At 72.3% G+C, this 57,671-nt stretch carries 48 protein-coding genes and 1 pseudogene (1 of these 49 running past the window's edge); 32 read left to right on the top strand and 17 right to left on the bottom strand.

Annotation, left to right across the window (positions count from 1 at the left end; all coding sequences use genetic code 11):
• From rplS to EAD98_RS18135, 6 genes are all read left to right on the top strand, one after another.
• On the top strand, positions 1–153 hold the end of the coding sequence (gene rplS / locus EAD98_RS18160; protein WP_074317771.1) for a 50S ribosomal protein L19. Its footprint begins 204 nt before the window's first position; only the last 153 of its 357 coding nucleotides appear in the window; its start codon lies off the left edge, out of view; it ends in the stop codon at positions 151–153.
• A 181-nt stretch (positions 154–334) separates the two neighbouring features.
• Entirely contained in the window at positions 335–1,204 is an 870-nt protein-coding gene (gene lepB, locus EAD98_RS18155; protein WP_121655247.1) for a signal peptidase I, read from the top strand.
• Between the two features lie 10 nt (positions 1,205–1,214).
• Complete coding sequence (gene lepB, locus EAD98_RS18150; protein ID WP_121655246.1) at positions 1,215–1,850, top strand: signal peptidase I; 636 nt, start codon at positions 1,215–1,217, stop codon at positions 1,848–1,850.
• 48 nt (positions 1,851–1,898) lie between these two features.
• Positions 1,899–2,387, top strand: coding sequence for an NUDIX hydrolase (locus EAD98_RS18145; RefSeq protein WP_121655260.1), 489 nt, complete (start codon positions 1,899–1,901; stop codon positions 2,385–2,387).
• Positions 2,381–3,193: a ribonuclease HII gene (locus EAD98_RS18140; RefSeq protein ID WP_121655245.1), complete on the top strand. Its 813-nt coding sequence runs from the start codon at positions 2,381–2,383 to the stop codon at positions 3,191–3,193. Before EAD98_RS18145 ends, EAD98_RS18140 begins: the two co-directional genes overlap by 7 nt.
• Positions 3,190–3,513 (top strand): DUF2469 domain-containing protein, encoded by a 324-nt coding sequence (locus EAD98_RS18135; RefSeq protein WP_007075222.1) that lies wholly within the window; start codon positions 3,190–3,192, stop codon positions 3,511–3,513. The genes EAD98_RS18140 and EAD98_RS18135 overlap by 4 nt, the downstream gene beginning before the upstream one ends.
• 64 nt (positions 3,514–3,577) lie before the next feature.
• Here the strand turns inward: EAD98_RS18135 and EAD98_RS18130 are convergent, their stop codons facing one another.
• Complete coding sequence (locus EAD98_RS18130) at positions 3,578–4,753, bottom strand: sulfite oxidase (RefSeq protein ID WP_233583872.1); 1,176 nt, start codon at positions 4,751–4,753, stop codon at positions 3,578–3,580.
• Between the two features lie 251 nt (positions 4,754–5,004).
• On the opposite strand from EAD98_RS18130, the gene EAD98_RS18125 reads away from it, so the two are divergent.
• The gene (locus EAD98_RS18125; RefSeq protein WP_121655244.1) at positions 5,005–5,685 is read left to right on the top strand and encodes a murein hydrolase activator EnvC; all 681 of its coding nucleotides are present in this window, start codon (positions 5,005–5,007) and stop codon (positions 5,683–5,685) included.
• On the opposite strand, the gene EAD98_RS18120 is transcribed toward EAD98_RS18125, so the two are convergent.
• From EAD98_RS18120 to EAD98_RS18100, 5 genes are all read right to left on the bottom strand, one after another.
• Positions 5,606–6,787: an aminotransferase class V-fold PLP-dependent enzyme gene (locus tag EAD98_RS18120; protein WP_121655243.1), complete on the bottom strand. Its 1,182-nt coding sequence runs from the start codon at positions 6,785–6,787 to the stop codon at positions 5,606–5,608. The two genes, EAD98_RS18125 and EAD98_RS18120, sit on opposite strands and share 80 nt — an antisense overlap.
• A 66-nt stretch (positions 6,788–6,853) precedes the next feature.
• The gene (locus EAD98_RS18115; RefSeq protein WP_121655258.1) at positions 6,854–7,828 is read right to left on the bottom strand and encodes a tyrosine recombinase XerC; all 975 of its coding nucleotides are present in this window, start codon (positions 7,826–7,828) and stop codon (positions 6,854–6,856) included.
• An 83-nt stretch (positions 7,829–7,911) separates the two neighbouring features.
• Positions 7,912–9,177 carry a DNA-processing protein DprA gene (locus tag EAD98_RS18110; protein ID WP_121655242.1) on the bottom strand — a complete coding sequence of 422 codons (1,266 nt, stop codon included), beginning with the start codon at positions 9,175–9,177 and terminating at the stop codon, positions 7,912–7,914.
• Positions 9,174–10,694, bottom strand: coding sequence for a YifB family Mg chelatase-like AAA ATPase (locus tag EAD98_RS18105; protein WP_121655241.1), 1,521 nt, complete (start codon positions 10,692–10,694; stop codon positions 9,174–9,176). Before EAD98_RS18105 ends, EAD98_RS18110 begins: the two co-directional genes overlap by 4 nt.
• Before the next feature lie 30 nt (positions 10,695–10,724).
• The gene (locus EAD98_RS18100; RefSeq protein ID WP_121655240.1) at positions 10,725–11,084 is read right to left on the bottom strand and encodes a YraN family protein; all 360 of its coding nucleotides are present in this window, start codon (positions 11,082–11,084) and stop codon (positions 10,725–10,727) included.
• 259 nt (positions 11,085–11,343) lie between these two features.
• Here EAD98_RS18100 and EAD98_RS18095 point away from each other — a divergent pair.
• From EAD98_RS18095 to frr, 5 genes and pseudogenes are all read left to right on the top strand, one after another.
• A pseudogene (locus tag EAD98_RS18095) lies at positions 11,344–12,385 on the top strand (hypothetical protein).
• Positions 12,386–12,689: 304 nt separating this feature from the next.
• Positions 12,690–13,592 (top strand): 30S ribosomal protein S2, encoded by a 903-nt coding sequence (gene rpsB / locus EAD98_RS18090; RefSeq protein WP_121655238.1) that lies wholly within the window; start codon positions 12,690–12,692, stop codon positions 13,590–13,592.
• Between the two features lie 134 nt (positions 13,593–13,726).
• Positions 13,727–14,554, top strand: a complete 828-nt coding sequence (gene tsf, locus EAD98_RS18085) for a translation elongation factor Ts (RefSeq protein WP_121655237.1) — start codon at positions 13,727–13,729, stop codon at positions 14,552–14,554.
• Positions 14,555–14,715: 161 nt separating this feature from the next.
• The gene (gene pyrH / locus EAD98_RS18080; RefSeq protein WP_121655236.1) at positions 14,716–15,483 is read left to right on the top strand and encodes a UMP kinase; all 768 of its coding nucleotides are present in this window, start codon (positions 14,716–14,718) and stop codon (positions 15,481–15,483) included.
• Between the two features lie 88 nt (positions 15,484–15,571).
• A complete protein-coding gene (frr, locus tag EAD98_RS18075; RefSeq protein WP_121655235.1) occupies positions 15,572–16,129 on the top strand; it encodes a ribosome recycling factor in 558 nt (185 codons plus the stop codon).
• A 73-nt stretch (positions 16,130–16,202) separates the two neighbouring features.
• Here the strand turns inward: frr and EAD98_RS18070 are convergent, their stop codons facing one another.
• On the bottom strand, positions 16,203–16,646 hold the full coding sequence (locus tag EAD98_RS18070; protein WP_121655234.1) for a hypothetical protein: 444 nt from the start codon (positions 16,644–16,646) through the stop codon (positions 16,203–16,205).
• A gap of 388 nt (positions 16,647–17,034) precedes the next feature.
• On the opposite strand from EAD98_RS18070, the gene EAD98_RS18065 reads away from it, so the two are divergent.
• From EAD98_RS18065 to EAD98_RS18055, 3 genes are all read left to right on the top strand, one after another.
• Complete coding sequence (locus tag EAD98_RS18065) at positions 17,035–18,435, top strand: phosphatidate cytidylyltransferase (protein ID WP_121655233.1); 1,401 nt, start codon at positions 17,035–17,037, stop codon at positions 18,433–18,435.
• A 104-nt stretch (positions 18,436–18,539) separates the two neighbouring features.
• Complete coding sequence (gene rlmN, locus EAD98_RS18060; protein ID WP_121655232.1) at positions 18,540–19,697, top strand: 23S rRNA (adenine(2503)-C(2))-methyltransferase RlmN; 1,158 nt, start codon at positions 18,540–18,542, stop codon at positions 19,695–19,697.
• Between the two features lie 31 nt (positions 19,698–19,728).
• Positions 19,729–20,895, top strand: coding sequence for a DivIVA domain-containing protein (locus EAD98_RS18055; protein ID WP_121655231.1), 1,167 nt, complete (start codon positions 19,729–19,731; stop codon positions 20,893–20,895).
• Positions 20,896–20,980: 85 nt separating this feature from the next.
• Here EAD98_RS18055 and EAD98_RS18050 read toward each other — a convergent pair whose 3' ends face one another.
• Positions 20,981–21,202, bottom strand: coding sequence for a DUF2631 domain-containing protein (locus EAD98_RS18050; protein WP_121655230.1), 222 nt, complete (start codon positions 21,200–21,202; stop codon positions 20,981–20,983).
• 197 nt (positions 21,203–21,399) lie between these two features.
• Between EAD98_RS18050 and EAD98_RS18045 the strand changes: the two genes are divergently transcribed.
• Together EAD98_RS18045 and EAD98_RS18040 are read left to right on the top strand one after the other, a co-directional pair.
• A complete protein-coding gene (locus EAD98_RS18045) occupies positions 21,400–22,980 on the top strand; it encodes a Rieske 2Fe-2S domain-containing protein (protein ID WP_121655229.1) in 1,581 nt (526 codons plus the stop codon).
• Positions 22,981–23,077: 97 nt separating this feature from the next.
• Positions 23,078–23,722 (top strand): TMEM175 family protein, encoded by a 645-nt coding sequence (locus EAD98_RS18040; RefSeq protein ID WP_121655257.1) that lies wholly within the window; start codon positions 23,078–23,080, stop codon positions 23,720–23,722.
• Here EAD98_RS18040 and EAD98_RS18035 read toward each other — a convergent pair.
• On the bottom strand, positions 23,711–25,306 hold the full coding sequence (locus tag EAD98_RS18035; RefSeq protein ID WP_121655228.1) for an NAD(P)/FAD-dependent oxidoreductase: 1,596 nt from the start codon (positions 25,304–25,306) through the stop codon (positions 23,711–23,713). The two genes, EAD98_RS18040 and EAD98_RS18035, sit on opposite strands and share 12 nt — an antisense overlap.
• A gap of 67 nt (positions 25,307–25,373) precedes the next feature.
• On the bottom strand, positions 25,374–26,204 hold the full coding sequence (locus EAD98_RS18030; RefSeq protein WP_121655227.1) for a YhjD/YihY/BrkB family envelope integrity protein: 831 nt from the start codon (positions 26,202–26,204) through the stop codon (positions 25,374–25,376).
• A 51-nt stretch (positions 26,205–26,255) separates the two neighbouring features.
• Between EAD98_RS18030 and EAD98_RS18025 the strand changes: the two genes are divergently transcribed.
• The 6 genes from EAD98_RS18025 (at position 26,256) to ispG (ending at position 35,499) form a co-directional block, all read left to right on the top strand.
• The gene (locus tag EAD98_RS18025) at positions 26,256–26,807 is read left to right on the top strand and encodes a GNAT family N-acetyltransferase (protein WP_121655226.1); all 552 of its coding nucleotides are present in this window, start codon (positions 26,256–26,258) and stop codon (positions 26,805–26,807) included.
• 389 nt (positions 26,808–27,196) lie between these two features.
• Positions 27,197–30,889: a CARDB domain-containing protein gene (locus tag EAD98_RS18020; RefSeq protein WP_121655225.1), complete on the top strand. Its 3,693-nt coding sequence runs from the start codon at positions 27,197–27,199 to the stop codon at positions 30,887–30,889.
• Between the two features lie 439 nt (positions 30,890–31,328).
• Entirely contained in the window at positions 31,329–31,775 is a 447-nt protein-coding gene (locus EAD98_RS18015; protein WP_121655224.1) for a hypothetical protein, read from the top strand.
• A gap of 81 nt (positions 31,776–31,856) precedes the next feature.
• Complete coding sequence (gene dxr, locus EAD98_RS18010) at positions 31,857–33,068, top strand: 1-deoxy-D-xylulose-5-phosphate reductoisomerase (RefSeq protein ID WP_121655223.1); 1,212 nt, start codon at positions 31,857–31,859, stop codon at positions 33,066–33,068.
• Positions 33,068–34,318: an RIP metalloprotease gene (locus tag EAD98_RS18005; protein WP_121655222.1), complete on the top strand. Its 1,251-nt coding sequence runs from the start codon at positions 33,068–33,070 to the stop codon at positions 34,316–34,318. The genes dxr and EAD98_RS18005 overlap by 1 nt, the downstream gene beginning before the upstream one ends.
• Before the next feature lie 8 nt (positions 34,319–34,326).
• Complete coding sequence (gene ispG, locus EAD98_RS18000) at positions 34,327–35,499, top strand: flavodoxin-dependent (E)-4-hydroxy-3-methylbut-2-enyl-diphosphate synthase (protein WP_121655221.1); 1,173 nt, start codon at positions 34,327–34,329, stop codon at positions 35,497–35,499.
• A 115-nt stretch (positions 35,500–35,614) separates the two neighbouring features.
• Here the strand turns inward: ispG and EAD98_RS17995 are convergent, their stop codons facing one another.
• Entirely contained in the window at positions 35,615–36,187 is a 573-nt protein-coding gene (locus EAD98_RS17995; RefSeq protein ID WP_074317838.1) for a PadR family transcriptional regulator, read from the bottom strand.
• A gap of 113 nt (positions 36,188–36,300) precedes the next feature.
• Between EAD98_RS17995 and EAD98_RS17990 the strand changes: the two genes are divergently transcribed.
• Both EAD98_RS17990 and EAD98_RS17985 read left to right on the top strand, forming a co-directional pair.
• Positions 36,301–37,524 (top strand): MFS transporter, encoded by a 1,224-nt coding sequence (locus EAD98_RS17990; protein WP_121655256.1) that lies wholly within the window; start codon positions 36,301–36,303, stop codon positions 37,522–37,524.
• A gap of 57 nt (positions 37,525–37,581) precedes the next feature.
• On the top strand, positions 37,582–38,421 hold the full coding sequence (locus EAD98_RS17985) for a DUF4081 domain-containing GNAT family N-acetyltransferase (protein WP_121655220.1): 840 nt from the start codon (positions 37,582–37,584) through the stop codon (positions 38,419–38,421).
• A gap of 120 nt (positions 38,422–38,541) precedes the next feature.
• On the opposite strand, the gene EAD98_RS17980 is transcribed toward EAD98_RS17985, so the two are convergent.
• Positions 38,542–39,096 carry a hypothetical protein gene (locus EAD98_RS17980; RefSeq protein ID WP_121655219.1) on the bottom strand — a complete coding sequence of 185 codons (555 nt, stop codon included), beginning with the start codon at positions 39,094–39,096 and terminating at the stop codon, positions 38,542–38,544.
• A 1,069-nt stretch (positions 39,097–40,165) separates the two neighbouring features.
• Between EAD98_RS17980 and EAD98_RS17975 the strand changes: the two genes are divergently transcribed.
• Positions 40,166–43,708, top strand: a complete 3,543-nt coding sequence (locus EAD98_RS17975; protein WP_121655218.1) for an ABC transporter ATP-binding protein — start codon at positions 40,166–40,168, stop codon at positions 43,706–43,708.
• 45 nt (positions 43,709–43,753) lie between these two features.
• Here EAD98_RS17975 and EAD98_RS17970 read toward each other — a convergent pair whose 3' ends face one another.
• From EAD98_RS17970 to EAD98_RS17955, 4 genes are all read right to left on the bottom strand, one after another.
• The gene (locus tag EAD98_RS17970; protein ID WP_121655217.1) at positions 43,754–44,821 is read right to left on the bottom strand and encodes an NADH:flavin oxidoreductase/NADH oxidase; all 1,068 of its coding nucleotides are present in this window, start codon (positions 44,819–44,821) and stop codon (positions 43,754–43,756) included.
• A 68-nt stretch (positions 44,822–44,889) separates the two neighbouring features.
• A complete protein-coding gene (locus EAD98_RS17965) occupies positions 44,890–46,194 on the bottom strand; it encodes a dicarboxylate/amino acid:cation symporter (protein WP_199723456.1) in 1,305 nt (434 codons plus the stop codon).
• Positions 46,195–46,431: 237 nt separating this feature from the next.
• A complete protein-coding gene (locus EAD98_RS17960) occupies positions 46,432–47,088 on the bottom strand; it encodes a DUF998 domain-containing protein (RefSeq protein ID WP_121655215.1) in 657 nt (218 codons plus the stop codon).
• Positions 47,081–48,046, bottom strand: a complete 966-nt coding sequence (locus tag EAD98_RS17955) for a glutathione S-transferase family protein (RefSeq protein ID WP_121655214.1) — start codon at positions 48,044–48,046, stop codon at positions 47,081–47,083. Before EAD98_RS17955 ends, EAD98_RS17960 begins: the two co-directional genes overlap by 8 nt.
• A gap of 106 nt (positions 48,047–48,152) precedes the next feature.
• On the opposite strand from EAD98_RS17955, the gene pcaF reads away from it, so the two are divergent.
• From pcaF to EAD98_RS17930, 5 genes are all read left to right on the top strand, one after another.
• Positions 48,153–49,358, top strand: a complete 1,206-nt coding sequence (pcaF, locus tag EAD98_RS17950; RefSeq protein WP_121655213.1) for a 3-oxoadipyl-CoA thiolase — start codon at positions 48,153–48,155, stop codon at positions 49,356–49,358.
• 152 nt (positions 49,359–49,510) lie between these two features.
• A complete protein-coding gene (locus tag EAD98_RS17945; RefSeq protein ID WP_121655255.1) occupies positions 49,511–50,323 on the top strand; it encodes an SAM-dependent methyltransferase in 813 nt (270 codons plus the stop codon).
• A 3-nt stretch (positions 50,324–50,326) separates the two neighbouring features.
• A complete protein-coding gene (locus EAD98_RS17940; protein ID WP_121655212.1) occupies positions 50,327–52,492 on the top strand; it encodes a bifunctional diguanylate cyclase/phosphodiesterase in 2,166 nt (721 codons plus the stop codon).
• 55 nt (positions 52,493–52,547) lie between these two features.
• Positions 52,548–53,048 (top strand): DUF456 domain-containing protein, encoded by a 501-nt coding sequence (locus EAD98_RS17935; protein WP_121655211.1) that lies wholly within the window; start codon positions 52,548–52,550, stop codon positions 53,046–53,048.
• Positions 53,049–53,419: 371 nt separating this feature from the next.
• Positions 53,420–55,006 carry an amino acid permease gene (locus EAD98_RS17930; RefSeq protein WP_121655210.1) on the top strand — a complete coding sequence of 529 codons (1,587 nt, stop codon included), beginning with the start codon at positions 53,420–53,422 and terminating at the stop codon, positions 55,004–55,006.
• Between the two features lie 39 nt (positions 55,007–55,045).
• Here the strand turns inward: EAD98_RS17930 and EAD98_RS17925 are convergent, their stop codons facing one another.
• A complete protein-coding gene (locus tag EAD98_RS17925; protein WP_121655209.1) occupies positions 55,046–56,188 on the bottom strand; it encodes a sorbosone dehydrogenase family protein in 1,143 nt (380 codons plus the stop codon).
• A 90-nt stretch (positions 56,189–56,278) separates the two neighbouring features.
• Here EAD98_RS17925 and EAD98_RS17920 point away from each other — a divergent pair, with 90 nt between their 5' ends.
• Positions 56,279–57,643 carry a glutamine synthetase family protein gene (locus EAD98_RS17920; RefSeq protein WP_121655208.1) on the top strand — a complete coding sequence of 455 codons (1,365 nt, stop codon included), beginning with the start codon at positions 56,279–56,281 and terminating at the stop codon, positions 57,641–57,643.
• The last annotated feature ends 28 nt before the right edge of the window (positions 57,644–57,671 follow it).

The following is a 57,671-nucleotide window of genomic DNA, read 5'->3' as shown; positions in this document are numbered from 1 at the left end:
GTCGAGCGGACCTACCCGCTCAACGGCCCCGGCATCGACCGGATCGAGATCGTGACCCGCGGTGCCGTGCGCCGCGCCAAGCTGTACTACCTGCGCGAGCTGCGCGGCAAGAAGGCCAAGATCAAGGAGAAGCGGGAGAAGCAGCCCAGCTGACTTCCCGCTCGCCACGCCGCCTGAGCTGCGCGTATGCCGTACCGACCGGACCGCACTACCCTGGTCGTACGGGCGCAGCCAAGCGGCGGCCCCGCCCACGTGGCGGGCAGCCGTCCACAACCGCCCGTGGGGCCTCGACGAGGCCCCCGGGCGGTGGTGTTTCTGCGGACCGGGGAGTGGCGTGGTGCAGACGCTTGACGAGGACGGCACCGTCGATCCGTGGCGCCGGCGGTCCCGCCGCACCCGCCGGCAGATGCCCCTCTGGCAGGAGCTCCCGCTGCTCCTGGTCGTCGCGTTCTGCCTCGCGGTGCTGATCCGCACCTTCCTGCTCCAGGCGTTCTTCATTCCGTCCGGCTCGATGGAGGACACGCTCCTGATCGGCGACCGGGTGCTGGTCAACAAGGTCGTCTACGACGTCCGCGACCCGGTACGCGGCGAGGTGGTGGTCTTCCGGGGCACCGACCGCTGGGCGCCACAGGTCGACGAGCAGCCGGCGCCGGGCTTCACCGGCAAGCTCACCCGGACCGTCGGCGACCTGGTCGGGGTGAGCCGCCCCGGCGAGAAGGACTTCATCAAACGGGTGATCGGCCTCCCGGGCGACCGGGTCAAGTGCTGCGACAGCCAGGGCCGGGTCACCGTCAACGGCACCCCGCTCGACGAGCCCTACGTGGTGCGCGACTCCCCGCTGGATCTGCCGCCCAACCCGGGGGAGTGCCGCTCCCGGCGCTTCGACGAGGTCGTCGTGCCGCCCGGCCAGATCTTCGTGATGGGCGACCACCGGCTGGTCTCCCAGGACGCGCGCTGCCAGGGCCCGGTGCCGATCGACAACGTGGTCGGCCGCGCCTTCATGGTGGTCTGGCCGTCCTCCCGGTGGGATCCGCTGTCGGTGCCGTCGACGTTCGACGACGTGTCCGGGCCGGCCGCGGCCTCCTCGGGCGCGCCTCCGGTCCGACCGACCCCACAGGGCGGTGTGCTGCTGCTTCTTCCCCTGGTAGCCGCGCTGCGGGGTTCCCGCGCGTTCCGGACGGTGACGTCCAGCCCGGCAACGTAGGCTCCTTGGCGTGATTGACGAGCAGACCGACAAGCCCCGCAGTTCCTTCTGGAAGGAGCTGCCGATCCTGCTGGGTGTGGCGATCCTGGTTGCGGTGCTGGTCCGCGCCTTCGTGCTGCAGACCTTCTTCATCCCCTCCCCGTCCATGGAGAACACTCTCAAGATCGATGACCGGGTGCTGGTCAACAAGCTGGTCTACGACTTCCGCTCGCCGCACCGCGGCGAGGTGATCGTGTTCAAGGCGCCGATCGAGTGGAGCGGCAACCCCGACGGTGAGGACTTCATCAAGCGGGTGATCGGTGTCGGTGGCGACCACGTGGTCTGCTGCGACCCGGAGGAGCGGCTGGTGATCAACGGCAAGTCGCTCGACGAGCCGTACATCTTCTCGATGGACGGGATCCGCGACAAGCCGGCCGACCAGGAATTCGACATCACCGTGCCGAAGGGGCGGCTGTGGGTGATGGGCGACCACCGGTCCGCCTCGGGCGACTCGCTGGAGCACTGGCAGCAGTCCGGGCAGAACATCACCGAGGCCACCATTCCCGAGGGCGAGGTGGTCGGGCGGGCGTTCACCGTGTTCTGGCCGGTCAACCGCGCCACCTGGCTGACGGTGCCCGACCAGTTCGACGGCATCCCGAAGCCGTAGGTCGACGGGGGCGTGGGCGATCCGCCGCCGGTCTGGCAGGCTGGGGCCGTGACCGTCTACACCCCTCGACGCGCCGCCCGCGTGCTGCTCGTCGACGCGGCCGGCCGGGTCCTGCTCTTTCACGGCTTCGACCCGGCGCGCCCCGGGCACCGCTACTGGTTCACCCCGGGCGGCGGACTCGATCCGGCGGAGTCACCGGCGGCCGGCGCGATCCGGGAGCTGGCCGAGGAGACCGGGTTGCGGCTCGACCCCGCCGAGCTGGGTGAGCCGGTCTGGTCCGAGACGACCGAGTTCCCGTTCGACGGTGTGTGGTACAGCCAGCAGCAGGTGTTCTTCCTGGTCCGGGTGTCGTCGTGGGAGGTGGACACCGCCGGCTTCGACGACGTCGAGCAGCGCAGCATCGCCGGTCACCGCTGGTGGCCGCCGGACGAGCTGGCGGCCAGCGATGAGCGGTACTACCCGGCCGAGCTGCCCGCCCTGTTGAGCAGGCTCCTGCGACCGACCGCCAGCGCCGGCCGGGACGAGGGCTCGTGCTGACCCCGCCGCGCACCGTCGTGCGCCGGGAGGCCGGGCTGTACGCGCTGGAGCGGGCGTTGCAGCGGCGCGGCTTCCGGCTGGTCGCCGGCGCCGACGAGGCCGGTCGGGGCGCGTGCGCGGGCCCGCTGGTCGCCGCCGCGGCGGTGCTGCCCGAGGGGCGGCGCGGCGAGATCGAGGAGCTGGCCGACTCCAAGCTGCTCACCCCGGCCGCCCGGGAGCGGGTGTACGCGGAGGTCGTGGACCGTGCGCTGGCGTACGCCGTGGTGGTCATCCCGGCCGAGGAGGTCGACGCCCGGGGGCTCCACGTGTGCAACCTGGCCGCGATGCGCCGGGCGCTCGCCTCGCTCACCACCCGGCCGGAGTACGTGCTGACCGACGGCTTCGGCGTGGACGGCCTGGGTGTGCCGGGGCTGGCCGTGTGGAAGGGCGACCGGGTGGCGGCCTGCGTGGCGGCGGCCAGCGTGCTCGCCAAGGTGACCCGGGACCGGATCATGGTGGAGTTGGACGGGGTGTTCCCGGCGTACGGTTTCGCCGAGCACAAGGGCTACATCACGCCGGAGCATTCCGCGGCGCTGCGGGAGCACGGGCCGTGCCGGGAGCACCGTTTCTCGTACGTCAACGTCGCCGCGGTCTCCGGCCGCGACGGGCGGCCGCCGCGCTCCCGCCGGCCCGTGCATCCGGGCCCGGACGAGCCGATGGAGCGCTCCTGGGCGTCAGGGAGTACCGTCGGCGTGGCGTTGGGCGAGCAGCTTCGGCCTCCGGCGCCGGTGGGGGAAGATGTGGTCATGGAAGGCGGAGTGCGATGAGCGCGGAAGATCTCGAGAAGTACGAGACCGAGATGGAGCTGCAGCTCTACCGGGAGTACCGCGACATTGTCCGCCAGTTCTCCTACGTGGTGGAGACGGAACGCCGGTTCTACCTGGCCAACCAGGTCGACCTGCACGTGCGCAACTCCGACGGCGAGGTCTACTTCGAGGTCGAGATGCACGATGCCTGGGTGTGGGACATGTACCGTCCTGCCCGCTTCGTGAAGAACGTCCGGGTGATGACCTTCAAGGACGTCAACGTCGAGGAGCTGGAAAAGCCCGACATCTCGCTGCCCGCCGACTCCGGCTTCGGCGGCTGACCGCACCCGTTTCCGCCGGGCCGCACCACGGGCCCCCCACCCGTGGCGCAGCCCACGCCGCCGGTCACTCGGCCGGCACCACGACCTCGACCCGCTGCACCAGGTTGTTGGCGAAGCCGCCCCGGTTCCACGGCTGCTCGACCGGCTGGGTCCGCCCGGAGGCGTCCGTCGCCCGCGCGCTGAGCACGTACCGGCCCGGCGTCGCGGTCCACTCGTGCCGCCACCGTCGCCAGGCGAAGTCGCCCTCCGCGGCGTCCAGCTCGGCCGGCGTCCAGCTCGTCCCGCCGTCGGTGGTCACCTCCACGGCGACCACCGGCGCGTGCCCCGACCAGGCTCGACCGTCCACGGTGCACGGTCCCGGCCGGAGCACCCGGCGGCGGGACATGAAGTCCGGGAAGCCGGGCGGGCGGACCAGCGCGCGCGGCTCGATCCGGGTGACCGGAACGCCCGGGTCGTCGGCGTCGTGGCGCACCCGGTAGGCGACCGCGTTCTGGTACCCCTCGAACGGCTCGGTCCGCACCTCCACCGAGCGCAGCCACTTCACGTGCGCCATGCCGTACCAGCCCGGCACGATCAGCCGCAGCGGCGCACCGTGCTGCGGCAGCAGGGGAGCACCGTTCATCTCGTACGCCAGCAGCACCTCGTCGCGCAGCGCGTCGGCGACCGGCAGCCCGCGCTGGTAGTCCTGCTCCACCCCGCGCTCGACGCCGTGATCGGCGCCGGTGAAGACCACGTCGACCGCGTCCGGCCCGAGACCCGCCTCGCGCAGCAGCGGCGCCAGCGGGGTGCCCGTCCACTCGGCGTTTCCGACCGCCTCGACCAACCAGGGCTGGCTGACCGGCCGGGGGTGCAGCAGGGCCCGACCGTTGCCGGCGCACTCCAGGGTGACCCGGTGGGTGACCCGGGGCCGCTCACGTAGCTCCGCCAGGCTGACGGTCAACGGCCGGTCCACCGCGCCGCCGACGGTCAGCGCGTGCGTGGCCGGGTCCAGCTCCGGAATGTCGTAGTGCGTGAGCAGGTAGTGCAGCCCCGCCGGGGTGACGTCGTAGCGCAGCGCCTCCAGCGGTATGCCGTGGTTGCGGGCGGCGAGCTGCAACTCCTCGGCGCTGAACGCCTCGTCCGGCTCGGCGATCCGCGACGGGCCGCTCACCTCGGCCACCGTCGGCGCGCCGACGGCCCCGTGGTGCGGAGTCGGGTCGTCCTGCGGAGACCTCGGCGTCCGGTCATCGACAGTGGTCATGGGTGCCTCCCCGGTTCGGACGGCGGCGCTGCGCTCGCACGCGGACCAGCCTAGGCCCTCCGCGACGGCCCAGGTCCGGCCCGGTGCGCGCGAACCCTCCGACCCACGCGGGATGACAGGGACAGCGTTCAGCCGGCCACGACATAACAGATCACCGGGCGCTCCGGGTGGCCATCCACAGCACCCCCACCTGTCCACAGCTCGGCCGCTCGGGGTGCCCGGCGGTCCAGGCCCGGTCGCAGGCTGCCGTCATGCGACCGCCACCCGCCCCGCCTACCGTTCCGGTCCGCCGCACCGTGCTGCTCTGCGCCGCGTTGCCCCTCGCGCTGGCCGTCCAGCTCTGCGGCCTGGCGGTGCTGGTCGCGGCGCCGCCCGTCCGCGCGCCGACGCCGGTCGTGCCGGTCGCGGTCGTGGCGCCCGCCCCAACGGACGTCGGTGCCGGGCGGTTCCGCTGGCCGGTCGACGGGCCGCCCCGCCCGGTGCGCCGATTCGATCCGCCACCCCGGCCGTGGCTGGCCGGGCACCGGGGAGTGGACCTGGCCGCGCCGGCCGGGGCGGTGGTCCGCAGCGCCGGGCCGGGCACGGTGCTCTTCGCGGGCCTGGTCGCCGGTCGGCCGGTGGTCACCGTCGGGCACTCCGGCGGGCTGCGGACCACCCACGAGCCGGTGCGACCGGCGGTACGCCCCGGCCAGCAGGTCGCCGCCGGTACGCCGCTGGGCGAGCTGCTGGCCGGTCATCCGGGTTGCCCGGCCCTGACCTGCCTGCACTGGGGCCTGCGCCGGGACGTCGAGTACCTCGACCCGCTGGCCCTGCTCGGCCTCGGCCCGGTACGCCTGCTCCCGGTCGGTCGGGTCAGCGCTGGGCGAGCAGCGCCGGCAGTCGTACGGCCAGCCGTTCGTACTCGTCGGCGGCGTTGTAGACCTGACCGGTGAGCCGTAGCCACCCCCGACCGTTCCAGGTCATCACCGCCACCTCGGCGGCGAGCCGCTCGCCGATGCGCGTCTGCAGCGCCCGCGCCGCGTCGATGGTGGTGGCCATGCCGGCCGGCAGCGGGACGATGCGCAGAGCCACCGCGGGCCCGCCGGGGTCGGGCAGCTGGGCGGGCGGTACACCCAGCGCGTCCCCCACCACCCGCTGGCCGTACGCGGCGAGCGTGGCGTTGTGCTCCCGAACCCGGTCGACGCCCAGGCTGCGAAGCGTGAACAGGCCTGCGGGGGCGGCCAACCACGAGGTGTAGTCCAGGGTGGCCTGCCATTCGACCCGGGCCGGGAAGCCGGCCTCCTGCTCCCACGAGACCACCAGCGGCTCGATCCGATCCCGCCACGCCGCGGTCACCGCGAGCAGGGCGGTGCCCCGCGGGGCGTACCCCCACTTGTGCAGGTTGCCCACCCAGAAGTCGGCGCCGATGCTGATGACCGGGGTCGGCAGCATCCCCGGGGCGTGCGCGGCATCCACCAGGACCGGGACGCCGTGTTCGTGGGCCACCCCGACGATGGCGGCGGCCGGGAAGAGCCGGGCGGTGGCCGAGGTGAGTTGATCGACGACGAGGAGCCGGGTCCGCCCCGGGCGCAGCCCGGCGCGCACGGTCTGCACGATCTGCTCGTCGGTGGCGCCCCGCGGGATCGGCAGCACTCGGCTGACCGCCCCGGTCCGGCGGCACTCGCGCTGGATGGCCAGGCCTACCGCCCCGTACCCGTGGTCGGTGCTGAGCACCTCGTCGCCGGGCTGCAACCCCAGCGACTGGAGCACCACGGCGACGCCGGTGGTGGTGTTGCCGACCAGGGCGCTGCCGTCCGGGTCGGCGCCCAGAAAGGTGGCCAGGTGCCGGCGGGTGTGCGCGATCCGGTCAACCAGGCCCTGGGTGAAGAAGCGCAGGGGGTTGGCCTCCATCTCGTCGCGCAGCCGCTGTTGGGCACGCTGCACGCCGATCGGCACCGCGCCGAACGAGCCGTGGTTGAGGTGGCTGACCGCCGGGTCGAGGGAGAAGAGCAGGCGGGCGCCCGGGATCGGCACAGGGGGCTGCGGGGCGCTCACCCGGTGATCGTAACCGCCGGTCGATCATCCCCGAGTGGCGTCCGATGCGGGGTCGGCCTGCGGGGGTCAGGCGCGTGGGTGGGCCTGGCGGTAGGCGGCGCGCAGCCGCTCCACCGAGACGTGCGTGTAGATCTGCGTGCTGGCCAGCGACGAGTGGCCGAGCAGTTCCTGCACGGCGCGCAGGTCCGCGCCGCCCTCCAGCAGGTGGGTGGCGGCGGAGTGACGTAGCCCGTGCGGGCTGGTCCGGGGCAGGCCGGTGGCCTCGGCGTACCCGCCGATGATCTGACGTGCGGTGGTCGGGTTGAGTCGGCCGCCCCGGGCGCCGAGCAGCAGCGCGTCGCCTGAGCGGGCGCCGACCAGCGCCGGGCGGCCACGGCGCAGCCAGTCGTCCAACGCTCGCTGCGCGGGCACCCCGTACGGCACCGAACGTTCCCGACCGCCCTTGCCGAACACCCGGATCACCCGGCGGCCGTGGTCGACGTCTCCGACGTCCAACCCGCAGGCCTCGCTGATCCGCACGCCGGTGGCGTACAGCAGTTCCAGCAGCACCCGGTCGCGCAGTGGCACCGCCTCGGCCGTTGTCGACTCGGTCGGTGTGGAGGTGGGTGGCAGCCGGGTCGGCGCGTCCACCAGGGCGGCGGCCTGGTCGGCGCGCAGGACGGTGGGCAGTTCCCGGTGCGCGCGAGGGCTGGCCAGCGCGGCGCCTACGTCGGCGGCGAGCAGCCCGGCGCGGTGCGCCCAGGCGCTGAACGCGCGCGCCGACGCGGCCCGCCGGGCCAGCGACGTGCGGGCCGCGCCGGTCGTCCGCTGCCGGGCCAGCCAGCTGCGCAGCACCGACAGGTCAAGCTCGGCCAGGTCGACACAGCCCATCCGGACGGCATGGTCGAGCAGCGAGACCAGATCGGTGACGTACGCGCGGACGGTGTGCGCCGACCGGTTGCGGACCCGGGACAGGTGCTCGGCGAAGTCGTCCACCGCGTCGCGCAGCGCCGGCGGCAGCTCCTGGTGGGTGGCCCGGGTGCCCCGGGCAGGCCGGCTCATCGCCGCCCGGCCGGCGGCGCCGTGGTGGCGGCCGGGCGGCGATGGGCCCACGCACCCCCGCTGACAGCTGGCACGCCACCAGCCTACGGCCGCGCGTCGCGCACCGCCGGCCGCGACGGGGTCGGTGTGGTCGGCGCTGGTGTGGTGGGTGTCGGGCTGGCGGACGTCGTCCGCTTCCGCCGGACGGGCGGGGCGAGGGCGTAACCGTCGTCGCGGCGGACCACCAGGGACAGCTCCTCCAGAAGGGACAGTTTGCGCAGTGCGGTGCGCACGTCGACGCGCGCCCGGGCGGCCAGCCCGTCCACGCCCAGCGCGCCCCGGCGAGGTAGTGCCTCCAACAGCGACCGCGCGTCGTCGTCGAGCGTGTCGGCCGGTCGCTGCGGGCCCCGGGCCAGCGGCGCCAGGTCGGCGCCGATCCGGCCCACCTCCTCGAGCACGTGCGCCACCCCGGTGACGAGGCGAGCCTTCGGGAACTCGCGGAGCAGCTCATGCGCGCCGACGGACATCGCCGAGGTCACCGGCCCGGGAACCACCATGGCCGCCCGGTCGGTGTGGATGGCCCGCCGGGCGGTCTGCGTCGCGCCGCTCCGTGCGGACGCCTCCACCACGACGGTGCCGAGGGTGCCTCCGGCGATGACCCGGTTGCGAATCAGGAACCGGGGTCGTAGCGGCTCGGCCCCGGGCGGCCACTCGCTGACCAGCAGGCCGGTGTCGGCGATCCGATCGAAGAGCGCCGCGTTACCCATCGGATACGGCCGATCCAGCCCGCAGGCCAGCACCGCGACGGTCAGGCCGCCGGCGTTGAGGGCGCCCCGGTGGGCGGCCGCGTCGATCCCGAACGCGCCACCGGACACGACCGTCCAGTCCCGTTCGGCCAGCCCGTACCCCAGTTCGGTGGCCACGTGCAGGCCGTAGCCGGTCGCCGCCCGTGCCCCGACCACGGCCACCGATCGTTCCAGCGCCTCGCCCAGCGGCCAGCTTCCCCGGACCCAGAAGCAGAGCGGCGGCGCGGTCTCGACGTCCACCCGCCGGCTGACGTCCGGCAGTTGGAGCTTGGCCAGGCCGGCCACCCGGCCCGGCCACTCGTCGTCGTCGGGCGTGACCAGCCGGGCACCGAGACGGTCTGCCCGATCCAGTGCCTCGGCCGCCACCGCGCGGGCGTCGGCGGCGGCCGACCGGGCGGCAACCGTGGTGTGCAGCCAGCCGTCCGGGCTACCGCCGTCGAGCAGCAGATCCAGCGCCGCCACCGGGCCCAGCCGCTGCACCAGCCGGTGCACCGCGCGGGTGCCCGGCTCGGCCAGCCAGGTCAGCGCCACCCGGGCCAGCCGCCGTTCGTCTTCAGCGCTCACGTCGCCTCTCCCGTGCGTAGTTGGATCGCCTCCCGGACGTCCTCCCGGTCGGGCCGGTCCCGTCCGTCCAGGTCCGCGATCGTCCATGCCATCCGGATCACCCGGTCGAAGCCGCGTGCCGACAGCGAGCCGGAGTCGAGCCGTCCGCGCAGCTCGGCGGTGTCCCGGGCGGGCAGCCGCCACGGCGGTCGGCGCAGGTGCGGGCCGCCCACCTCCGCGTTGAGCCGCCGGCCGAGGGCGGCCCAGCGGCTGGCCGCCGCCTGCCGGGCAGCCACCACCCGTTTGGCGACCGTGGCCGAGGACTCCGCATCGCTTCCCGCAGCCATCAGCTCCGCCGCCCGCACCGGCATCAGCCGCACCTGCACGTCGATCCGGTCGAGCAGCGGCCCGGACAGCCGGCCCAGGTAACGGCGGCGGACGAGCGGGGTGCACTCGCAGTACGCGTCCCCGCCCGGCTTCGCGCACGGACAAGGGTTGGCGGCCAGCACCAGTTGGGTCCGGGCCGGATATTCGGCGCCGCCCCCGCTGCGGGCCAGCTTGACGCGGCCGTGCTCCAGCGGCTGGCGCAGCGCCTCCAGGGCGCCCTTGCTGAACTCCGGCGCCTCGTCGAGGAAGAGCACGCCGCGGTGGGCCAGCGACACCGCGCCGGGTCGGGCCAGCCCTGAACCGCCACCGACCAGCGACGGCACGGTGGCCGTGTGGTGTGGCGCCTGGAGCGGCGGGCGGCGCAGCAACCGACCGCCCGGTGGCAGCAGCCCGGCGATCGAGTGCAGCGCGGTGACCTCCAGCGCCGCGTCGTCGTCCAGCTCGGGCAGGATCGACGGCAGCCGCTCAGCCAGCATCGTCTTGCCGGCGCCCGGCGGGCCGAGCAGCGCCACGTGGTGCCCGCCGGCGGCGGCGACCTCCAACGCGCGTCGCCCCATCTGCTGCCCGGCGACCTCGGCCAGGTCCGGGCCACCGGTGACGGGTTCCGGGGTCTCGGCCGATGGTTCGATCAGCGGGCTGCCCTCCCGGACGAAGGTGACCAGCCGGTGCAGCGTGTCGACCGCCCGCACCCGTATCCCGGGGATGACGGCGGCCTCGGCGGCGTTGCCGGCCGGGACGATCACGCGCCCGACGCCGGCCTGGGCGGCGGCGGCGACCATCGGCAGCACCCCGCGCACCGGCCGGACGGTCCCGTCCAGCCCCAGCTCGCCGAGGACCACCACCCCCTCCAGGGGCAGCAGTGGCAGCTCACCCGAGCCGCCCAGCAGTGCGGCGGCGATGGCCAGATCGAACGCGGAGCCGAATTTCGGCAACGTCGCCGGCAGCAGGTTCAGGGTGATGCGCCGGTTGGGCCAGCGCTGGCCGGAGTTGACCACGGCCGCCCGGACCCGGTCGCGGGCCTCGTGCAGGGCGGTGTCCGGCAGCCCGGAGATCACCACCGCCGGCAGGCCGGCGGCGAGATCGGCCTCCACCTCGACCAGGTGGCCGGTGACGCCGACCAGCCCCACGGAGAGCACCTTCGCGTAACTCATGGCGCTTCCCGACCTTCCGGAGCGCGCATCTCAGAACGCGCCCTTGAGGTGATCGACCTGGGCCGGGCCCGCGTCGGGCAACCGCACCGAGAGCACGTCGAACCGCACCTCCTCGGCGGTCGTCCCGGTCTCGGCCAGCCAACGTGCGGCTAGCCCGCGCAGTCGCCGTGCCTTGGCGGGCACGACCGCCTCGGCCGGGGTGCCGAAGCTGTCGCCCCGGCGCGTCTTCACCTCGCAGAAGGTGAGCACGGGCCCGTCCCAGGCGATGATGTCGATCTCCCCGTCCGGGCAGCGCCAGTTTCGGGCGACCGGTCGCAGCCCCGCCCCGATCAGGTGTCGGGTCGCGCAGCGCTCGCCGTACGCGCCGACCGCCTGGTTCCGCTTCGTCATGGCTGGCACGGTGCCCGCCGGGGCCCGACCGCTGCGACCCCGACATCGGCCACCTGTGGACAACCGCTGTCCTGTGGACGACCAACCGATCAACCCCGCCCTGTGCTACGGCTCCGTTGCCGGCCTCGCGGAGGGAATGTGCGGTGAAAACCGCGATACCTCAGAGGCATATTTATGACTCTGAGGTATCGCGCTCACTGTGGTGGGTGCCGTCGATCCTGCAGCGTGTGTCCCCGATGAGGCGAGGCGCCGGGCTGAAATGGCGCGGCGGCGGTCCGTCGCATACGGTGCCGGACGTGGACGGACGACGGAGCTTTCCGGAAGATCAGGAGTCGCGCTGGTACCCCGACGAGCGGGGTCGCGGCTACGGCGAGTCGGAGTGGCGTGGCGCGGGCGAACCGCGGTACCGGGACGACGAGGTCCGGGTTCCCGATCAGCGCGACGCGGACGAGGGCCGCTACGGCGAGGGCACCGGTCGCTTCGGCACTCCGGAATCCGACTCCGGCCGTTTCGGTGCGGTGAGCGCCCAGCCTGGTGGCTTCGGTACGGCCGAGGCTGATTCCGGACGCTTCGGGGCGGTCGACCCGTTGGGTGACGCCCGGCCGGAGGCCGACGGTTACCGGGCTACCCGCTCGCGGCGGGCGGAGGACCGCGACCCCTCGGAGGTCTCCGGTGAGCTGCCCGGTCGCCGGGCCGCGCGGGAGACGGCGCCGACGGGTTCTCCGCTGACGGCCGCCCGGGAGTCGATGCCGCTGACCGCTGCCCGGGAGTCGATGCCGCTCACCGGCGCCCGGGAGGCCGCGCTCGCCGGTGACGCCGGTGTGCTCGCCGACCCGGCCCGTCCCGCCCCGCTCGGCGGATACCCGATCGTTGAACCCGGCCGCGGCGGCGACCAGCCGCACCCGCTGGAGATGCCGACCGGGCCGATGCCGCCGGTCGGCCCCCGGGGTGGTGAGCTGCCCGCGGGGGAGCCGCCGGCGTACCCGCCAGCGGCCGATGGCGTCTACCGCACCCGCCGCCCGGCGCTGGCGGTGCTCTTCGCCCTGCTGGTGCTGATCTTCGAGATCCCGGCGCTGCGGGTGCTGCTCGACGGCGTGACCAGCGATCCGCTGTCCGCCGGGAACGTGGTGGTGGGCATCTTCCTGGTCGCCGGGCTGCCGATCTTCGCAACGGGGCTGTACGGGCTACGAACCGGCGGGCTGGCGCTCTCCGACGGCGGTCGGGGTTGGCTGCGGCCCCCGACGGCCTATCTGACCGTCGGCCTGGTGCTCTTCGTCGCCGCCGCGCTCGCCGCCGGTTGATCGGGAGTTCGGAGCGGCCGCCCGCCACTGGCTGAGCCGCCGGGCGGAGGCGGCGCGCACCCGGCAGCCCGCCGGGGCGGGGCGGCGCGCACCCGGCAGCCCGTCGGGCGGACAGGGGCGTACACTGGCCAACTGGCGACCGCCTCGTGCGGTCGACCTCGCGCGCCCTCTCCACGAATCGTCGTGGGGCGACGGCCTCCCTGGTCCCGATCTTGGTCGGGAACACCATGGCCGGCGACCAGGCGCCAGGACGCCCGGCCACCGGCCGGGCGTGACAACCAGGGATCTTGAGGAGTACCCCACCATGGCCGTCGTGACCATGCGCCAGCTGCTGGAGAGCGGTGTCCACTTCGGGCACCAGACCCGGCGCTGGAACCCGAAGATGAAGCGCTTCATCATGACCGAGCGCAACGGCATCTACATCATTGACCTGCGCCAGACCCTCGACTACATCGAGAAGGCGTACGAGTTCGTGCGTGGGACCGTCGCCGAGGGTGGCAGCATCCTCTTCGTCGGCACCAAGAAGCAGGCTCAGGAGGCGATCTCCGAGCAGGCGACCCGCGTGGGCCAGCCGTACGTCAACCACCGCTGGCTCGGTGGCATGCTGACGAACTTCCAGACGGTGTACAAGCGCCTTCAGCGGATGAAGGAGCTGGAGGCCCTCGGTGACCTGAGCGGCACCGCCGCCGGGTACACCAAGAAGGAGACCCTGCAGCTCTCCCGCGAGAAGATCAAGCTGACCCGCACGCTGGGCGGTCTGCGGGACATGCAGAAGCTGCCGGCCGCGGTCTGGATCGTCGACACCAAGAAGGAGCACATCGCCGTCGACGAGGCCCGCAAGCTGGGCATCCCGGTGATCGCGGTGCTGGACACCAACTGCGACCCGGACGAGGTCGACTTCCCGATCCCGGGCAACGACGACGCGATCCGCTCGGCCGAGCTGCTGACCAAGGTCGTCGCCGCCGCCGTCGCGGACGGTCTCATCGCGCGTTCCGGCCGTCGCCGGGGCGGGGACGAGAAGCCCGAGGGTGTCGCGAGCGACGAGCCGCTGGCCGAGTGGGAGCGCGAGCTGCTGGAGCCGAAGAAGGCCGACGAGTCGGCCGCCCCGGCCGAGCAGCCGGCCGCTGCCGCTGCCGAGCAGCCCGCCGCCGCCGAGCAGCCGGCGCAGGCCGCCACCGAGCAGCCGGCGGCCGCCACCGCGGAGTGACCGCACCGTCGCTGCCTCGCCGTCCGTTTTCGCGGACGGCGGGCAGCGGCGGTACGCCGGGCACGATCCGCCCGGATCCGGGTAACCGGCACCTCTGACCATCCACACGCCGTCTCAACACCGAAGAGAGAGCCATGTCCCAAATCACCGCCGCGGACGTCAAGAAGCTCCGCGACCTCACCGGCGCCGGCATGATGGACAGCAAGAAGGCGCTGACCGAGGCCGAGGGCGACTTCGACAAGGCCGTCGAGATTCTGCGCGTCAAGGGCGCCAAGGACGTCGGCAAGCGGGCCGGTCGTACGGCCGCCAACGGCCTGGTCGCCCACTCCGGCAAGGCGCTGCTCGAGCTCAACTGCGAGACCGACTTCGTCGCCAAGACCGAGTCGTTCATCGCGCTGGCCCAGCAGCTCGTCGAGCACGGTGAGCGCTCCGGCGTGAACACCGCCGAGGAGCTGCTCGCGACCGAGCTGAACGGCAAGACCGTCGCCGACCTGATCCAGGAGCAGTCCGCCAAGATCGGCGAGAAGCTGGTCCTCAACCGGTTCGCCAAGGTCGAGGGCACCACCGCGGTCTACCTGCACCGCAAGGCCCAGGACCTGCCGCCGGCCGTCGGTGTGCTGGTGTCGTACACCGGCAAGAGCGACGAGGCGGGCGACGCCGACGCTCGTGGTGTCGCCATGCAGATCGCCGCGATGCGGCCGAAGTACCTCACCCGGGACGAGGTTCCGGCCGAGGTCGTCGAGTCCGAGCGGCGCATCGCCGAGCAGACCGCCCGCGAGGAGAACAAGCCCGAGGCGGCCCTGCCGAAGATCGTCGAGGGTCGGGTGAACGCCTTCTTCAAGGACTACGTCCTGGTCGAGCAGGCGTCGGTGGCCGACAACAAGAAGTCGGTGAAGCAGATGCTGGCCGAGGCCGGCATCGAGGTCACCCGCTTCGTGCGGTTCGAGGTCGGCCAGGCCTGAGCCGCCGCCGGGCGCCGCGGGCGCCCGTGGGCAGGAGACGTCGACGAGGAGGCCGCCGGTGTACGTGACAGGCACCGCGGCCTCCTCGTCACATAGGGTCGGCAGCGGCAGGTTCGCGGTACGCGCCGCACGGGGCGTGCGCGTGGGGAAGGGCGGGGCGGATGACGCAGGTTGTGAGTGACCGGACGCTGGCGGTGGAGGATCCGACGGCGCCGCCGCCCGGACGCGCCCGTCGGGTGGTGCTGAAGCTCTCCGGTGAGGTGTTCGGTGGCGGCGCGATCGGCGTCGACCCGGACGTCGTCCAGGCCATCGCCCGGCAGATCGCCACCGTGGTCCGCCGCGGCGTGCAGGTCTCCGTGGTGGTCGGCGGCGGCAACTTCTTCCGCGGCGCGGAGCTGCAGAAGCGCGGGATGGACCGGGCCCGCGCCGACTACATGGGCATGCTGGGCACCGTGATGAACTGCCTCGCCCTGCAGGACTTCCTGGAGAAGGAAGGCATCGAGACCCGGGTGCAGAGCGCCATCACCATGGCGCAGGTGGCCGAGCCGTACATTCCGCTGCGGGCGATCCGGCACCTGGAGAAGGGCCGCGTGGTCATCTTCGGCGCCGGGGCGGGGATGCCGTATTTCTCCACCGACACGGTGGCCGCCCAGCGGGCGCTGGAGATCCGGGCCGACGTGGTGCTGATGAGCAAGAACGGCGTGGACGGCGTCTACACCGCCGACCCCCGGATCGACCCCACCGCCAGCAAGCTCGACTCGATCACCTTCTCCGAGGTGCTGCGCCGCAACCTGCGGGTGGCCGACGCGGCGGCGTTCAGCCTCTGCATGGAGAACGGCCTGCCGATGCTGGTCTTCGGCGCGCAGGGTGACGACACCATCATCCGCGCGGTGGGTGGCGACAAGATCGGCACCCTGATCACCGCTTGAGCCCCGCTCCGCCCGCGGCGACGGCAGCGGCGGTCCCGGTGACTTTCAGCAGAGCCCACGACGAGCACAGAAGGAGGCGAGGAGACCGGTGATCGACGACACCCTCCTCGAGGCCGAGGAAAAGATGGAGCGTGCGGTCGAGCACGCCAAGGAGGAGTTCGGGGCCATCCGCACCGGTCGCGCGAACCCCGCCATGTTCTCCAAGATCATCATCGACTACTACGGAACCCCCACGCCGCTGACCCAGATGGCGTCCGTCGCGATCCCCGAGCCGCGGATGGCGATCATCAAGCCGTACGACAACTCGCAGATCAATGCGATGGAGAAGGCGATCCGCGACTCGGACCTCGGGGTGAACCCGAACAACGAGGGCAACCAGCTGCGCATCCTGCTCCCGCAGATGACCGAGGAGCGCCGCCGCGACATGATCAAGGTGGCCCGGCACAAGGGCGAGGAGGCCAAGGTGGCGATCCGCAACGTCCGCCGCCGTGGCAAGGAGGAGCTGGACCGGATCGTCAAGGACGGCGAGGCCGGCGAGGACGACGGTCGCCGCGCCGAGAAGGAGCTGGACGACCTGACCCAGCGCTACGTGGCCAGCATCGACGACCTGGTCAAGCACAAGGAGACCGAGCTGCTCGAGGTGTGATCCTCTGGCCGCTCGTCGGCTGATCTGCCGCGAGGCCCGTCCCGGACGCCGGGGACGGGCCTCGCGTCGTACGTCAGCAGGGGATCCAGACGGTCCTGGTGCTCTCGGCCAGCTGCTCCCCGGTGTACCAGTCGCGCAGCGCGAACCGAACGGTGGCCTTGCCCGGGTGCAGTACCGGATTTCTCCGGGCGAAGGCCATCCCGAGTTCGACCCTGCCACCGTCGCACTGGATTTCGCCGGCGCCCCGTCCCGAGGTGGCCCAGAGGGTCGGCAGGCCGTCCTGCACCAGCGAGGCCGACATGAGGTGCGGGCCGGCCGGGCAGTTGCGGGCGGTGGCCTCGACCCCGGTCGCCGGGTACGCCTCGCCGGGCTCGGCGCCCGGCGGCTCGAACAGGTACAGCTCGCTGGCGTGGCGATCGATGGTGATTTTGGTGCCGGTCGTGGTGGCGGCGGCCGGTGACCCCGCTACCAGAACCATGGCGGCCGCCGTCAGCGCCGCCAGACTGACCTTGTACATGTGTGTGTCCTTCCCCCGTCGGACGCGCAGGCTTCGCGCCGGCGCGCCGCACCAGCGGACCACACGGGGTGTGCTCGACTCAGTACCTGATCGTGCAGGCCGCCAGTCGGATCGATGGCTGCGGATCCCACCTGAGGTGTCGTACCGGATGGCTGTGTGCCAACGACACGGGGGGCTGGCGACCAGGGCGATCCCCGTCGCCGTGCCTCGTCCGCCGTGCCGATCCGGCGGGTGCAGTAGGCTCGGCAGGATTCCCGGCCACCGGGTGGTGAACCCCGGGAATCGACCGACCGTCGGGGCGGTCGACCAGAGGAACGAAGTCGCGCCTGTAGGGGATGCTTGTGGTCTTGCGTCATGTGGTGGTTCTCGTGCCGCGTCGCGGTGCGTGATGACCCACCCCGACCCCTACAGTGGCGAGCCCCGCGGCTGGGACCGGCCGGAGCGGCCGGTGGCCCTGCCCTGGCCCGATCAGGAGCTCGAAGCGGGCCAGTGGAACAGTCGCCCGGCCGCCGGCCCTGAGCTGTACGCCGAGCCCCGCACCCGCCCGTACGCCGACCCGTACCCGCCGGAACCGTACGACGAGCCCGGCCGGCCGGTCCGCCCGGACGACCGGGACCGTTTCGACGACCGGGACCGGCGCGACCGCTTCGACGACCGGGACCGGTACGAGGACGACCGGAACCAGCCCGACCGGTACGACGACCGGGGCCGTGCCGGCCGGTACGCGGACCGCCCGCCCGCCGGCGGCGACGCCCCGGGTCGGTACGACGGCCCGGAGCGCTTCGACGACCGCGGTGGTCCGGTCAACTACGACGACGATTCCGGGTATCCGACCGCGCAGCTCGCGCCCGTTCGGGCCGACCTCGCGCCGGACCAGGACGCGGTGACCGCGTCGGAGCCACCGTCCGGCCGGCGGCCGAAGGGCCGACGCCGGGCCAGTGCGGACCGACCGGCCACCCAGCAGGTGGGCACCGGGCGGGCCGGCCGCAACCTGCCGGCGGCCATCGGGGTCGGGCTCGGTCTCGGCGCGCTGATCGTGGTGCCGCTGGTCTTCTACCCGTTGGCGTTCCTGCCGGTGATCGCCGCCGCCATCGCCGTCGGCATCTGGGAGATGGCCCGGGCGGTCCGGCGCAGCGGCGCCCACCCGCCGCTGGTGCCGTTGGTCGCCGGTGGCGTGCTGACCGTGGGCCTGGCCTGGTTCGCCGGCCCGGACGCGCTCAGCCTGGGCCTGCTGGTCACCGTCCTGGGCACCATGATCTGGCGGCTGGGCGACGGTCCGGCCGGCTTCCAGCGGGACCTGACCGCGGCCACCCTGATCGCCGTCTACGTGCCGTTCCTCGGCGGGTTCGCGGCGCTGCTGGCGGCGGCTCCCGACGACGGTCCGCTGCGCATCCTGGCCACGTTGATCGCGGTGGTCCTGTCCGACACCGGTGGGTACGCGGCCGGCGTGTCCTTCGGTCGGCACCCGATGGCGCCGTCGGTGAGCCCGAAGAAGTCCTGGGAGGGCTTCGCGGGTTCGGTCACCGCGGCGGCGCTGGGCAGCGCCCTGTTGCTCTGGCTGATGTTCGACCTGGCCCCCTGGTGGGGTGCGCTGTTCGGGTTGGCGGTCTCCTGCGCGGCGGTCCTCGGTGACCTGGCCGAGTCGATGATCAAGCGCGATCTCGGCGTCAAGGACATGAGCAACCTGCTGCCGGGCCACGGCGGCCTGATGGACCGGTTGGACTCGATCCTGTTCGCGGTGCCGACGGCGTACCTGCTGTTGGCGGTCTTCGTGCCGGTGGTGAACTGAGGCATGGATCACGGCGTCCCGGTCATCCCGACCCGGCGGTCGGGGCCGGTTCGACACCTCCGGACGGGTACCTGCCGCCGACGGCGTGACACACTGGACCAGCCATGACGAGCCTGCCGTTGATCCCCGCCACCCCGGACGCCCCCGCCGCACGCCGGGCCTCCATGCCACCGCAGCACCTCGCTGACCTCGACCTGGCCGGCCGCCAGGCCCTGGTCGCCGGGTTGGGCGAGCCGGCGTTCCGTGCCAAGCAGATCTCCACCCACTACTTCGGGCGGCTGGTCCGCGACCCGCAGGCGATGACCGACCTGCCGGCGGCGACCCGGGACCGGCTGGCCGACCAGCTGCTGCCCACGCTGCTCACCCCGGTGCGCGAGCTGGCCTGCGACGACGGCGCGACGCGCAAGGCGCTCTGGCGGCTGCACGACGGCGCGCTGGTGGAGAGCGTGCTGATGGGCTACCCGGACCGGGTCACCGTCTGCATCTCCAGCCAGGCGGGTTGCGGCATGGCCTGCCCGTTCTGTGCGACCGGCCAGGCCGGGCTGACCCGCAACCTGTCCACCGCCGAGATCGTCGACCAGGCGGTGTACCTGGCCGGGGTGGCGGCCTCGGGTGCCGTCGCCGGCTCTCCGCCGCGGCTGTCGCACGTCGTCTTCATGGGCATGGGCGAGCCACTGGCCAACTACTCTCGGGTGATCGCGGCGATCCGCCGCCTGGTCAGCCCGGCTCCGGAGGGGCTCGGCCTGTCGCAGCGGCACATCACCGTTTCCACGGTCGGCCTGGTTCCGGCCATCCGCCGACTGGCCAGCGAAGACCTCTCAGTGACCCTTGCGTTGTCGTTGCACGCGCCCGATGATGATCTGCGCGACGAACTCGTGCCGGTAAACCAGCGCTGGAAGGTAGCCGAGGTGCTGGACGCAGCGTGGGACTACGCCGCCCGGACGGGCCGTCGCGTGTCGATCGAGTACGCGATGATCAAGGACGTGAACGACCAGCCGTGGCGAGCTGACCTGCTCGGGCGGCTGCTGGCCGGCAAGTTGGCCCACGTGAACCTCATCCCGCTCAATCCGACGCCGGGCAGCCGCTGGGACGCGAGCCCGAAGCCGGTTGAGCGGGAGTTCGTCCGGCGGTTGCGCGACGCCGGGGTGTCCACCACCGTTCGGGACACCCGAGGTCGCGAAATCGACGGCGCGTGTGGCCAGCTCGCCGCCGCCGAGGACAACGACACCAACACCGACCGCGCCGGAGAGGCACCGGCGTGACCGGGCGTGGCGAACGAGACCAGGAGACATAGTGGCGAGTCAGGGTCAGCGTTTCCGGCGCAAGGCGCTCCGCCGGGGATACAAGGTCGACGAGGTGGATGCCTTCCTCGACCGGGTCGAGGCGACGCTCGACGGCCGGCAGGTCGGCGCGCCGGTGGCCTCCCAGGAGGTCCACGACGTCGTCTTCCGGGTCCGGTTCAACGGCTACGACGAGTGGCAGGTCGACCTGCACCTGGACCGGGTCGAGCGGCAGCTGGCCGAGCTTGAGGAGCGCGGCGCAGCCGGGCGCGGCGGCGACCCCCGGATGGGTCCGCCGGACCGGATGGGCCCGCCGATGCGCGACGACCGCGGCATGGTTCCGCAGCCGATGCCGCCCCGGCCGATGCCGGCGCAGGCCGGCCCGCCCGACCGCTACGGCCGGTACGACGAGCCGACCGGCGCGTTCGCCGGTGGGTACGACGCCCCTCGGGGCGGTTACGACGCGCCGCGTGGCCCGGGCGGCCCGCCCGGTCCGGGCCCGATGGGTCCCGGCGGGCCGATGGGCGGGCACGGCGTCCCGCCGCGTGGCCTGCCGGCCGGTCCCGGTGGCTACGGCCAGGACGACCAGCGGATGCCCGGTGGCTACGGCCCCGACGACCAGCGTGCGCCCGGCGGGTACGGGCAGGACGACCAGCGTGCGCCCGGTGGCTACGGCCCCGACGACCAGCGCGCGCCCGGTGGCTACCCGCCGGAGGAGCCGCGTTTCGACGGTTTCGAGGCCGGTCGGCACGGTCGTGCCGACATGACCGCTGAGATCCGGATGCCCGAGCGGGACCTGCGCGACATGCGCCGTGGCCCGGCCGGTCCGCCCCCGATGCCGCAGCAGGGCATGGGTGGTCCGCCGATGGCCGGTCCGCCCGCCGTGGCCGGCCCGCCGATGGGTGGTCCGCCGATGGCCGGCCCTCCCGGCAGCGACCTGTACCGCGTCGACCAGATCCGGCGTCGCTTCCAGGTGCGCCGGTTCGGCAGCGGGTACGACCCGGACCAGGTCGACCGCTTCTTCGACACCCTGCTGGGCGGCATGCAGGGCCGCAACCCGATGCCGGTCAACCCGAAGGACCTGGACACGCTCCGGTTCGGTCTGGTGCCCGGGGGCTACTTCGAGGCCGAGGTCGACGCCGCGCTCAAGGACGTGCAGGACATTCTCTTCGGGCGCTGACCCGACGCGTACGGACGAGGGCCCGTCCCCGGGTGGGGGCGGGCCCTCGGCGTCGTCGGCCGGTCGTCCGGCGGCGGGCGCTCGATCAGGAGCGCAGACCGTTGCGGCGCAGCACGGCGTCGCCGATCACGATGACCAGCAGCAGCACGGCCAGGCCGACCAGCCAGATGTCCTCGACCCTGCCCTCGTGGTTGCCGCAGATCATCGCCAGCAGCGCCAGCGCGGTGAGGACCGCGCCGATCCGTCCGGACTTACGGTGCCCGGGCTTGCGCTGATCTGGCGACGTTACCGGCTCGCTTCCTGCCACTGTCGGTCCTTCCCTCGCGATCGGATCTCCGGTTAGTCTGGCACGCCTCCTGCCCGGTGCAGCGCGGTGGGGGTTTCCCGGGCAACGGGCCCGCCCATCCGGGCCGGACGGCACTACGGGCGTCGCGAGGCGGCGGTCAGACTCCCTCCGGTAGCGTTTGGCGTACACCTGATTGTCTGTTTGAGGGGGACTGTGCGGTGCGAGTGACCGGAACCGGGCACGCCAGCATGCGGATCGACACGGCCGCGGGCAGCATCCTGTGCGACCCGTGGGTCAACCCGGCCTACTTCGCGTCCTGGTTTCCATTTCCGGACAATTCCCTGCTCGACTGGGAGACTTTGGGTCAGGTCGACTACCTGTACGTCTCCCACCTGCACCGGGACCACTTCGACGCGAAGCACCTGCGGGACTTCGTCTCCAAGGACGCCACGGTCCTGCTCCCGGAGTTCCCCACCTCCGAGATGGAGGACGAGCTGCGGGCGTTGGGCTTCACGAAGTTCCTGAAGGCGCCCAACGAGCAGGTCGTGGAGCTGCCCGGCGGCTTGAAGATCATGATCCAGGCGTTGACCAGCCCCACCGACGGCCCGATCGGCGACTCCTCGCTCTGGGTGGAGTACGACGGGGTGCGGCTGCTGAACCAGAACGACGCCCGCCCGACCGATCTCAGCGTCTTCGCCGAGCTGGGGCACGTGCACGCGCACCTGCTCCAGTTCTCCGGCGCGATCTGGTATCCGATGGTCTACGAGCTGCCGCAGGCGGCGAAGACCGCGTTCGGCAAGCAGAAGCGCGACCGGCAGTTCGACCGGACGTGGCGCTACATCGACGACCTGAAGGCGTCGCACGTCTTCCCGATCGCCGGCCCGCCGTGCTTCCTGGACGACGCGCTGTGGCAGTTCAACGACATCCACGGCGACGAGGGCAACATCTTCCCCGACCAGTCCGTCTTCATGGCGGAGTACGCCAAGGTCGGCGGGACCAACGGGATCGTGCTGCTGCCGGGCAGCGTCGCCGAGGTCACCACCGAGGGCGCGACCACCACCCACCCGGTGCCGGTCGACGAGTTCTTCGCGAACAAGGTCGCTCACCTGGAGGAGATGCGGGAGCGCAAGCGGCCCGTCATCGAGGCGGAGAAGGCGTCCTGGCGGCACCCCGAGGTGGATGTGCTCGCCCAGATGAAGAGCCGGATCGAGCCGCTGCTCGACGAGTCGATCTACCTGGCCAAGGGCGTCGGCGGGCCGGTCCGCTTCGACCTGGTGGGCTACGACGGTGAGAGCGTCGAGTCGATCGTGGTGGACTTCCCGGGCAAGGAGGTCCGGCCGTACGCCGACGAGAAGGTCCGCTACCGGTTCCGTACCGAGCGGTCGCTGATCGAGCACCTGCTCTTCATCGACGAGGTGGACTGGGTCAACTCGCTCTTCCTCTCCTGCCGGTTCTCGGCGGCGCGGATCGGCCAGTACAACGAGTTCGTCTACGCGTTCTTCAAGTGCCTCTCCGAGGAGCGGCTCCAGTACGCCGAGGGCTGGTACGACGAGCACGAGCGGACCACCGACGCCGAGGACATCACCCTGGGCGACTGGGTGGTGCAGCGGCGCTGCCCGCACCTGAAGGCGGACCTGACCCGCTTCGGGATCGTCGAGGGTGACCAGCTCACCTGCCAGCTGCACGGTTGGCGGTTCGACCTGCCCAGTGGTCGCTGCCTGACGAGCGTCGGGCACAAGGTCCGCGCCCACCGCGTGGACGCGGAAACCCCGGCGCCGGCGGGCGAGGCGCTGAGCTGATTCCGCCCCCCGCCGCCCCTGGGGGGTCGATTCTGGTGGTGTGGCGGCGGGGGCGGACGCACAGGAGACCGAGTACCGGTACGGGCGCGGCCGGGAGATGGCTCGGGACGCCGCCCGGGTGGAGACGTTCAGCGACGGGGTCTTCGCCGTCGTGCTGACGGTGATGGCCGTCGAGCTGCTCCAGACCGGTCCGGCCCGGGAGAGCGGGCGGGAGCTTCCGGACGCCCTCGCCCACGCCTGGCCGTCCTACCTGGCGTACGTGATCACCTTCGCGATCGCCGGACAGGTCTGGATCGCACACCACAACCTGTGGCGGTACGTGGTCCGGGTCGACCAGTTGCTGCTGGTCTTCAACCTGCTCGTGCTGCTGTTCATCGCCACGATCCCGTTCACCGCCGACCTGCTGTCGGACAACCTGCGCGGTGGTGCGACCGAGCAGCGGCTGACCGCCGCCCTCTACGTCGGGACCGTGCTGGGTGAGGCGCTCTTCGTCAATCTGAGCTGGTGGTGGGCCCGCCGACGCGGGCTGCTCCGCCCCGACCTGGATCCCCGGCTGGTCCGGGCGGTCGCACGGCGGATCCTGCTCAAGCCCCTGCTCTACCTGATCGCCTTCGCCATCGTCTTCGTCGACCCCATCCTCAGCCTCTGCGCGTACCTCCTGCTGGTCGCCTTCTACCTGATCGGGGGTCCCGGTGACCTGCGGCCCTCCGCCGGCTCGTCCCGGCGCGGGTCAGCGGCCTAGGTCGGCGAGGATGCGGCGGGCTGCGTTGTGGCCGGCGGCGCCGATCACGCTGCCGGCCGGGTGGCAGCCGGCGCTGCCGGCGTACACGCCGTCGATCCCGGTGGCGTACGGCATCCGGTCGGCGAACGAGACGGTGTTGTCGACGTGGTGGATGTGCCCGCCGGTGATGCCGAAGTGGGCCTCGATGCCCGGTGGGGGCAGCGGCACCGCGTCGGCGATCAGGTCGGCGGTGCCCGGGGCGTACCGCTCGACGATCCCGATCAGCCGGTCGACGTAGCCGGGCAGCGCCGCGTCCCAGGTGGTGCCGGTCAGCTCGTAGGGGACCGACTGCACGAACAGCGCCGACGAGTGGTGCCCCGCGGCGTCGGAGAGCGACGGGTCGACGGTGGTGTGCAGGTACCACTCGATGGTCGGCTCCGCCGGCAGCCGTCCGGCCTGCACGTCCGCCCACATGGCGCGCAGCGCGGCCATCGGCGAGGTGGCGTCGCCGCCGACCAGCGACGCCGAGCCGGGCAGCAGGTGGATGGTCGAGCCGAACGGGCTCGGCGTGCCGGGTGGCAGGCAGGAGAAGTGCGGCAGCCCGGTCAGCGCCAGATTGAGCTTGAGGGTGGTGCCGGGGCGGCGGACCGCCGCCATCCGCTCGCCGAGCGGCGCCGGCAGCGCCCCGTCGGGCAACAGGTCCATCAACCGGTACGGGTCACACGCGCCGAGCACCACCCGGGCGGCGACCTGCCGCCCGTCGGCGAGCACGACACCGCTCGCCGCGCCGCCGTCCAGGGCCACCGCGGTTACCGGCGTACCCGTCAGGATGGTCGCGCCGGCGGCGCGGGCGGCGTCGGCGAAGGTGCGCGACACGGTGCCCATGCCGCCCTCGGCGATCATCCAGGTGCCACCCGAACCGGGAAGCCTGCACATGTTGTGCACGAGAAAGTTGTGACCGGTTCCCGGGTCGTCCGGGCCGGCGTTCAGCCCGGAGAGCCCGTCGGTGACCGCGTACATGCTGACCAGCAGCTCGGAGCGGAACTCGAACCGGGCCAGGTAGTCCGCGACCGAGCCCTGCACCAGGTCGACGAAGACCTGCCGCAGCGCCGGACGGACGTGTCGGTCGGCGGTCTCCTGTGCCGTGAGCGGCTCGGCGAGCCAGGCCGGGGCGAGATCCTCGCGCAGCGCGGCCAGTTCGGCCTGCATGGCGTCGTCGGCGGCCACGTCGGCGGGGGAGAAGAACTCGGCGAGCTGGGCCCGGGTCGCCGCGGTGTCACTGCCGAAGAGCAGGTACGGCGAGCCGAGGCCGCCCGGCGTGGGCAGGAAGTAGTGCGGGTCGCGGCGCAGCACCGGGATCCGCACGTCGAGCGTGGTGAGCAGTTCCGGCGGCATCAGCCCGAGCAGGTACGAGCCGGTGGAGTGGCGCAGCCCCGGCACCTTCGGGAACGGGTTCTCGGTGCGGGTCGCGCCGCCGATCACGTCGGCGGCCTCCAGCACCAGGACGTCCAGGCCGGCGCGGGCCAGCAGGATGGCGGAGACCAGACCGTTGTGCCCCGCACCGACGATCACGACGTCGGCGCGGCCGGGAAGTTCGCTGCTCATGCCGCGGCAGCCTAGCCGGAGCCGTCCGCCAGGTCAGCCCCTTCGCCCGGTCCCGCGAACCCCCTGGTCAACTCTGCCGTCGGGCGCGCCAGCCGGACAGGGCCAGGGTCGCCGAGTAGCCGGCCAGGACGATCACGTGGAACAGGTAGAGCCAGAGGAGGACGGCGACGCCCGCGCCGATCTCGTCAAAGCCGCCGAACGGCACGCCCAGGTCCAGCGGGAGGGAGGCGAAGAGCACGAAGCCGTGCAGAAAGCCGGACAGGTTCGCCGCGGTGAACGACCCCATCCCGAGCGTGGAGAGCCAGTCCGGCGACGCCGGCCCGACCACCCGGAACACCCACATCAGCACCGGTGTGAGCACCAGCCAGACCGCCAGGAACGACAGCACCACGCCCAGCGCGCCGATCCAACCGCCCTGCCGGACCAGGCCGGTGGTGAGCGGCAGCGCCAGCAGGATCGACAGCAGCAGCGCGGGGGCCGGCGCGAGCAGCGGCAGCAGCAGCAGCCGGCCCCGCCAGCCGATCAGCTGCTCGTCGGTGCGCGGTGCGGCCACCGAGACGAACGCCCTGCGCAGACCCTCCCCGTACAGCGACGCGGGCAGCAGCGAGGCCAGCGCCAGCAGTGGGGTCAACTCCGTCCCGGCGTCGACCAGCGCGGCCACCGCGCGGGGCGTGCCGATCGCGGTGGGCAGCGCCTCCACGGCGTACGAGGTGAGTCGGCGTACGCGGTCGGCCCCGGCAACCAGCGCCGTCAGCCAGATGGCCAGCAGGGCGACCGGCACCACGGCGATCGCCCCGTAGAACGTGATCGCGGCGGCGTGCAGTGACAGGTCCCGTCCGCGCACGGGGCGGAACGCGGCGTTGATGATCCGCTTTGTCCGCTGCCATCCGCTGCCCACCACGATCTCTTTCCCCGTCGTCCGGCCCGCCACTCATTAAGATCGCCGGCCATGACCGTTCTCACCACCGAACGCCTGATCCTGCGTGACTGGACCGCGAGCCCGACCGATCTGGCCCGGATCTACGACATCTACTCCCGTCCCGGGATCACCCGCTGGCTCGCCGTGTCGCCCGGGTTGCCGATGACCGAGCCGGGGCAGGCCGCCGAGCGGCTGCGAATCTGGCAGGACCGGCACGCCGACGACAATGGCCGCTACGGCACCTGGGCGATCGAGGTGCGGGACACCGGGCTGGTGGCCGGCACGGTGCTGCTGAAGCCCATACCGGGGCTGGACGAGACCCGACTCACCGAGAACATCGAGATGGGCTGGCACCTGCATCCGGACTCGTGGGGCCACGGCTACGCCACCGAGGCGGCCCGCGCGGTCATGACGCGCGAGTTCGCCACCGGTACGCCGGAGATCTACGCGCTGGTCTCGCCGGGCAACGATCCGTCCATGGCGGTCTGCCGGCGACTGGGCATGGCCCACGTGGGCCTGCGCACCGACTGGTACGGCGGCGAGGAACTGGAGACCTTCGTCCTGCGCGCCCCGACCAGCTGACCTCCCGCCTCGCTGAGGCGGGGCAAGGGCCCCTGTCGACACCTGGCGTCGACAGGGGCCCTTCCATGTCCGCCGGATACCGGCAGATGGGTGGCCGTCAATAGTCACGGCGGTCGAAGTGTTGACGCCCTCGTAGCACGTCAGTAACATCTGGTCAACGTCATGCAAAATCTCGACAAAGGCGTGCTTGATTCTTTGCATTGCGTCGCAAGTTCCGGCGGACCGCCTTTTTTGGCGGTACTTCTCCCCTTCTTGCCGCCACCACCTCGCCTCTCTGGCATCTCCCCCCAAACCGGCCGGCGCGCCCCCACGCGTCGGCTGACGATGCGCCGAGTCACGCCCACGCCGTGGTCTCCCCGCGGCACCGTCCCCCGAACGACAGGACAGTGATGAGACGAACGAATCTGTTCAGGATGGTGGCGGCGACAGCCGCGGCCACGGTGATCGCCACCGTCGGGTCGGTGGCCGTCGCGAATCCGGCAGGCGCCGCCCGCCCAGCCGACACGACGGCCGCGACGAGCACCGCCTTCGCCCCGGCAGCCACCAACCTCGCCCAGGGTCGACCGACCCAGGAGAGCGGCCACGCCGACGTCTACGACTCGTCGAAGGTCGTCGACGGCAACGCGGGCAGCTACTGGGAGAGCGTCAACAATTCCTTCCCCCAGTGGGTGCAGGTCGATCTGGGCTCGTCGCAGGCCGTCAACCAGGTCGTGCTGAAGCTGCCGACCGCCGGGTGGGCGACCCGCACGCAGACCCTGAGCGTGCAGGGCAGCGCCAACGGTTCGTCGCTCACCAACCTGGTCGCGTCGCAGACCTACACCTTCAACCCGGCGAGCGGCAGCACGGTAACGATCAACTTCAACCAGACCTCCACCCGATACGTGCGGATCACCATCACGGGCAACAGCGGCTGGCCGGCCGGGCAACTGTCGGAGCTGGAGGTGTACGGCTCTGGCGGTGGCGGCACGGACACGACCGCACCGAGCGTGCCGGGCAACCTCTCGTACACCCAGTCGAGCACCACGATCACCCTCACCTGGGGCGCCTCCACCGACTCCGGTGGCAGCGGCCTGGCCGGCTACAACGTCTATCGCGGCGGCAGCCTGATCGCGACGCTGGGCACCGTCCTCACGTACCAGGACACCCAGCCGGCGACCGCGACCGTCTCCTACTACGTCCGCGCCCGTGACGGCGCGGGCAACCTGTCCGGCAACAGCAACACCGTCACCCGGACCGGTACCAATCCGCCGGCCTGCACCAACGTGGCGCAGGGCAAGGCCATGACCGCGAGCGGCTCCACCTTCACCTTCACCCCCGAGAAGGCGAACGACGGGCAGCTCGGCACGTACTGGGAGGGCGCGGCGGGCTACCCGCAGACCCTGACCGTGGCGCTGGGCGCCAACCACTCCGTCTCGGCCGTCACCGTCAAGCTGAACCCGGACCCGGCCTGGGGCACCCGTACGCAGACCATCCAGGTCCTCGGCCGCGACCAGGCGTCGTCCGCGTACACCAACCTCGTGTCGGCGGCGAGCTACCAGTTCGTCCAGGGCAACAACGTGGTGCGCATCCCGGTCACCGCGACCACCGCCGACGTGCAGCTGCGGTTCACGGCAAACAGCGGAGCGCCGTCGGGTCAGGTGGCCGAGCTTGAGGTGTGCGGCACGCCCGCACCCAACCCCGACCTGGTCATCAGCTCGACGACCTGGTCGCCCGCGTCACCGAGCGAGGTCAGCCCGGTCACCCTCGCGGCCGTGGTGCAGAACATCGGGTCCGCCGCCGCCGGAGCGACCACGGTGAACTTCAGCCTGGCCGGCGCGGTCGTCGGCAGCGCCACGGTGGGCGCGCTCGCCGCCGGCGCCTCGACGACGGTCTCGTTCAACGCCGGCACCCGGCCGATGGGCAGCTACAGCGTCTCGGCCGTGGTCGACCCGACGAACACGATCGTCGAGCAGAACAACGGCAACAACAGCTACACCGCGCCCTCGCCGCTGGTGGTCGCGCAGGCCCCGGGGCCGGACCTCCAGGTCCTCAGCATCGCCTCCAACCCGCCGAACCCGGCCGTCGGGGCGTCCGTCACGTTCACCGTGGCGGTCCGCAACCGTGGCACCACCGCGACCGGCGCGACCACGGTCACCCGGCTGGTGGTGGGCGGCACCACGCTCAACACCAACACCGCCTCGGTCGCCGCCGGCGCGACGGTCACCGTGGCCGTCAGCGGAAGCTGGACCGCCACCAGCGGCGGCGCCACCATCACCGCCACCGCCGACGCCACCAACGCGGTCGCCGAGACCAACGAGACCAACAACGCCTTCAGCCAGTCGATCGTGGTCGGGCGTGGGGCGGCGGTCCCGTACGTCTCCTACGAGGCCGAGGCGGCCCAGTACCAGGGCACCCTGCTGGAGGCCGACCCGCTGCGCACCTTCGGCCACACCAACTTCGCCAGCGAGTCCTCGGGCCGCAAGTCGGTACGGCTGAACAGCACCGGGCAGTTCGTCCAGTTCACCTCGACCAACCCGGCCAACGCCATCGTGGTGCGCAACTCCATTCCGGACGCGCCCGGTGGTGGCGGCATCGAGGCGACGATCAGCCTCTACATCAACGATGTCTTCTCCCGGAAGCTGACGCTCTCGTCGCGGCACAGCTGGCTCTACGGCAACACGGACGGGCCGGAGGCGTTGACCAACACGCCGCAGGCCGACGCCCGACGGTTGTTCGACGAGTCGAACGCGCTGCTGTCGCAGTCGTACCCGGCCGGCACCCGGTTCAAGTTGCAGCGCGACGCCGGCGACTCGGCCTCGTTCTACGTCATCGACATGATCGACCTGGAGCAGGTGGCGCCGGCGGCGAGCCAGCCGGCCGGCTGCACCTCGATCACGTCGTACGGCGCGGTCCCGAACGACGGGCTGGACGACACCGCCGCCATCCAGCGGGCGGTCACCGACGACCAGAACGGCGTCATCAGCTGCGTGTGGATCCCGGCCGGGCAGTGGCGGCAGGAGCAGAAGATCCTGACCGACGACCCGCTGAACCGGGGTACGCACAACCAGGTCGGCATCAGCAACGTCACGATCCGGGGCGCCGGAATGTGGCACTCGCAGCTCTACACGCTGACCGAGCCGCAGAACGTGGTGGGCGGCATCAACCACCCGCACGAGGGCAACTTCGGGTTCGACATCGACAAGAACACCCAGATCTCCGACATCGCCATCTTCGGCTCGGGCCGGATCCGTGGTGGTGACGGCAACGCCGAGGGTGGGGTGGGTCTGAACGGCCGATTCGGGACGGGCACCAGGATCAGCAACGTCTGGATCGAGCACGCCAACGTGGGTGTCTGGGTGGGTCGCGACTACGACAACATCCCCGACCTCTGGGGCCCGGCGGACGGGCTGGAGTTCAGCGGCATGCGGATCCGCAACACCTACGCCGACGGCATCAACTTCAGCAACGGCACGCGAAACTCGCGGGTGTTCAACTCGTCGTTCCGCACCACCGGCGACGACGCGCTCGCCATCTGGGCCAACCCGTACGTCAAGGACCGCACCGTCGACATCGCCCACGACAACCACTTTGTCAACAACACCATCCAGCTGCCCTGGCGTGCGAACGGCGTCGCCATCTACGGCGGCTACGGCAACTCGATCGAGAACAACCTGATCTACGACACCGCGAACTACCCGGGCATCATGCTGGCGACCGACCACGACCCGCTGCCCTTCTCCGGGACGACGCTGATCGCCAACAACGGGCTCTACCGCACCGGCGGCGCCTTCTGGAACGAGGACCAGGAGTTCGGTGCGATCACCCTCTTCCCCGCCACCAGAGACATCGTCGGGGTCACGATCCGGGACACCGACATCTACGACTCCACCTACGACGGCATCCAGTTCAAGAACGGCGGCGGCAACATGCCGAACGTCGCGATCACCAACGTGCGGATCGACAAGTCCAACAACGGCGCCGGCATCCTGGCGATGAGCGGTGCCCGCGGCAACGCCACGTTGACCAACGTGACCATCACCAACTCGGCGGACGGCAACATCGTCATCCAGCCGGGGTCGCAGTTCGTTCTCAACGGCGGCTAGTCCCGAGCGAGGGCCGCTCCGGCGGCCCTCGCTCGTCCGGCCGATCCAGTGATCGACACGGTCTCGGCGATGTCGGGGTGTCCGGGTACGGGGGACACCCCGACATCGCCGAACTGGAGTCGATCATCGGGGAGGTGCTCGCCGGTGCTCGTCCGGTAGGTCGCCCGGCTACGACTCGGCGGGGTCGCGATCGGCTCGGCGCATCGCGGCGAGAGCGGTCGGACATCGGACAGTGGCCGCCCGTCGGCTTCGCCCAGGCTCGGCGGCCACGCCCGCCGCAGGGCCGATGACCTGCGTCGACAGGCCACGGGCCGGGCGGCCGTGCGGACGCCCCGACGCGTCAGGGTGTGCGGAACCGCTGCCGGACCCGTGCCATCGTGGACATCGAAAATCGGCGCCGGCTCAGGTTGGGCCGGGCAGCGACAGGTCGGAGGTCGGCATGGATGACGACACCGCTTCGGGCCGGCTGCGTGCCGTGCTGCGTTGGCTCGGGGCGGCCGCCGCGATCGCCGGCATCGTGGGCGTGGTGTTCCAGGTGATCGAGTGGGCCGGTTCCCGTGACACGCCCTCGGCGCAGGCCAGCGCCGACGCCAGCCCGACCCCGGCGGCTCCGCCCACCGCGAGGGCCAGCGGCGACGAACAGTTCGTGCAGGTCGGGCAGTGTGTGCGCAACGTCGGCGAGGCGGCCACGGTGGTGTACGAGATCACCCCGTGCGGATCCGGGACGTGGCGGGTCCTGGCCCGCATCGAGCAGTCCGTCGCCGACGAGGCGCAGGCCGACGCGCTGTGCGAGGCCCAGGCGCCCGGCTTCGCCGACTACCACTACTCGAACTGGGCCAAGCGCTCCGGCTACCTGGACGTCGTCTTCTGCGTCAGCCCCGCCTGACCGCCGTCGAAACCGCGCAGGTGGCCGGCGCGGGCTGAGGCTCCCAGCGGGCGTCCAGCGACCGTGGGGAAGAATGGCACGGTGACTTCCCCCCGCGACCTCGTCCTGCTCGGGTCCACCGGCTCGATCGGCACACAGGCCATCGACATCGTCCGGCGCAACCCGGACCGGTTCCGGGTGGTCGCCCTGGGCGCGGGAGGTGGCAACGTCCAGTTGCTCGCCGCGCAGGCCCTCGAACTGGGCGTCGACGCCGTCGGGGTGGCCAAGGCGTCCGCCGCGCAGGACCTCCAGCTGGCGTTCTACGCCGAGGCGAGCCGGCGCGGCTGGGCCACCGGCGATTTCAAGCTTCCCAAGATCGTGGCCGGGCCGGACGCGATGACCGAGTTGGCCCAGTGGCCGTGCGACATCGTGCTCAACGGGGTGGTCGGCTCGCTCGGGCTCGCACCGACGCTGGCCGCGCTGCGCGGTGGTCGTACTCTCGCGCTCGCCAACAAGGAGTCGCTCGTCGCCGGCGGCCCGCTGGTCAAGGCCGCGGTGACGCGGCCGGGGCAGATCGTCCCGGTCGACTCGGAGCACTCGGCGCTGGCCCAGTGCCTGCGTTCCGGGTCGCGCGGCGAGGTGCGCCGGCTGATCGTCACCGCCAGCGGCGGACCGTTCCGTGGGCGGCGGCGCGACGAGTTGACCGAGGTCACGCCCGATCAGGCGCTCGCCCACCCGACCTGGAACATGGGGCCGGTCGTCACGATCAACTCGGCCACGATGGTCAACAAGGCCCTGGAAGTGATCGAGGCGCACGAACTCTTCGACGTGCCCTACTCCGACATCACCGTGATGGTGCACCCGCAGTCGGTGATCCACTCCATGGTCGAGTTCACCGACGGCTCGACGATCGCCCAGGCCAGCCCACCGGACATGCGGCTGCCGATCGCGCTGGGTATCGGCTGGCCGGACCGGGTTCCGGGGGCCGCCACCGCGGTCGACTGGACGACCGCGCACACCTGGGAGTTCGCGCCGCTGGACGACGCGGCCTTCCCGGCCGTGGCGCTCGCCAAGGCCGCCGGGGAGGCCGGTCACTGCCGCCCGGCGATCTACAACGCGGCGAACGAGGAGTGCGTCGAGGCGTTCGTGGCCGGTCGGCTGCCCTTCCTGGGCATCGTCGACACCCTCGAACGGGTGTTGGAGGAGGCTCCGGACTTCGACGAACCGGGTACCGTCGAGGACGTGCTCGCGGCGGAGTCGTGGGCGCGTGCGCACGCGCAGGAGATCATCGCGGGTTCGGTGGAAGGAATTTGATGGCAAACCTGCTCGGGGTGGCGCTCTTCGCCCTGGCCATCCTCGTCTCGGTGAGCCTGCACGAGGCGGGTCACATGCTGACCGCCAAGGCGTTCGGGATGAAGGTCACCAAGTACTTCGTCGGTTTCGGCCCCACCCTCTGGTCGTTCAAGCGGGGTGAGACCGAGTACGGCGTCAAGGGCATTCCGCTCGGCGGCTTCTGCAAGATCGTCGGGATGACCGCGCAAGACGACGACGTCGACCCGGCCGACGAGCCGCGGGCGATGTGGCGTTACCCGGTCTGGAAGCGGACGATCGTGATGTCCGCGGGCTCGATCACCCACTTCGCGTTGGCGTTGATCGCGATCTGGATCGCCGCCGTGTCGCTGGGCCTGCCCAACCGCGACTTCCCCACCACCGAGGCGCAGATCCGCCAGGAGCCGGCGGTGATCGCGCTGTCCGACTGCGTGGTCCCCGAGAACGCCCCGCGGGCCTGCGCCCCGGGTGACGTCGCCAGCCCCGCCGCCCAGGCCCAGCTGCGCGACGGCGACCGGATCACCTCGATCAACGGCACGCCGATCAACAACTACGGCGAGCTGCTGGTGACCCTGCGCGGGCTCAAGCCCGGCGAGACCGCCCAGATCGACTACGTGCGCGACGGGCAGCCGGCGAAGACGAGCACCGTGCTCGCGCAGACCCAGCGCCCGCCGCTCGACGACCCGAAGGGCACCGTCGCCCCGGTCGCCGCACTCGGCGTCGGCCTCGTGCCCACCACGCCGACCCGGGTGACGTACGGTCCGGTCGAGGCGTTCGGCGCCACCGGCGACTTCACCCGCGAGCTGGCCGTCGGCACCGTCCAGGCGTTGCAGCGGCTGCCGCAGAAGGTCCCCGCCCTCTGGACCGCCATCACCGGCGGTGAGCGTGACGTGGACACCCCGATCAGCGTGGTCGGCGCCAGCCGGCTCGGCGGCGAGGCGTTCGCCAACAAGGCCTGGCTGCTCTTCGTGACGCTGTTCATCTCGTTGAACTTCTTCATCGGGGTGTTCAACCTGCTGCCGCTGCTCCCACTGGACGGCGGACACATCGCCATCGCCTGGTTCGAACGCGCCAGGTCCTGGCTCTACGCGCGGATCGGCCGTGCCGACCCCGGGCGGGTCGACTACCTCAAGCTGATGCCCTTCACGTACGTGGTGATCCTGATCGGTGGCGTGTTCACGCTGCTGACCATCACCGCGGACGTCGTCAACCCGATCACGCTCTTCCCAAGGTGAGTGCTGAAGTGACCGCTGTCAGTCTCGGTATGCCTGCCGTACCGCCCCCGCCGCTCGCTCCCCGCCGGGCGAGCCGCCAGATCATGGTCGGCTCGGTTCCGGTCGGCGGCGGCGCGCCGGTGTCCGTGCAATCGATGACCACCACCCTCACCTCCGACGTCAACGCCACCCTCCAGCAGATCGCCGAGCTGACCGCGTCGGGCTGCCAGATCGTCCGGGTGGCCGTGCCGTCCCAGGACGACGTCGAGGCGCTGCCGGCCATCGCCAAGAAGTCGCAGATCCCGGTGATCGCCGACATCCACTTCCAGCCCAAGTACGTCTTCGCCGCGATCGACGCGGGCTGCGCGGCGGTCCGGGTCAACCCGGGCAACATCCGCCAGTTCGACGACAAGGTCAAGGAGATCGCGGCAGCGGCCTCCGCCGCGGGTACGCCCATCCGGATCGGCGTCAACGCCGGCTCACTGGACAAGCGGCTGCTCAGCAAGTACGGCAAGGCCACCGCCGAGGCGCTGGTCGAGTCGGCGCTGTGGGAGTGCTCGCTGTTCGAGGAGCACGGCTTCCGGGACATCAAGATCTCGGTCAAGCACAACGACCCGGTGGTGATGATCCGGGCGTACCGGCAGCTGGCCGAGCAGTGCGACTACCCGCTGCACCTGGGCGTGACCGAGGCCGGCCCGGCCTTCCAGGGCACGATCAAGTCGGCGGTCGCCTTCGGCGCCCTGCTCGCCGAGGGGATCGGTGACACCATCCGGGTGTCGCTGTCCGCCCCGCCGGTCGAGGAGATCAAGGTCGGCAACCAGATCCTGGAGTCGCTGGGGCTGCGCGAGCGCGGCCTGGAGATCGTCTCCTGCCCGTCCTGCGGCCGGGCCCAGGTGGACGTCTACAAGCTCGCCGAGGAGGTCACCGCCGGTCTGGAAGGGCTGCCGGTGCCGCTGCGGGTGGCCGTGATGGGCTGCGTCGTCAACGGTCCGGGCGAGGCCCGCGAGGCCGACCTCGGCGTCGCGTCCGGCAACGGCAAGGGCCAGATCTTCGTCAAGGGGAAGGTCGTCAAGACGGTGCCCGAGGCGCAGATCGTGGAGACGCTGATCGAGGAGGCGCTGCGGATCGCCGACGAGATGGGCGCCGAACTTCCCGAGGAGCTGCGCGGGCTGATCACCGGCCCGACCGTCACCGTGCACTGATCCACCGCACCACCGCCGTACGAAGGAGCGGCCGTTCCCGAGGGGGAACGGCCGCTCCTTTCGCGTGTGGCGGTGGCGGTGCTCCGCCCCAGCGGGGCGGCAGCTCTGCTCGGTGTCACTCCGATTCGGCGAGGATGGCGTACAGCTTGCGCCGGGTCTCGTCGAGCACCTGGGCGGCCCGCTCCCGCTGGTCGTCCGTGCCGTTCATCATCACCTGGCGCAGTGCGTTCATCGCCTGCGCACCGGAGTCGCGGATGTCGTGCCAGCTGCTCACCGTGCCCTGGGCGACGTCCGCCCACGGTGGGGTCTGCGCGGCCTCGGTGGCCTCGGCCTGACCGGCCTCGGTGACCGTGAACCGCTTCCGCCCGCCGCCGGACTCCTCCGTGCTGGCGACAATCACCCCCTCGTCCTCCAGCAGTTGGAGGGTGGGGTAGATCGAACCAGGACTCGGACGCCAGGCACCGCCGGTGCGGGAGTCGATCTCCTGGATCATCTCGTAGCCGTGCATCGGCCGCTCGGTGAGCAGGGCCAGCACGGCGCCACGGACGTTGGGGCGGCGACCCCGGCCGCGGCCTCGACCCCGGCCGCCCCAAGGGCCACCGTGCTCGTGGCCGTGCGGGCCGGGCGGGAAGCCGAAGCCCCGCATCCGCGCCTCGTGCAGGGGGTGCTGCTGTCGATGGAACCTCATGGGGCTCTTCCTCTCTGCGTACTGTCGCTGATGCATCAACGATATATCGGCAATGCATCGCCGACAAGGTCGCGCTTTACAAACCGTACGTACGTATTGTTAGAGTGTCGGTCATGCGCCTGCTTCCCCCGCACGGCCCGGCCCGCGTCCTCACCCTCGGCACCCTGGTCAAGACCGTCGGTCGGGGCCTCTGGCTGGTGTCCAGCGCGCTCTTCCTCACCCGGTCGGTCGGCCTGTCGGCGACCCAGGTAGGCGTCGGGTTGACCATCTCGGCCCTGGTCGGCGTGCTGGCCAGCGCGCCGAGCGGCTACCTTGCCGACCGCCTCGGCCCGCGCGGCGCCCAGGTCGGCGGGCTGATCGCCGCCGGCACCCTGACCGCAGGCCTGATCGCCGTGCGGTCGTTCCCCGCCTTCCTGCTGGTGGGCGCCGCCACGGCGCTCGCCGACGCGGTCGAGCGGGGTGCCCGGGGCGCGCTGATCGCCGGCGCGATCCCGGCCGACCAGCGGGTGCACACCCGCGCCTACCTGCGTGCCACCACCAACGTCGGGATCTCCGTCGGCGCCGTCCTCGGCGGCTTCGCCATCGCCGCCGACACCCGCGCCGGGTACGTCGCGCTGATCCTGACCGCGGCGGCGGCGTCGCTGGCGGCCGCAGCGGTCTTCGTCCGCCTGCCCACCGTCGCGCCCGTCGCGGCCCCGACGCAGGGACCCCGGCTCATCGCCCTGCGGGACCGCCCGTTCCTCGCCTTCACCCTGCTCGACGGCCTGATGTCCATGCACTTCAGCCTGCTCACCATCGCCCTGCCGCTGTGGATCGCCGGGCACACCGCCGCACCCGCCTGGATGATCTCCGCTTTGACGCTGGTCAACACCGTCCTGGTGGTGCTCCTCCAGGTACGCGCCGCGCGCAGCGCCGTCACCCTGCCGGGGGCCGCCCGCGCCGCCCGCCGGGCGGGGGTGGCCATCGCGCTGGCCTGCGTACTCTTCGCCGCGAGCGGCGCGCTTCCGACGGTCGGCGCTGTGGGCCTGCTCGGCTGCGGGGCGCTGGTGCACGTGATCGGGGAACTGTGGCACTCCGCCGCCGGATGGGGGATCTCGTTCGGGCTGGCGCCGCCGGACGCGCAGGGGCAGTACCAGGGGGCGTACGGCATGGGTTACGAGCTGGGGAAGATGCTCGCACCGGTGGTCGTGACCACCCTCGCGCTCGGCTGGGGTGTGCCCGGCTGGTTGGTGCTCGGTGGGCTGTTCCTCCTGCTCGGTGCCCTGGTGCCCCCGGTCGTCCGGTGGGCCGGCCGGACCAGGGCGACCAGCCCGGCCGACGAGCCGGTGACGGTCTGAGACGGGCCTTGCCACTCGACCGGCGGGGTGGGGGTGCGATCTGGCAGGCTGGTACACGTGCTGACGGTGCCGGTACGGCAACTGGGGGAATCGGAGCGCCGCGCGGTCGAGCGACTGCTCGACCTGGACCCGTTCGCGGGCGCGCAGGTCGCCGAGCGCATCGCCGCGCGCGGGCTGTCCTGGTGGCGGGCCGAGGGCCGGATCCTGGGGTACGGCGCCCGGCGCAACCTCGAATCGCTCTGCTGGCTCGGCGGCAACCTCACTCCGGTGCTCGCCTCCGACGCCGCGGTGGCCGCCTTCGCCGACCTGCTCGCCGGCGAGGAGCGCCTGTGCTCCTCCATCGTCGGCCGCGCTGACGCCGTCCTCGGGTTGTGGGACCGTCTCTCCGACATCTGGGGTCCGGCCCGGGACGTCCGCCCCAACCAGCCGCTGCTGGCCACCGACGCGCTGCCGGCCGTACCGGTCGACCCGGAGGTGCGCCAGGTCCGCGCCGGTGAGGTCGATCGGCTCTTTCCGGCGGCGGTGGCCATGTACACCGAGGAGGTCGGCGTCTCCCCGCTGGCCGAGGACGCCGGACGCAGCTACCGCAGGCGGGTCAACGACCTGGTCCGTGCCGGCCGGGCGTACGCCCGCTTCGTCGACGGCAAGGTCGTGTTCAAGGCCGAACTGGCCGTGGTCACCAAGCGGACCGCGCAGGTCCAGGGCGTCTGGGTAGCGCCCGAGTGGCGGGGCCGCGGGATCGCCACCGCCGCGATGGCGACGGTGGTGCGCGACGCGCTCCTGCGGGTCGCACCGACAGTCAGCCTGTACGTCAACGACTTCAATCTGCCGGCCCGCCGGGTCTACGAACGCTGCGGCTTCCAGCCGGTCGGCACGCTCGCCACAGTCCTCTTCTGACCGCCCTTTTCCCGGTCCGCCGCCCGCCCCCGTCCGTTCACGATCCGGTCGTGGACATGCCGCTGGCCGGCACCCCGTGTGCGGGGTGCCGGCCAGCGGTCGGTCGGGTTGTGCGGTGGGTCAGTTGTTCCAGTGCTGGGCGACCAGGTCGGTGGCCTGCTGCTCCCACTGGGCGTAGGCATCCGGGTAGGCGGAGACCTGCACGGTCTGCGCGGCGTCGGTCAACGCCATGTCCTGCCATCCGTCGACCTGCTTGAGGCCCTTGAGGAACGCGGTCGTCGAGTACTCCGGATCGGTGATCTGCTCCGGCGTACCCCAACCACTGGAGGGGCGCTGCTGGAACAGGCCCAGCGAGTCGTGGTCGTTCATGTCGCCGAGGTGGCCCAGGTTCTCCAGCTTCGACTCCTGCAGGCTCGTGGCGATCGAGATCACCGCGGCCCGCTCGGGCAGACCCGCCTTCTTCGTCGCGGCGATGATCGCCTTCACGTTGGCGGTCTGCTCGTCGTTGAGGTCGATGTGCGACTGCGGGCCCTGCGCCTTGACCGCCTGCACCGCAACAGCGACCGGCTTGCCCTCGACGGGGGCGGCGTGCGCGGCGATCGGACCGGCGAACACACCACCGGCGAACGCCAGACCAGCAACGGACAGCATGCTCTTACGAATGATCGTGTTCATGAGGGTTGCTCCTTCACGGGGGTAGACACTCCACACGCCTGTTCGGGGGAACGGCACGCAGGGTGCAAGCACCTCGTCCGGCGCTCTCATACACGGGGAAAGTCTTAGGTCGGCGGCCGACAAGCGGGGGGCTCGTGGCGCCGGGGGTCCAGCGGCCTACGCGCGGGGGCTCGTGGCGCCGGGTCCATGTGTAACGGCCGCCGGGCCGGGGTCATTCCGCGGTCGGCCCGTCCATCAGCACCCGGTGGAAGCGGGTGCTGGTGCGGTCGGTCGGGTCTGCAACGACCGCCGGGCCGGGGTCATTCCGGGATCGGCCCTTGATGGGCACCCCGTGTGAGCGGGTGCTGGTGCGGTCGGTCGGGTCTGCAACGACCGCCGGGCCGGGGTCATTCCGGGGCTGGCCCGCCCGTCGGCACCCTCGGGCGAGCGGGTGCTGGTCCGGTCGGTCGGGGGTCTGCAACGACGCGCACCCACGGGGCATTCCATCCCGACCTCGCTGTCATCCCAGCCCCGAGGGGTGGGTGATCTGGCGGTGGTGCTGCGATCGTCAGGCTATGTAACGACCCCGCGCCCGCGACGATTCCAGCCCCCGGGTGCACCCGGCCACCGTCAAACCGCACAATATCGGACAGGCCGGACGGGCTCGCGGATCGGTGCCGCCTCGGATGGGCCGGTTTGCGGGTTGATCGACTCGGTATCGTCGATATCGGGGCATCCGCAAGCCCTGGACACCGCGACATCCTCGATATCGAGTGGATCACCCCCGAAGACGCACTTCCCGGGCGATCCCGGGTCGAGGTCGTCAACGAGCCCGATACCTCGCAGGCATATTTATGACTCACAGGTATATGGCTCGCAGGACCGACCGCCCCGGACGGGCAGCCGCGGCGACGTCCACCGGGACCGCCCGAAAGCATCAGCGGGATCCGCCCGACGCAGATCAGCGCGAACGACGATCCCGACGCGAGGGACGTCCCGGAAGCCCTGCTCAGAGCGGTTAAATCGGTTGAGTGGACAGGGTCCCGACAGGCACGCTGAGTTCTCCGCCACCCACGTCCGGAGGACTCCGATGCGCCTGCTCCGTGATCTGTGGGGCACCTCGCCACGTCGCCTGACGATCGTGGTCATCCTGATCGCACTCGGCGCCGCCGGTCAGGCGGGCGCGTCGGCCCTGGCCGGGGCGGTGCTCGTGCATCGCTCGACCGGCTTCTTCGCCGTACTGGCCGCGGCGCTGGTTGCCGTGGTCCTCACGGACCTGGCGGTCAGCCTGCTGATGGCCGGCCTGACCGCCGACTGGTCCGCCGACGTGCGCCGGCGGCTCTGCCGGGTCGCGCTCGGGCAGGACCTGCCCACCCTGGAGACCACCCCGGTGGGTGAGCTGCTCGACCGCATCGACGGCGACGTCTACCAGGTGGCGTCGGCGGTCCGCAACCAGGGCACCCGACTCGCCCAGGGGCTGTGCGTCGGCCTGCTGTCGATGATCGTCGCGCTGGCCGTGTGGTGGCCGGCCGGGATCGCGATGCTCCTGCTCACGGTGGTGCTCGGCGTCGGGTTGCGTCGGCCCACGGCGCGGATCGGTCCGGCCCGCATGGCCGAGGAGGAGGCCTGGTCGGACCTGGCCGCGGTGATGGAGGAGGCGGTGCACGGCCAGGACGACGTACGGACCAGTCTGGCCCGGCCGTACGTGCTGCGGTTGTACGCGCGGCGGGCCGCCGCCGTGCTGTCCCGGGGCCGCCTGGTCTGGGTGTTGTCCGCCCGCGTGGCGACGGCCGCGACCGCGACGATCCGGGCCGGCATCGGGGTGGTGGTGCTCGGCGGGGCCTGGGCACTGGCCACCGACCGGATCGACGCGGCCCGCCTCACCGCCATCTGGCTGCTCGCCCTCGCCTTCGGGGCGACTGCCGAGCACGTCAGCCGGATGGTGCCGGAGCTCCAGGAGGCCCTCGGCGCGTGGGCCCGGGTGCAGCTGCTCCAGAAGGCCCGGCAGGAGCCCGTCGGCGGAGCCAGCCCGATCGACGGTGACCTGCGCATCCGTGACCTGACGTTCGGGTACCAGGTGAGCGGGCCGGAGAGCGGCCGGGGAGCCGCGCTGCGCGGGGTCAGCCTCACCTTCGCGCGTGGCCGCTCGTACGCGCTGATCGGGCGGACCGGTTCGGGCAAGTCGACACTGGCGAAGGTGCTCACCCGGGCCGTCGACGTGCCGCCGGGAACGGTCTTTCTCGGCGGCACCGACCTGTGCGACCTCGACGTCGAGCAGCTGCGCCGCTGGGTGGCGCTGGTGCCGCAGCGCACCGAGATCCTGGCCGGCACGCTCGCCGAGAACGTCGCGCTCTTCGACCCGGAGCTGCTCGACGCGGCGGCCCGAGCGCTGAACGAACTGGGCCTGGCCGGCTGGATCGCCGAACTGCCGGAGGGGCTGGCGACCCGGCTGGGGGAGGGCGGGCACGTGCTCTCCGCCGGTCAGGAGCAACTGGTGGCGTTCGCCCGGATCCTGGTCCGCGACCCGCACGTGGTGATCCTCGACGAGGCCACCGCGCGACTGGACCCGGTCACCGAGGCACGCGTGCAGCGGGCCACCGAACGGCTGCTGCGTGACCGGATCGGCATCGTCATCGCGCACCGGCTCTCCTCGGTGCGTCGTTGTGACGAGGTGGTGGTGCTGGCCGACGGCTCGGTGGTCGAGGCCGGCCCGCTGGAAACGTCGACTCGCTTCGCCGAGCTGCTCGCGACCAGCCACGCCGCCGCGTACGCGGCAGCGGTGCCGGCTGGCCGCAGCGGCGCCGGCACCGACCTGCTGGTCGCCCCCGATCCGGTCGATGCCTGGCCGAGCGGGCCGGTGACCCCGCCGGTCGAGCTGGCCCCGCCGGTCGAGCCGGCCGCGCCGGTCGAGCCGGACGAGCCGAAACGTGCCGACCCGCCGCCGCTGCCGCACGTCCCGCCGGCCCGGACCCTGCGGGAGATCTTCCGGCTCTGCACCAACGACCCCCGGTACGGGCTGGCCGCGATCGTGCTGTTCCTCGGGCTCAGCCTGCTCGGACTGGACGGTCCGGTGCTGCCCTGGCTCTGGGCCGACCTGGTCGACGGGACCGGCAACCCGTACCTGCCGGCGCTGGGGATCGTGACCGGGCTCCTGGTCACCCTCCCGCTGCCGTACTACACCCACGTCTGGTTCCCGCAGTGGTGGGTGCGGCAGATGCTGCGGATCGGCCTGCGCCTGGTGCACGGCCAGACCGGGCCGCGGCGGGTCAGCTCGCACACCCCGGCGGAGGTGGTGGCGCAGGGCGGTGACACCGAGCGGGTGGTCCAACTCGCCGACAACGTGCTGGACCAGGCCGTCGCGCTGGTCCTGGTGGTCGCCATGACGGCGGTCACCGGCAGCGTCGTACCGGCGCTGTTCTTCCTCGGCACGATGGTCGTCTCCGGGCTGGCCGCGACGCTGTTCGGGCCGAAGCTTGAGCGTGCGGCCCGGGCGACGGTCGCGGCGCGGGCCGCCTTCGCCACCGCGCTGGTCTCCGCGCTCTCCGCGGCGCGGACGGTGAAGCTCGCCGGCGCGACCGCGGCGGTGCTGCGCCACCTCGCCGATCTGGACGTGCTGCGCAGCGACCGGCAGCGGCGGGAGATCTCGGTGCAGGTGTGGTCGCGCTCCACGCCGTCGGTGGCCAGCGGCCTGCTGCCGATCGGCGCGTGGGCGCTCTACCTGACCGGCGAGCTCTCCGCCGGGGCGGTGCTGGTGGCCGTCTCCACCCTCGGCGCGGCCCGCTGGTTCGCCTGGACCACCGCCTCGCTGATCTCCCAGCTGCCCTCCGCGCGGGTCTGGACCCGACGCACGGTGGCGATGACCGGGGTGGACGCGTACTCCGCCGGGGTGCCCGCCGTCGACCTGGCCGCCGGGACGGCCCCCGCGCCGACGCCGCCGCCACGGCATCCGCTGCGCCGGCTGCAGCTGCGCGGCTTCGGCGTGGTGCACTCCGACGGCACGGTCGCCGTCCGGGACGTGGACCTGACCGTGCAACGCGGGCAGCTGGTTCTGGTCGTCGGCCCGGTCGGCTCGGGCAAGTCCTCGCTGCTGCGGGGGTTGGCCGGGATCGTGCACCACACCGGCGAGCTGTCCTGGAACGGTGACCCGGTCACCGAGCCCGAGCTGTTCCTGCGCCCCAACCAGGTCGGCTACGTCGGCCAGCTGCCCCGGGTGCTCTCCGGCACGGTGGCCGACAACATCGCGCTCGGCCACCAGGTGGACGCCGCCGGGGCGGTCAGCACCGCCCAGCTCGACCATGACCTCGCCGCGGCGGGCGGTGGGCTGGGCCTGCTCATCGGGCACAAGGGCACCCGGCTGTCCGGCGGCCAGCTGCAACGGTTGGCGCTCGCCCGGGCGCTGGCGCCGCGTACCGAACTGTTGGTCGCCGACGACGTGTCGTCGGCGCTGGACGTCACCACCGAGCTGGCGCTGTGGCAGGCGTTGCGCGCGCACGGGGTGACCGTGGTCGGCTCGACCGCGAAGCGCGCCGCGCTGGTCCGGGCCGACCACGTGGTGGTGCTGCTCGGTGGCACGGTGGCGGCACAGGGCACCTGGCAGGACCTGGAGGGCGACTGGTCGCACCTGGCCGGCTGACGGTCGGGCGGCTGCCGTGCCTGGCAGCCGCCCGACCGGCGGGAATCAGGAGGCGCGGGCGTACTGCGCGGGTCCGCTGTACGCGACGCCGAGCTTGGCGGCGGCCCGGCGCGGCCAGTACGGGTCGCGCAGCAACTCCCGGCCGAGCAGCACCAGGTCCGCCTCGCCGCCGGCGACGATCTGCTCAGCCTGCTCCGGCTCGACGATCAGGCCGACCGCGCCGGTCGGCACGCCGGCCTCGCGGCGGATCTGGGCGGCCAGTGGCACCTGGTAGCCGGGGCCGAGCGGGATGCGCGCGTCCGGATGTACGCCTCCGGAGGAGGCGTCGACCAGGTCCACGCCCACACCGGCCAGCTCGCTGGCGAGCACCACGCTGTCCTCGATCGTCCAGCCGCCCTCGACCCAGTCGGTGGCGGAGATCCGGGTGAGCACCGGGACGTTCTCTCCGACCGCGGCGCGCACCGCGCGGGCCACCTCCAGGGTGAGCCGCATCCGGGCGGTCCGGTCGCCGCCGTAGGCGTCGGTGCGGTGGTTGGTCAGCGGCGAGAGGAACTCGTGCAGCAGGTAGCCGTGCGCGGCGTGAATCTCCACGGCCGCGAAGCCGGCGGCCAGGGCACGTTCGGCGGCGGTGGCGAACGCCTCGACGACGCCGGCGATGCCCGCCGCGTCGAGAGCGGTCGGCGTCCGGTAGTCGGCGACGAACGGCTCCGGCCCGGGGCCGACCGGCGTCCAGCCGCCCTCGGCGTCCGGCACGCCGCCCCGGTTCGGAGCCCACGGACGGTACGTGGAGGCCTTGAACCCGGCGTGGGCGAGCTGAACCGCGGGCACCGCGCCGTGCTCGGCGACGAACGCGTTCACCGGCCGCCACGCGTCGACGTGGGCGCCGGACCACAGCCCGGTGTCCTGCGGGCTGATCCGGCCCTCCGGCAGCACGGCGGTCGCCTCGGTCAGCACCAGCCCGACCCCGCCCACCGCCCGGCTGCCGAGGTGGATCAGGTGCCAGTCGGTGGGCAGACCGTCCGGACCGGCGGTGTACTGGCACATCGGCGCCATGGCGATCCGGTTGGGCAGGGTGACCGCGCGCAGGGCCAGCGGCGTGAACAGGGAACTCATGTCGTCATCCTCTCGAAAACGGCGACGGGCCCCCCGGGGAGGGGCCCGTCGCCGTCGATGCGAACTGGTCAGGCGGGGACGGGGCTCAGCTCGTCCCGCCGCTCGGGCCGGGTGTCGGCGACCGGCTCCGGGTCGGTCAGGTCCCGCCGCCCGGCGGACTCGTAGGCGGCCCGGTCGAGGGTGCCCTCCCGGGCGGCGACCACGGTCGGCACCAGCGCCTGCCCGGCCACGTTGGTGGCGGTCCGGACCATGTCCAGGATCGGGTCGATGGCCAGCAGCAGGCCGGCGCCGGCCAGCGGCAGGCCCAGAGTGCTCAGGGTGAGGGTGAGCATCACGATCGCGCCGGTCAGGCCGGCGGTGGCCGCCGAGCCGACCACCGAGACGAAGGCGATCAGCAGGTAGTCGGTGACGCCGAGGTCCACGCCGAACACCTGCGCCACGAAGATCGCGGCCAGTGCCGGGTAGATCGCGGCGCAGCCGTCCATCTTCGTGGTGGCGCCGAACGGCACCGCGAACGAGGCGTACTCACGGGGCACGCCGAGCCGCTCGACGGAGCGCTGGGTCACCGGCATGGTGCCCACCGAGGAGCGGGACACGAAGGCCAGCTCGATCGCGGGCCACGCGCCGGCGAAGAAGCGCAGCGGGTTGAGCCGGCCGGCGGTGATCAGCACCAGCGGGTAGACCACGAACAGCACGATGGCGCAGCCGACGTAGACGGCGGTGGTGAACTTCGCGAGGGGGGCCAGCAGGTCCCAGCCGTACGAGGCGACGGCGTTGCCGATCAGGCCGAGGGTGCCGATCGGGGCGAGTCGGATGACCCACCAGAGCGCCTTCTGGACGATCTCCAGCAGCGAGCGGTTCAGCGCCACGAACGGCTCGGCGGCGTCGCCCACCAGCAGCGCCGCGGCACCGACCACCAGGGCGAGGAAGACGATCTGGAGCACGTTGCCCTCGACGAACGCGCCGACCGGGTTGGTGGGCACGATGCCGGTGAGGAAGTCGGTCCACGAGCCGGTGTTCTTCGGCGGGGCGGCGCCGCCCAGGTCGAGGGTCACGCCCCGGCCCGGGTTGACGATCAGGCCGAGGCCGATGCCGATGGCCACCGAGATCAGTGCGGTGATGCCGAACCACATCAGGGTCTTCAGCGCGAGCCGGGCGGCGTTGGCCACGCCGCGCAGGCTGACGACGCTGACCACGATGGCGGTGAAGACCAGGGGCGGCACGGCCAGCTTGAGGAGCTGGACGAAGAGGCTGCCGACGGTGTGCAGGGTGCTGGTGAGCCAGCTCAGGTCGTTGGTGCGGGCCAGGAAGCCGAGCGCCACGCCGAGCACGAGGCCGAGCAGGATCTGCACGGAGAAGGGAATCTTGCGCAGGCCGAAGGGCATGAGAATTGATCCAATTGTCTGGGCTGAACGGGTTAGGCGTGGGAGCGCAGCTACGCCGGACAGATGCCGCTGGCCTGCAGTCGAAGATCGACATACAGGCGAACGGTGAGGTCCCAGACATTGGTCATCGCCAGCCGACGATACGCCGATGGCGGGTCATCGCAAGGAGCAGTCGGGGTGACGCTCCTTACACGCGCACCGGCCAGCCGCACACGGGGGCCCTTCTCACCTGCGGGTGAGGGCGAGCGCGGCGGCGGTGGTGAGGCCCCACAGGATCGCCAGCGCGAGGATCAGCCGCTCCAGCACGCCCACCAGGGCGCCCCGACCGATGACGAGCAGGGCCAGCCCCACCGTGGCGCACAGCGGAAGGCTCAGCGCGGCGGCCCCGCCGGACAGCCAGCGTACCGCCCGATCGACCGGGCCGGACACGGCGAGCGCGACCATGGCGAACACCACCGACGCGGTCGCCGCGATGCTCGCGCCGCCGTGCACGAGGTCCGCGACCGTGGCCCGCTCGAACGGTGGCAGCGGGCAGCCGGCGGAGCAGGTCACCGACCCGGACGCGGCGGTGAACACCGCACCGGCGGCGAGCAGCGCGGGCGCCGCCCGCACCCCGGGGGGCAGGGCCGCGGCGAGCAGCAGCAGCGAGCCGGCCAGCGCGAGGATCCCGAACCGGTACGTCGTGGCGTGGCCGTTGCCGGCGATGCCCGCCTCGCTGACGTACCCGGTGACCCCCGGCCCTGGACCGGCGATCACCGCGACCGTCACCGCGACCGCACCGGCCAGTCCGGCGCCGGCGGCGGCCCACCCGGCGACCCGGCGCGCGACGTCCGCCCGGGTTGCCGGCGCGGTCGTGGTGCCGGGCCGAGCCGGCTCAGCCACGCCCGTGCGGCGTGATCCAGCCGGACTCGTCCGGTCCGAGTGGCACGATGCCGCTCGGATTGATCTCCCGGTGGGTGCCGTAGTAGTGCCGCTTGATGTGGTCGAAGTCCACCGTCTCGCCGAAGCCCGGGGTCTGGAACAGGTCCCGGGCGTACGCCCAGAGCACCGGCATCTCGGTCAGCTTCTGCCGGTTGCACTTGAAATGCCCGTGGTACGCGGCGTCGAAGCGGACCAGCGTGGTGAACAGCCGCACGTCGGCCTCGGTGATCGTGTCGCCCATCAGGTACCGCTGCCCGGCCAGCCGGTCGGAGAGCGCGTCCAGCCGGGCGAAGAGCGCCCGGAACGCCTCGTCGTACGCCTCCTGCGAGGTGGCGAAGCCGCACCGGTAGACGCCGTTGTTGACGTCGGTGTGGATCTCGGCCATCAACGCGTCCATCTCGGCGCGCATCTCGACCGGGTACAAGTCCGGCGCGTCCGGGGCGTGCAGCCGCCGCCACTCAGTGGAGAAGTCGAGGGTGAGCTGCGGGTAGTCGTTGGTGACCACCCGGCCGGTCAGCGTGTCGACCAGCGCCGGAACGGTCACCCGGCCGGTGTAGTCCGGGTCGGTGGCCAGGTACGCCTCGGAGAGGAAGCTGACGCCGAGCACCGGGTCGAAGCCGTCCGGGTCGAGGGCGAACGCCCAGCCCCGCTCGTCCCGGATCGGGTCGACGGTGCCCAGCGAGATCGCGTCGTCCAGCCCGAGCAGGCCGCGCACGATCCGGGCCCGGTGCGCCCACGGGCAGGCGCGGCACCAGATCAGCCGGTAGCGGCCGGCTTCCAGCGGCCAGCGGTCCTGCTCGTCCGGGCCACCGCCGGGCGGGGAGGTCGAGTCCGGCGTGACCCGGCCGGTGAACCGGTTGGGCTGGCGGACGAACGCGCCGCCGCCGCTGGTCTCTGCGCTGAACTGGGCCCGAGCCATGCCGTCAACCTATCGGCTGTGGGCGCGGATATCCTGGCGGCTGGCAGCCCGCACGACCCCGGTGGGCGCCTCCACCCCCCGCCGTCTCCACCCCGAAGGACTCGCGATGACCGTGGCATACCTGGTGGCCGGTGTCCGCACCCCGATCGGCCGGTACGCCGGCGCGCTGGCCGGTGTCCGTCCCGACGACCTGGCCGCGCACGTGATCCGCGAGCTGGTCGACCGGCACCCGTCGGTGGACTGGGCCCGCGTGGACGACGTCGTGCTCGGCTGCGCCAACCAGGCCGGCGAGGACAACCGCAACGTGGCCCGGATGGCGGCGCTGCTGGCCGGCCTGCCCGAGGAGGTGCCGGGCAGCACGGTCAACCGCCTGTGCGGCTCGGGGCTGGACGCCCTCGCCACCGCCGCCCGTTCCATCGTGGCCGGGGACGCGGAGCTGGTGGTCGCCGGCGGGGTGGAGAGCATGAGCCGGGCGCCGTTCGTCATGCCGAAGGCGACGTCGGCGTACTCCCGCTCGGCCGAGGTGCACGACACCACGCTGGGCTGGCGGCTGGTCAACCCGCTGATGCGGGACGGCTGGGGCATCGACTCGATGCCGGAGACGGCGGAGAACGTGGCCGCCGAGTACGGCGTCAGCCGGGCCGAGCAGGACGCCTTCGCGTACCGCTCGCAGCAGCGCGCGGCCAAGGCCCAGGCCGACGGCCGGTTCGCCGAGGAGATCGTGCCGATCTCCGTGCCGGCCGGCCGCCGGGAGACCCGGCTGGTCGAGGTCGACGAGCACCCTCGGGAGACCTCGCTGGAGAAGCTCGCCGCGCTGCCCACCCCGTTCCGCGAGGGCGGCACGGTGACCGCCGGCAACTCCTCCGGCGTCAACGACGGGGCGGTCGCTCTGCTGGTGGCGGGCGAGGCCGCGGTGGCCCGGTACGGCCTCACCCCGCTGGCCCGCATCGGCGGCGCGGCGGCGGCCGGCGTCCCGCCCCGGATCATGGGGATCGGCCCGGTTCCGGCCACCCGCAAGCTGCTCGACCGCGCCGGCGTCGAGTTGGGCGCGGTGGACGTGGTGGAGCTGAACGAGGCGTTCGCCGCGCAGTCCGTGGCGGTGCTGCGTGAGCTGGGGTTGCCCGCGGACGCCGAGCACGTCAACCCGAACGGCGGCGCCATCGCGTTGGGGCACCCGTTGGGCGCCAGCGGCGCCCGGCTGGCGTTGACCGCCGCCCTGGAGCTGCGCCGCCGCGGTGGCCGGCGGGCGCTGGCCACCATGTGCATCGGGGTCGGGCAGGGCATCTCGCTGCTGCTGGAGTCGGCCGTCTGAGCGCGGAAAGAGCGTGAAGGGATCTCCCGGACGGGGGAGTCCGCGGCCTAGAGTGGTCGACACCACACGACCCGCGGGTCGACCGGTGGTCGCGCGTGCCCGCCGACGCCGGTGCCGTCCCGCGCCGCGGCGATGAACTGGGGAGCACGCTGATGCCGGACGGACTGCCGACCGAGATCGATCTGACCAGGCCGAGCGCGGCCCGGGTGTACGACTACTTCCTGGGCGGGGCGCACAACTTCGAGATCGACCGTCGGCTGGCTGAGCAGATCGCCAGCATGACCCCGAATCTCGCCGCCACCATGCGCTCCGGTCGGGAGTTCCTGCGTCGGGCCGTCCGGGCTCTGCTCGACGCCGGCATCGACCAGTTCCTCGACATCGGCTCCGGAATTCCCACCGTGGGCAACGTGCACGAGGTGGCCCAGGGGGCGAACCCCAAGGCCCGGGTCGTCTACGTCGACATCGACCCGGTGGCCGTCGCGCACAGCCGGGAACTGCTCGCCGGCAACGACCTGACCGGGGTGATCCACGCCGACCTGCGCGAACCGGAGCGGATCCTCGCCGAGACCCGCCAGCTGGGGCTGATCGACTTCGGCCGCCCGATGGGCATCCTGCTGGCCGGGGTCGTGCACTTCATCCCGGACGCCGACCGGCCCGAGGACATCCTGGCCACCCTGCGGGCCGCCGCCGCACCCGGCAGCTTCCTGGTCATCTCCCACTCCACCTTCGAGGACCAGCCACAGGAGATGCTGGACGCCCAGCGGCTCTCCTCGCGCACGGACACCGAGATCACGCTGCGGTCCCGCGCCCAGGTCACCGGCTTCTTCGGCGACTGGACCGTCCTCGAACCGGGCGTCGTGCACATGCCGCTCTGGCGTCCGGATTCACCGTCCGATGTGGACGAGCACCCGGAGCGGTTCGGCGCCTTCGGGGGCGTCGCCCGGTACGACCAGCCAGCCGGCTGACCCGTGGCCGCCGTCCCGGATCCGACCGGGGGCGACGCCGGCCGGGGCGACGCCCAGGGTTACGCCGCCGACTGGGCCCGCGCGGTACGCCGTCTCGGTTTCGTGCCGCTCAGCGCGGCCGAGACCGAGCGGCTGCTGCTGGTGCATACCGTCCGGCTGGCCCAGGCGGTACGGGCCGACCCGTTCTCGGCCCGCCCGGGCGAGGAGGTCGGGCGGGCACTGGTGGAGGCGCACCTCACCGAGCCCCGGGCGCTGGAGTGGTCGCTGCGCGCCCTCGGTGCGGATTTTCCCCGCCGGGTGCTGGCCGCCGCCGACGAGCCGGCGGACCTGACCGAGCGGATCGCGGCGGTGCAGGGCGGCCTGGCCGCCGGGTTCGCCCGTGCGCTGCGTGACCGCACCTTCAGCCAGCAGGAGCGGATCGCCCGGTCGGCCTGGCAGGCGCGTGACGAGGTCGAGCAGGCGCTGCGGGACAGCGAGGCCCGCTTCCGGGCGGTCTTCACCGGCGCCGCGATCGGGATCGGCATCGCCGGGGTGGACGGTCGGATCGTCGACGTCAATCAGGCGTTCGCCGACATGCTCGGCTACTCGATCGGCGAACTGTGTGCGACCAACGTGTCGGCGTTGTTCCACGCCGACGACGCCGCCGGGATGTGGGAGCTGTACCAGGAGCTGAGCGAGGGCAAGCAGGACTCGGTCCGGGTGGAGAAGCGCTACCACCGCAAGGACGGCAGCGTGGTCTGGACGGATCTGGCCGTCTCGCTGATTCGGCACGACGACGGCCGGCCCCGGTTCACCGTCGCGATGATCGAGGACATCACCGAGCGGTACGAACTCCAGCAGCGGCTTCGCTTCCAGGCGCTGCACGACCCGCTGACCGGGCTGCCCAACCGGACGTTGTTCTTCGAGACGCTGGGCCGGGTTCTCGACACCGCCGGGCCCGGGCGGCGGGTCGGGGTGTGCTTCCTCGACCTGGACGGCTTCAAGGCGATCAATGACAGCCTCGGTCACGACCTCGGTGACCGGCTGCTGGTGACGATCGGCCGGCGGCTGGCCGAGTGCGTGGCCGACCACGGCCACCTGGTCGCCCGGATGGGTGGCGACGAGTTCGTCATCCTGGTCGAGGGCGGGGACGACCTCGGCGACGCGGTGGCCGTTGCGGAGGCCGCGTTGGCCGCCGTAGCCGCCCCGGTGCACGTCGATGACCAGCAACTGGCCGTCTCGGCCAGCGTGGGCATCGTGGAGTGCCTAGCCGCCGCGACCACCGCCTCGGAGTTGATGAAGGCCGCCGACACCACGCTCTACTGGGCCAAGGCCGCGGGCAGGGGCCGGTGGGCGGTGTACGACCCGGAGCGCAGCGCCCGGGACATCGCGCGGTCGGCGTTGGTCGCCGGGTTGCCGGCGGCGCTGGACCGGGGCGAGTTCGTGCTGCACTACCAGCCGATCGTGTCGCTGCTGGAGGGCACCATGCTCGCGGTGGAGGCGCTGGTCCGTTGGGAGCATCCGGAGCTGGGCCTGATCGGTCCGGACCGGTTCATCGGCCTGGCCGAGGAGACCGGCCTGATCGTGCGGCTCGGCGAGTGGGTGCTGCGGCGGGCCTGCCGCGACGCCGAGCGGTGGTGGCGGGAGTTCCCCGACGCCCGGTTGGTGGTCAGCGTCAACCTGGCCGGCCGGCAGGCCGACGACCCGGCGATCGTGGAGACGGTGGCCGACGCGCTGGCCACCAGCGGGCTGCCGGCGGAGCTGCTGCAGTTGGAGCTGACCGAGAGCGCCGTGATGGGTAGCGCGGGTGAGCCGTTGCGCAGCCTGCACCGGCTCGCCGCGCTGGGCGTGCGGCTCGCGGTGGACGATTTCGGCACCGGGTACTCCAACCTCGCGTACCTGCGGCGGCTGCCGATCCACTGCCTGAAGCTGGCCGGTCCGTTCGTCGAGGGTATTCGCGCCGACGGGGCGGACGCCGTGGCCGACCACCGTGACGAGCGGATCGTCGACGCGTTGGTCCGGTTGGCGCACGCGCTGGAGCTGTGGGTCACCGCCGAGGCGGTGGAGACCGGCGTGCAGGCGGAGCGGCTGCGGGCGCTGCGCTGCGACACCGGGCAGGGGAGATACTTCGGCGCTCCGGCGCCAGCTGAGGCGATCACCGGCCGGTTGCGCCGCGGGTTGGCGAAGTGAGCGCGCGGTTTTTCCGGCCCGGCATGGCCCGACGGCGGCAACGGATGGTGACAGCGTGAGCCTGACCGACTCGCAGACGGCGGTGACCGTGGTGGCCGCGTTGGCCATCCTGGCGGGGCTGGCCGGCGTGGTGGTGCCCGGTCTGCCGGCGCTACCGCTGTGCTGGGGCGGGGTGCTGGTCTGGGCGGTCTTCGGCGGCGCCGGCCCGGGTGGCTGGGCGGTGTTCGCCGCCGCGACGCTGGTCGCCGCCGGCGGCACCGTCATCAAGTACGCGTGGCCCGGGCGGAACCTGAAACGCACGGGTGTGCCGACGTCCACGCTGCTCGCCGGCGGGGTGCTCGGGATCGTCGGGTTCTTCGTGGTGCCGGTGGTCGGATTGGTGCTCGGCTTCGTCGCCGGAGTGTGGGCAGCGGAGCGGCTGCGACTGGGCAGCAACCAGCTCGCCTGGCCGTCCACGAAGCAGGCCGTCAAGGCCGCCGGCCTGTCCATGCTGGTCGAGTTCCTCGCGGGCGTGGTCATCGCCGCCCTCTGGCTGACCGGCCTCCTCCTAACCTGACCCCCACCCCGTTCTTTCCGGGGTGATCAAGAGATTTGCGTCAGACAGAACGCGAATTCTGACGCAAATCTCTTGATCACCGTGAGAAACGGGGGCGGCGGCGTGGGGTGGTGTCGGGCACGGCCGAGTGCCGTACGTGAGAGAGAGACGTGCCCCGCGCCGCCGCGGTGCCGGGCGGTCCGAGCGCCCAGCGGTGGGCCCGTCGTGATCGGGCCTGGTCACGAGGTCAAGGATGCGGGCGGGGGTGGCCGGACGGCAACGCAATTAGCCCGACGGCGGTGAGATTCCCACCGTCATCGTATTGACCGCCTTGATCGGCTGGGTCGACACTTTGCGCACTCGTACGCGGAATCACCTCAGGGAGGTGTGCAGTGGCCACGACGCCCGTGCCGACCGCCGAGCACCCGATGGACGACGACGCCCGACGGCTCGCCGAACTCGGCTACAAACAGGAGCTGCGCCGCAAGTGGAGCGGCTTCTCCAACTTCGCCATCTCGTTCTCCATCATCTCGATCCTGGCCGGCTGTTTCACCACGTTCGGCCAGGCGTGGAACAACGGCGGGCCGGTCGCCATCTCCTGGGGCTGGCCGCTGATCTCGCTGTTCATCCTGATCATCGGCTTCTGCATGGCCGAGTTGGTGTCGGCGTACCCGACCGCCGGTGGGATCTACTGGTGGGCCGCCACCATGGGACGCCCGGTGCACGGCTGGTTCACGGGCTGGCTGAACCTGATCGGCCTGGTCGCGGTCACCGCCTCGGTCGACTACGGCTGCGCGACCTTCCTCAACCTCACCCTGTCGGCGCTCTTCGACGGCTGGGCCGGCACGCTGCGCCAGGCGTTCCTGCTCTTCGTGGTCATCCTGGTGCTGCACGGACTGATCAACATCTTCGGCCACCGGATCATCGACGTGCTCCAGAACGTCTCCGTCTGGTGGCACGTGGCCGGGGCGGCGGCCGTGGTGGCCATCCTGGTTCTCGTTCCGGACAACCACCAGAGCTTCCAGTTCGTGTTCACCGAGCGGTTCAACAACTCCGGCTTCGGTGACGGGGACACCGGCGGGCTGACCTTCTGGTTCTACGTGCTGCCGCTGGGTTTCCTGCTCACCCAGTACACGATCACCGGCTTCGACGCCTGCGCGCACGTCTCCGAGGAGACCCGGGGCGCCTCGCAGGCCGCCGCCCGTGGGCTCTGGCAGTCCATCTTCTACTCTGCGGTCGGCGGCTGGATCCTGCTGCTGGCGTTCCTCTTCGCGGCCACCGACGTCGAGGCGGTCAACGCCGCCGGCGGATTCTCCGGCGCCATCTTCGAGTCCGCGCTCACCCCGGTCTTCTTCAAGATCGTCATCATCATCTCCACCATCGGGCAGTTTTTCTGCGGCATGAGCTGCGTGACCTCGATGAGCCGGATGGCGTACGCGTTCAGTCGCGACCGCGCCGTGCCGGGCTGGCGACTCTGGTCGAAGGTCGACCGCAACGGCACCCCGGTCAACGCGATCATCGGAGCGACCCTGGCCGGCCTGGCGCTCACCCTGCCGGCGCTCTACGAGAGCTCGGCCGGCATCCCGATCGCCTTCTACGCCGTGGTCTCCGTCGCGGTTCTCGGGCTCTACCTGTCCTTCCTCATCCCGATCGCGCTGCGCCTGCGGATGGGCGACCGGTTCGTCCCCGGGCCGTGGACGCTCGGGCGGAAGTACAAGCTGCTCGGCTGGATCGCGGTGATCGAGATCGCGGTCATCGCCGTCTACTTCGTGCTGCCGATCGTGCCCGCCGGGGTGCCCGGCAACGACGGGTTCACCTGGTCGGCGGTGAACTACGCGCCGTTGGCCGTGGGCGGGGTGCTGCTGGTGGTCGCCGTCTGGTGGTACGCCTCGGCCCGGAAGTGGTTCGCCGGTCCCGTGCGTACCGTCGACGACCCGACGCCGGCGCCCGACCCGGCGCCGGTCGACGGGCCGGGCTGACCCCCGCCCGCCGGCGGATCAGGGCTGCGCTGGACCCGCTCAGGGCTGCGCCGGACCCGCGTGGAATTCGACGCGACCGGCGGGCGGCGGTTGCCGCTCGCCGGTCGTGAAGCGCAGGACGCGGTCGTCGGTAGCCGCCGGCGTGCCGCGGCCGTCGCGGTTGCTGGTGGCCACCCAGAGCGAGCCGTCGGGTGCCCTCTCGACGGTACGGAGACGACCGTAGGCACCCACGAGTTCGGCGGACGGCGTGCCGACCTGACCGGACGGGCTCACCGGCACCGCCCACAGCCGTGCACCGCGGAGCGCGGCGACGAACAGGGTGCCGTTGGTGAAGGCGGCGCCGCTCGGGGACGCCTGGGCGGGGGGCCAGACGACGACCGGATCACGGAACCGGGGGTCGGTGCTCCGACCCTCCACGATCGGCCAGCCGTAGTTGCCGCCGCGGACGATGAGGTTCACCTCGTCCCACGTGTTCTGGCCGAACTCGGTGGCGAACAGCCGGCCGCGCGCGTCCCAGGTGAGACCCTGCACGTTGCGGTGGCCGTAGCTGTACACCGGCGATCCGGAGAACGGGTTGTCGGCCGGAATGCCGCCGTTCGGCCGGATCCGCAGGATCTTGCCGTTCCGGCTGGCCAGGTTCTGCGCGTTGGCCGGAACGCCGGCGTCGCCGATGCCGGCGTAGAGCATCCCGTCCGGGCCGAAGGCGATCCGGCCGCCGTCGTGGACGGACGCCCGCGCGAGGCCGCTGAGGATCACCTGCTGGGACTGCGGCGCGCTCAGCCGGAACCGCACGATGCGGATGTCCGAGGCGGTGGTGAAGCAGACGTAGACCCACCGGTCCAGCAGGTACCGGGGCGAGACGGCCAGGCCGAGCAGCCCGGCCTCGCCGCCGCCGACCACCCCGGCGATCCGGGCGACCTGCACGGGTGGGCGGCCCGGTCGCAACCGCAGCACGGTGCCCTGGTCGCGTTGGGCGACGAGGGCGCTGCCGTCGGGCAGGAAGTCGAGCCCCCAGGGCGCCTCCAGCCCGGTCGCGACCACCTGCGGCTCAGAAAAGTCGACATCGCCAGCCCCCAGCGCGGTGGCCGCCCCGTGCGCGGGCCGCACGCCCGCCTCGGCGTTCGCCGGCGTGCCGAGCCCGACGGCGAGGACGGCGACGGCCAGGATGACTCGAAGACGCATGAGAACTCCTCGCGTGGTTTGCCGCCGATCGGACCGGGGGCATTGACGGTGATCCGGATTGCCAGTAGACCTTGTGATGGAGGCCCGCTGATGAGCAGAACGCCGTTCACGCTGGAAGAGTTGCGGGTCGCCGTCCAGGCCGGCGAGATCGACACCGTCGTGCTGGCCCTGGTCGACATGCAGGGCCGCCTGCAGGGCAAACGGTTCCACGCGCCGTTCTTCCTCGATCAGGTGGTCGAGCACGGCAGCGAGGGGTGCAACTACCTGCTCGCCGTGGACGTGGACATGAACACCGTCGACGGGTATGCGATGTCGAGCTGGGAGCGCGGCTACGGCGACTTCGCGATGGTGCCGGACCTCAGCACGTTGCGCCGGATGCCGTGGCAGCCGGGGTCCGCGCTGCTGCTGGCCGACCTGACCTGGCTGGACGGCTCCGGCGATGTGGTCGCCTCGCCCCGGCAGATCCTGCGCCGGCAGCTGGGCCGGCTGGCCGAGCACGGGCTGACCGCGTACGCCGGCACCGAGCTGGAGTTCGTGCTGTACCGCGACTCGTACGAGGACGCCTGGCGGCGCGGCTACCGCGACCTCACCCCGGCCAACCAGTACAACGTGGACTACTCGCTGCTCGGCACCGCCCGGGTGGAGCCGCTGCTGCGCCGGATCCGCACCGAGATGGCCGGCGCCGGTCTCACCCCGGAGAGCGCCAAGGGCGAGTGCAACCTCGGCCAACACGAGATCGCCTTCCGCTACGACGAGGCGGTGGCCTGCGCCGACCACCACGTGATCTACAAGAACGGGGCGAAGGAGATCGCCGCCCAGGAGGGCATGGCGATCACCTTCATGGCCAAGCCGAACGCGCGGGAGGGCAACTCCTGCCACATCCACTTCTCCCTGCGCGACACCACCGGCGGGTCGGCGATGCTCGGCGACGGGCCCGCGCACCTGTCCGAGACCGGGCAGCGGGTGCTCGCCGGGCTGCTGGCCACGATGCGCGAGTTCAGCCTGCTCTTCGCCCCGAACATCAACTCCTACAAGCGGTACCAGCCGGGGTCGTTCGCCCCGACGGCGCTGCGCTGGGGGGTGGACAACCGCACCTGCGCGCTGCGGGTGGTCGGCCACGGGCAGGGCATGCGGGTGGAGAACCGGGTGCCCGGCGCCGACGTCAACCCGTACCTGGCGATCGCCGGGCTGGTCGCCGGCGCGCTGCACGGCATCGAGCGCGAGTTGGAGTTGGGGCCGGAGTGCACCGGCAACGCGTACGAGGACCCGGAGGCCGAGCGCGTGCCCGGCACCCTGCGCGACGCCCTGACCCTGTGGGAGCAGTCCACGGCTGCCGAGGAAGCCTTCGGCCCCGAGGTCGTCGCCCACTACGCCAACCAGGCCCGTGTGGAGCTGGCAGCCTTCGACGCGGCGGTAACCGACTGGGAGCTGACCCGTGGCTTCGAACGCCTCTAACCCACTCCCCAGCCCCGCCCCCCGGCGC

It is taken from the genome of Micromonospora sp. CV4, assembly GCF_003667455.1.
Classification (GTDB): Bacteria; Actinomycetota; Actinomycetes; order Mycobacteriales; family Micromonosporaceae; genus Micromonospora.
The sequence above is the reverse complement of the archived record's forward strand: the minus strand, read 5'-3'. Positions and strand labels throughout refer to the sequence as shown.

What these genes read in the sequence shown, in the direction of transcription:
- EAD98_RS18125 (WP_121655244.1), top strand. Translation starts at nt 5,005, where the DNA reads ATGCGACCGCCACCCGCCCCGCCTACCGTTCCGGTCCGCCGCACCGTG.
- EAD98_RS18065 (WP_121655233.1), top strand. Translation starts at nt 17,035, where the DNA reads ATGACCCACCCCGACCCCTACAGTGGCGAGCCCCGCGGCTGGGACCGG.
- pcaF (WP_121655213.1), top strand. Translation starts at nt 48,153, where the DNA reads ATGACCGTGGCATACCTGGTGGCCGGTGTCCGCACCCCGATCGGCCGG.
- EAD98_RS18020 (WP_121655225.1), top strand. Translation starts at nt 27,197, where the DNA reads ATGAGACGAACGAATCTGTTCAGGATGGTGGCGGCGACAGCCGCGGCC.
- EAD98_RS17980 (WP_121655219.1), bottom strand. Translation starts at nt 39,096, where the DNA reads ATGAACACGATCATTCGTAAGAGCATGCTGTCCGTTGCTGGTCTGGCG.
- EAD98_RS18015 (WP_121655224.1), top strand. Translation starts at nt 31,329, where the DNA reads ATGGATGACGACACCGCTTCGGGCCGGCTGCGTGCCGTGCTGCGTTGG.
- tsf (WP_121655237.1), top strand. Translation starts at nt 13,727, where the DNA reads ATGTCCCAAATCACCGCCGCGGACGTCAAGAAGCTCCGCGACCTCACC.
- EAD98_RS18115 (WP_121655258.1), bottom strand. Translation starts at nt 7,828, where the DNA reads ATGAGCCGGCCTGCCCGGGGCACCCGGGCCACCCACCAGGAGCTGCCG.
- EAD98_RS17955 (WP_121655214.1), bottom strand. Translation starts at nt 48,046, where the DNA reads ATGGCTCGGGCCCAGTTCAGCGCAGAGACCAGCGGCGGCGGCGCGTTC.
- rpsB (WP_121655238.1), top strand. Translation starts at nt 12,690, where the DNA reads ATGGCCGTCGTGACCATGCGCCAGCTGCTGGAGAGCGGTGTCCACTTC.
- EAD98_RS17995 (WP_074317838.1), bottom strand. Translation starts at nt 36,187, where the DNA reads ATGAGGTTCCATCGACAGCAGCACCCCCTGCACGAGGCGCGGATGCGG.
- EAD98_RS17975 (WP_121655218.1), top strand. Translation starts at nt 40,166, where the DNA reads ATGCGCCTGCTCCGTGATCTGTGGGGCACCTCGCCACGTCGCCTGACG.
- EAD98_RS18040 (WP_121655257.1), top strand. Translation starts at nt 23,078, where the DNA reads ATGGCTCGGGACGCCGCCCGGGTGGAGACGTTCAGCGACGGGGTCTTC.
- rlmN (WP_121655232.1), top strand. Translation starts at nt 18,540, where the DNA reads ATGACGAGCCTGCCGTTGATCCCCGCCACCCCGGACGCCCCCGCCGCA.
- EAD98_RS18135 (WP_007075222.1), top strand. Translation starts at nt 3,190, where the DNA reads ATGAGCGCGGAAGATCTCGAGAAGTACGAGACCGAGATGGAGCTGCAG.
- EAD98_RS18105 (WP_121655241.1), bottom strand. Translation starts at nt 10,694, where the DNA reads ATGAGTTACGCGAAGGTGCTCTCCGTGGGGCTGGTCGGCGTCACCGGC.
- EAD98_RS18070 (WP_121655234.1), bottom strand. Translation starts at nt 16,646, where the DNA reads ATGTACAAGGTCAGTCTGGCGGCGCTGACGGCGGCCGCCATGGTTCTG.
- EAD98_RS17920 (WP_121655208.1), top strand. Translation starts at nt 56,279, where the DNA reads ATGAGCAGAACGCCGTTCACGCTGGAAGAGTTGCGGGTCGCCGTCCAG.
- pyrH (WP_121655236.1), top strand. Translation starts at nt 14,716, where the DNA reads ATGACGCAGGTTGTGAGTGACCGGACGCTGGCGGTGGAGGATCCGACG.
- EAD98_RS18005 (WP_121655222.1), top strand. Translation starts at nt 33,068, where the DNA reads ATGGCAAACCTGCTCGGGGTGGCGCTCTTCGCCCTGGCCATCCTCGTC.
- EAD98_RS18025 (WP_121655226.1), top strand. Translation starts at nt 26,256, where the DNA reads ATGACCGTTCTCACCACCGAACGCCTGATCCTGCGTGACTGGACCGCG.
- EAD98_RS17945 (WP_121655255.1), top strand. Translation starts at nt 49,511, where the DNA reads ATGCCGGACGGACTGCCGACCGAGATCGATCTGACCAGGCCGAGCGCG.
- EAD98_RS17970 (WP_121655217.1), bottom strand. Translation starts at nt 44,821, where the DNA reads ATGAGTTCCCTGTTCACGCCGCTGGCCCTGCGCGCGGTCACCCTGCCC.
- EAD98_RS17925 (WP_121655209.1), bottom strand. Translation starts at nt 56,188, where the DNA reads ATGCGTCTTCGAGTCATCCTGGCCGTCGCCGTCCTCGCCGTCGGGCTC.
- EAD98_RS18130 (WP_233583872.1), bottom strand. Translation starts at nt 4,753, where the DNA reads ATGACCACTGTCGATGACCGGACGCCGAGGTCTCCGCAGGACGACCCG.
- EAD98_RS18100 (WP_121655240.1), bottom strand. Translation starts at nt 11,084, where the DNA reads ATGACGAAGCGGAACCAGGCGGTCGGCGCGTACGGCGAGCGCTGCGCG.
- EAD98_RS17990 (WP_121655256.1), top strand. Translation starts at nt 36,301, where the DNA reads ATGCGCCTGCTTCCCCCGCACGGCCCGGCCCGCGTCCTCACCCTCGGC.
- EAD98_RS18035 (WP_121655228.1), bottom strand. Translation starts at nt 25,306, where the DNA reads ATGAGCAGCGAACTTCCCGGCCGCGCCGACGTCGTGATCGTCGGTGCG.